This is a genomic window from Empedobacter sp. UBA5987 (genome assembly GCF_002429865.1).
In the GTDB taxonomy this organism is placed as follows: Bacteria; Bacteroidota; Bacteroidia; order Flavobacteriales; family Weeksellaceae; genus Empedobacter; species Empedobacter falsenii_B.
On record NZ_DJBB01000031.1, the window covers coordinates 1 to 57,671 of the forward strand.

Annotated in this window: 53 protein-coding genes; 32 read left to right on the forward strand and 21 right to left on the reverse strand. The window is 33.2% G+C overall.

What is annotated here, in order from left to right; all coding sequences use genetic code 11:
• Positions 1-86 precede the first annotated feature (86 nt).
• Both B3J26_RS04810 and B3J26_RS04815 read right to left on the reverse strand, forming a co-directional pair.
• Positions 87-317, reverse strand: a complete 231-nt coding sequence (locus B3J26_RS04810) for a ferredoxin (RefSeq protein ID WP_038336269.1) — start codon at positions 315-317, stop codon at positions 87-89.
• Positions 318-330: 13 nt separating this feature from the next.
• A complete protein-coding gene (locus B3J26_RS04815; protein WP_291073520.1) occupies positions 331-1,623 on the reverse strand; it encodes a peptidase U32 family protein in 1,293 nt (430 codons plus the stop codon).
• A 153-nt stretch (positions 1,624-1,776) separates the two neighbouring features.
• Here B3J26_RS04815 and B3J26_RS04820 point away from each other — a divergent pair, with 153 nt between their 5' ends.
• Complete coding sequence (locus tag B3J26_RS04820; protein ID WP_125349184.1) at positions 1,777-2,118, forward strand: DUF4377 domain-containing protein; 342 nt, start codon at positions 1,777-1,779, stop codon at positions 2,116-2,118.
• 39 nt (positions 2,119-2,157) lie between these two features.
• Positions 2,158-2,931 (forward strand): TrmH family RNA methyltransferase, encoded by a 774-nt coding sequence (locus B3J26_RS04825; RefSeq protein WP_125349185.1) that lies wholly within the window; start codon positions 2,158-2,160, stop codon positions 2,929-2,931.
• 48 nt (positions 2,932-2,979) lie between these two features.
• On the opposite strand, the gene B3J26_RS04830 is transcribed toward B3J26_RS04825, so the two are convergent.
• The 4 genes from B3J26_RS04830 to B3J26_RS04845 all read right to left on the reverse strand — a co-directional run bounded on the left by B3J26_RS04830 (position 2,980) and on the right by B3J26_RS04845 (position 9,421).
• Entirely contained in the window at positions 2,980-5,373 is a 2,394-nt protein-coding gene (locus tag B3J26_RS04830; RefSeq protein WP_291073525.1) for a GumC family protein, read from the reverse strand.
• A 2-nt stretch (positions 5,374-5,375) separates the two neighbouring features.
• Positions 5,376-6,137 carry a polysaccharide biosynthesis/export family protein gene (locus tag B3J26_RS04835; RefSeq protein ID WP_291073527.1) on the reverse strand — a complete coding sequence of 254 codons (762 nt, stop codon included), beginning with the start codon at positions 6,135-6,137 and terminating at the stop codon, positions 5,376-5,378.
• Complete coding sequence (locus B3J26_RS04840; protein ID WP_291073529.1) at positions 6,127-8,067, reverse strand: polysaccharide biosynthesis protein; 1,941 nt, start codon at positions 8,065-8,067, stop codon at positions 6,127-6,129. The genes B3J26_RS04835 and B3J26_RS04840 overlap by 11 nt, the downstream gene beginning before the upstream one ends.
• Positions 8,068-8,173: 106 nt before the next feature.
• Positions 8,174-9,421, reverse strand: a complete 1,248-nt coding sequence (locus tag B3J26_RS04845) for an OmpA family protein (RefSeq protein ID WP_291073531.1) — start codon at positions 9,419-9,421, stop codon at positions 8,174-8,176.
• Positions 9,422-9,641: 220 nt separating this feature from the next.
• Between B3J26_RS04845 and B3J26_RS04850 the strand changes: the two genes are divergently transcribed.
• The 4 genes from B3J26_RS04850 to B3J26_RS04865 all read left to right on the forward strand — a co-directional run bounded on the left by B3J26_RS04850 (position 9,642) and on the right by B3J26_RS04865 (position 12,339).
• Complete coding sequence (locus tag B3J26_RS04850) at positions 9,642-10,577, forward strand: ribose-phosphate pyrophosphokinase (RefSeq protein WP_038336277.1); 936 nt, start codon at positions 9,642-9,644, stop codon at positions 10,575-10,577.
• 45 nt (positions 10,578-10,622) lie between these two features.
• Complete coding sequence (locus B3J26_RS04855; RefSeq protein ID WP_038336278.1) at positions 10,623-11,207, forward strand: 50S ribosomal protein L25/general stress protein Ctc; 585 nt, start codon at positions 10,623-10,625, stop codon at positions 11,205-11,207.
• A 139-nt stretch (positions 11,208-11,346) separates the two neighbouring features.
• Positions 11,347-11,781, forward strand: coding sequence for an RrF2 family transcriptional regulator (locus B3J26_RS04860; protein WP_038336279.1), 435 nt, complete (start codon positions 11,347-11,349; stop codon positions 11,779-11,781).
• Positions 11,782-11,841: 60 nt separating this feature from the next.
• Positions 11,842-12,339 carry a hemerythrin domain-containing protein gene (locus B3J26_RS04865; RefSeq protein ID WP_280046192.1) on the forward strand — a complete coding sequence of 166 codons (498 nt, stop codon included), beginning with the start codon at positions 11,842-11,844 and terminating at the stop codon, positions 12,337-12,339.
• 24 nt (positions 12,340-12,363) lie between these two features.
• Here the strand turns inward: B3J26_RS04865 and B3J26_RS04870 are convergent, their stop codons facing one another.
• From B3J26_RS04870 to B3J26_RS04890, 5 genes are all read right to left on the reverse strand, one after another.
• Positions 12,364-12,552 carry a hypothetical protein gene (locus tag B3J26_RS04870; protein ID WP_280046191.1) on the reverse strand — a complete coding sequence of 63 codons (189 nt, stop codon included), beginning with the start codon at positions 12,550-12,552 and terminating at the stop codon, positions 12,364-12,366.
• A gap of 39 nt (positions 12,553-12,591) precedes the next feature.
• Entirely contained in the window at positions 12,592-13,650 is a 1,059-nt protein-coding gene (locus B3J26_RS04875) for a glutaminyl-peptide cyclotransferase (protein WP_280046190.1), read from the reverse strand.
• A 54-nt stretch (positions 13,651-13,704) separates the two neighbouring features.
• Positions 13,705-14,253 (reverse strand): crossover junction endodeoxyribonuclease RuvC, encoded by a 549-nt coding sequence (gene ruvC / locus B3J26_RS04880; RefSeq protein ID WP_280046189.1) that lies wholly within the window; start codon positions 14,251-14,253, stop codon positions 13,705-13,707.
• A gap of 30 nt (positions 14,254-14,283) precedes the next feature.
• Complete coding sequence (locus B3J26_RS04885) at positions 14,284-16,833, reverse strand: phosphoenolpyruvate carboxylase (protein ID WP_291073534.1); 2,550 nt, start codon at positions 16,831-16,833, stop codon at positions 14,284-14,286.
• A gap of 102 nt (positions 16,834-16,935) precedes the next feature.
• Positions 16,936-18,447, reverse strand: a complete 1,512-nt coding sequence (locus B3J26_RS04890) for a GH3 auxin-responsive promoter family protein (RefSeq protein ID WP_291073536.1) — start codon at positions 18,445-18,447, stop codon at positions 16,936-16,938.
• 52 nt (positions 18,448-18,499) lie between these two features.
• Between B3J26_RS04890 and B3J26_RS04895 the strand changes: the two genes are divergently transcribed.
• The 5 genes from B3J26_RS04895 to thrC all read left to right on the forward strand — a co-directional run bounded on the left by B3J26_RS04895 (position 18,500) and on the right by thrC (position 24,840).
• Positions 18,500-19,291 (forward strand): DUF2797 domain-containing protein, encoded by a 792-nt coding sequence (locus tag B3J26_RS04895; protein WP_291073538.1) that lies wholly within the window; start codon positions 18,500-18,502, stop codon positions 19,289-19,291.
• 153 nt (positions 19,292-19,444) lie between these two features.
• Positions 19,445-19,873 carry a hypothetical protein gene (locus B3J26_RS04900; protein ID WP_147280028.1) on the forward strand — a complete coding sequence of 143 codons (429 nt, stop codon included), beginning with the start codon at positions 19,445-19,447 and terminating at the stop codon, positions 19,871-19,873.
• A gap of 216 nt (positions 19,874-20,089) precedes the next feature.
• Positions 20,090-22,543 carry a bifunctional aspartate kinase/homoserine dehydrogenase I gene (thrA, locus tag B3J26_RS04905; RefSeq protein WP_291073540.1) on the forward strand — a complete coding sequence of 818 codons (2,454 nt, stop codon included), beginning with the start codon at positions 20,090-20,092 and terminating at the stop codon, positions 22,541-22,543.
• 3 nt (positions 22,544-22,546) lie between these two features.
• Positions 22,547-23,530 carry a homoserine kinase gene (locus tag B3J26_RS04910; protein WP_125348891.1) on the forward strand — a complete coding sequence of 328 codons (984 nt, stop codon included), beginning with the start codon at positions 22,547-22,549 and terminating at the stop codon, positions 23,528-23,530.
• Between the two features lie 2 nt (positions 23,531-23,532).
• Positions 23,533-24,840, forward strand: a complete 1,308-nt coding sequence (gene thrC / locus B3J26_RS04915; protein WP_125348892.1) for a threonine synthase — start codon at positions 23,533-23,535, stop codon at positions 24,838-24,840.
• A 73-nt stretch (positions 24,841-24,913) separates the two neighbouring features.
• Here the strand turns inward: thrC and ilvA are convergent, their stop codons facing one another.
• Genes ilvA through ilvD form a run of 5 tightly spaced genes read right to left on the reverse strand, consistent with a single transcriptional unit; the run spans position 24,914 to position 31,739 of the window.
• Complete coding sequence (gene ilvA, locus B3J26_RS04920; RefSeq protein ID WP_291073547.1) at positions 24,914-26,197, reverse strand: threonine ammonia-lyase IlvA; 1,284 nt, start codon at positions 26,195-26,197, stop codon at positions 24,914-24,916.
• 34 nt (positions 26,198-26,231) lie between these two features.
• Complete coding sequence (gene ilvC, locus B3J26_RS04925) at positions 26,232-27,713, reverse strand: ketol-acid reductoisomerase (protein ID WP_280036239.1); 1,482 nt, start codon at positions 27,711-27,713, stop codon at positions 26,232-26,234.
• Positions 27,714-27,754: 41 nt separating this feature from the next.
• Positions 27,755-28,348: an acetolactate synthase small subunit gene (gene ilvN / locus B3J26_RS04930; RefSeq protein WP_038333453.1), complete on the reverse strand. Its 594-nt coding sequence runs from the start codon at positions 28,346-28,348 to the stop codon at positions 27,755-27,757.
• A 6-nt stretch (positions 28,349-28,354) separates the two neighbouring features.
• Positions 28,355-30,115 (reverse strand): biosynthetic-type acetolactate synthase large subunit, encoded by a 1,761-nt coding sequence (gene ilvB, locus B3J26_RS04935; RefSeq protein ID WP_291073550.1) that lies wholly within the window; start codon positions 30,113-30,115, stop codon positions 28,355-28,357.
• Positions 30,048-31,739 carry a dihydroxy-acid dehydratase gene (ilvD, locus tag B3J26_RS04940; RefSeq protein WP_291073552.1) on the reverse strand — a complete coding sequence of 564 codons (1,692 nt, stop codon included), beginning with the start codon at positions 31,737-31,739 and terminating at the stop codon, positions 30,048-30,050. The genes ilvB and ilvD overlap by 68 nt, the downstream gene beginning before the upstream one ends.
• Before the next feature lie 482 nt (positions 31,740-32,221).
• On the opposite strand from ilvD, the gene mfd reads away from it, so the two are divergent.
• The 21 genes from mfd to B3J26_RS05045 all read left to right on the forward strand — a co-directional run bounded on the left by mfd (position 32,222) and on the right by B3J26_RS05045 (position 54,504).
• Positions 32,222-35,590: a transcription-repair coupling factor gene (mfd, locus tag B3J26_RS04945; RefSeq protein WP_291073553.1), complete on the forward strand. Its 3,369-nt coding sequence runs from the start codon at positions 32,222-32,224 to the stop codon at positions 35,588-35,590.
• 227 nt (positions 35,591-35,817) lie between these two features.
• Complete coding sequence (locus B3J26_RS04950) at positions 35,818-36,183, forward strand: NADH-quinone oxidoreductase subunit A (protein WP_286474614.1); 366 nt, start codon at positions 35,818-35,820, stop codon at positions 36,181-36,183.
• A gap of 29 nt (positions 36,184-36,212) precedes the next feature.
• Positions 36,213-36,785: an NADH-quinone oxidoreductase subunit B gene (locus B3J26_RS04955; protein WP_038333376.1), complete on the forward strand. Its 573-nt coding sequence runs from the start codon at positions 36,213-36,215 to the stop codon at positions 36,783-36,785.
• A gap of 9 nt (positions 36,786-36,794) precedes the next feature.
• Positions 36,795-37,334 (forward strand): NADH-quinone oxidoreductase subunit C, encoded by a 540-nt coding sequence (locus tag B3J26_RS04960; protein WP_038333373.1) that lies wholly within the window; start codon positions 36,795-36,797, stop codon positions 37,332-37,334.
• A 2-nt stretch (positions 37,335-37,336) separates the two neighbouring features.
• The gene (locus tag B3J26_RS04965) at positions 37,337-38,578 is read left to right on the forward strand and encodes an NADH-quinone oxidoreductase subunit D (RefSeq protein WP_038333370.1); all 1,242 of its coding nucleotides are present in this window, start codon (positions 37,337-37,339) and stop codon (positions 38,576-38,578) included.
• A gap of 15 nt (positions 38,579-38,593) precedes the next feature.
• A complete protein-coding gene (nuoE, locus tag B3J26_RS04970; RefSeq protein WP_291073556.1) occupies positions 38,594-39,085 on the forward strand; it encodes a complex I 24 kDa subunit family protein in 492 nt (163 codons plus the stop codon).
• Positions 39,085-40,443 carry an NADH-quinone oxidoreductase subunit NuoF gene (nuoF, locus tag B3J26_RS04975; RefSeq protein ID WP_115002289.1) on the forward strand — a complete coding sequence of 453 codons (1,359 nt, stop codon included), beginning with the start codon at positions 39,085-39,087 and terminating at the stop codon, positions 40,441-40,443. Before nuoE ends, nuoF begins: the two co-directional genes overlap by 1 nt.
• Positions 40,444-40,450: 7 nt before the next feature.
• Entirely contained in the window at positions 40,451-41,533 is a 1,083-nt protein-coding gene (locus B3J26_RS04980) for a 2Fe-2S iron-sulfur cluster-binding protein (RefSeq protein ID WP_038333449.1), read from the forward strand.
• A 25-nt stretch (positions 41,534-41,558) separates the two neighbouring features.
• The gene (gene nuoH, locus B3J26_RS04985; protein WP_038333358.1) at positions 41,559-42,608 is read left to right on the forward strand and encodes an NADH-quinone oxidoreductase subunit NuoH; all 1,050 of its coding nucleotides are present in this window, start codon (positions 41,559-41,561) and stop codon (positions 42,606-42,608) included.
• Between the two features lie 22 nt (positions 42,609-42,630).
• Entirely contained in the window at positions 42,631-43,131 is a 501-nt protein-coding gene (gene nuoI / locus B3J26_RS04990) for an NADH-quinone oxidoreductase subunit NuoI (protein WP_038333352.1), read from the forward strand.
• Complete coding sequence (locus B3J26_RS04995; RefSeq protein WP_038333350.1) at positions 43,131-43,649, forward strand: NADH-quinone oxidoreductase subunit J; 519 nt, start codon at positions 43,131-43,133, stop codon at positions 43,647-43,649. Before nuoI ends, B3J26_RS04995 begins: the two co-directional genes overlap by 1 nt.
• 16 nt (positions 43,650-43,665) lie before the next feature.
• Complete coding sequence (nuoK, locus tag B3J26_RS05000) at positions 43,666-43,992, forward strand: NADH-quinone oxidoreductase subunit NuoK (protein WP_219034517.1); 327 nt, start codon at positions 43,666-43,668, stop codon at positions 43,990-43,992.
• A 2-nt stretch (positions 43,993-43,994) separates the two neighbouring features.
• Entirely contained in the window at positions 43,995-45,887 is a 1,893-nt protein-coding gene (gene nuoL / locus B3J26_RS05005) for an NADH-quinone oxidoreductase subunit L (protein WP_125348901.1), read from the forward strand.
• A gap of 7 nt (positions 45,888-45,894) precedes the next feature.
• A complete protein-coding gene (locus tag B3J26_RS05010) occupies positions 45,895-47,313 on the forward strand; it encodes a complex I subunit 4 family protein (protein WP_125348902.1) in 1,419 nt (472 codons plus the stop codon).
• Positions 47,314-47,333: 20 nt separating this feature from the next.
• On the forward strand, positions 47,334-48,722 hold the full coding sequence (locus B3J26_RS05015) for an NADH-quinone oxidoreductase subunit N (protein ID WP_291073558.1): 1,389 nt from the start codon (positions 47,334-47,336) through the stop codon (positions 48,720-48,722).
• 118 nt (positions 48,723-48,840) lie between these two features.
• Positions 48,841-50,694, forward strand: a complete 1,854-nt coding sequence (locus tag B3J26_RS05020) for a M1 family metallopeptidase (protein WP_291073560.1) — start codon at positions 48,841-48,843, stop codon at positions 50,692-50,694.
• Positions 50,694-51,467: a type III pantothenate kinase gene (locus B3J26_RS05025; RefSeq protein WP_181816351.1), complete on the forward strand. Its 774-nt coding sequence runs from the start codon at positions 50,694-50,696 to the stop codon at positions 51,465-51,467. Before B3J26_RS05020 ends, B3J26_RS05025 begins: the two co-directional genes overlap by 1 nt.
• 144 nt (positions 51,468-51,611) lie before the next feature.
• Positions 51,612-52,187, forward strand: coding sequence for an RNA polymerase sigma factor (locus tag B3J26_RS05030; protein ID WP_115002302.1), 576 nt, complete (start codon positions 51,612-51,614; stop codon positions 52,185-52,187).
• The gene (locus tag B3J26_RS05035; protein ID WP_115002304.1) at positions 52,171-52,833 is read left to right on the forward strand and encodes a hypothetical protein; all 663 of its coding nucleotides are present in this window, start codon (positions 52,171-52,173) and stop codon (positions 52,831-52,833) included. Before B3J26_RS05030 ends, B3J26_RS05035 begins: the two co-directional genes overlap by 17 nt.
• 29 nt (positions 52,834-52,862) lie before the next feature.
• Positions 52,863-53,903, forward strand: a complete 1,041-nt coding sequence (locus tag B3J26_RS05040; protein WP_115002306.1) for a PorT family protein — start codon at positions 52,863-52,865, stop codon at positions 53,901-53,903.
• Positions 53,904-54,054: 151 nt separating this feature from the next.
• A complete protein-coding gene (locus B3J26_RS05045) occupies positions 54,055-54,504 on the forward strand; it encodes a hypothetical protein (protein ID WP_147280029.1) in 450 nt (149 codons plus the stop codon).
• Positions 54,505-54,539: 35 nt separating this feature from the next.
• Here the strand turns inward: B3J26_RS05045 and B3J26_RS05050 are convergent, their stop codons facing one another.
• Genes B3J26_RS05050 through B3J26_RS05070 form a run of 5 tightly spaced genes read right to left on the reverse strand, consistent with a single transcriptional unit; the run spans position 54,540 to position 57,530 of the window.
• Positions 54,540-54,827 (reverse strand): hypothetical protein, encoded by a 288-nt coding sequence (locus tag B3J26_RS05050; RefSeq protein WP_125348911.1) that lies wholly within the window; start codon positions 54,825-54,827, stop codon positions 54,540-54,542.
• On the reverse strand, positions 54,828-55,325 hold the full coding sequence (locus tag B3J26_RS05055) for a YkgJ family cysteine cluster protein (RefSeq protein ID WP_171623750.1): 498 nt from the start codon (positions 55,323-55,325) through the stop codon (positions 54,828-54,830).
• Positions 55,307-55,738 (reverse strand): pyrimidine dimer DNA glycosylase/endonuclease V, encoded by a 432-nt coding sequence (locus B3J26_RS05060; protein WP_291073562.1) that lies wholly within the window; start codon positions 55,736-55,738, stop codon positions 55,307-55,309. The genes B3J26_RS05055 and B3J26_RS05060 overlap by 19 nt, the downstream gene beginning before the upstream one ends.
• Before the next feature lie 11 nt (positions 55,739-55,749).
• A complete protein-coding gene (locus tag B3J26_RS05065; RefSeq protein ID WP_286494965.1) occupies positions 55,750-56,112 on the reverse strand; it encodes a hypothetical protein in 363 nt (120 codons plus the stop codon).
• Between the two features lie 44 nt (positions 56,113-56,156).
• A complete protein-coding gene (locus B3J26_RS05070) occupies positions 56,157-57,530 on the reverse strand; it encodes a hydroxymethylglutaryl-CoA reductase, degradative (RefSeq protein ID WP_280049876.1) in 1,374 nt (457 codons plus the stop codon).
• Positions 57,531-57,671: the final 141 nt, after the last annotated feature.

Here is a 57,671-nt window from a genome sequence, read left to right on the forward strand (position 1 = left end):
CACACTTTAAAGGAGAGTGCCTTTTTTACATAAAACAAAAGTCCATCAAAATTTTGATGGACTTTTTATATAGCTAATGTTTTAACCTAAATTTCTTTTACTGTAATAATGTTTACAGGACAAGCTTTGGCAGCACGTTCGCAATTATCTGCGATAGAATGATCAGGATCTTTCAACGTATGGAAACCTTTTTTATCAATTGCTTTTAATAAAACAGATTTACCATCTTTTTTTGACATTCTGAATCGTTCTGGTGCTAACTCATAACAATAGTTGCATCCGATGCATTTATCGCGTTGTAACGTAATAATGACCATTGAAAACTATTTTTTAATGAGAATAAGCGCCTTCTTCAACACTATTTTGTTGCGTTCCTGGCTCTTCTACTTTTACTAATTTGTATAATTTATCAGATGGACGAATTCTAAATTCCATCGGAATTGTAATCGAATCACCTTTTTTAGCTGTTTCAGATTTTACATCTTCCACCATCATTTCTGTAACCACCATTTCTTTGGCTCCAGTTGTTGGTCCTGTTACTAAAATCAAATCACCAACTTTCAAATCATACGCATCAATTACAAATTGACCAATGCTTGGTTTTGGGAAGAAATGAACTCCTTTTCCGATGTAAACTTTTTTCTGAGTTGCCATAGAACCTGGAACAGCAGACCATTCTCCTAATTTTTGACCTAAATAATATCCAGACCAAAAACCACGATTATAAACAGTTTGCAATAATCCCATCCAGTAATCCACTTTTTCTTTCGAATATGTTTTATCCGCAATAGAATCAATCGCTTCTCTATAAGCACGAATCACAGTTGCAACGTATTCTGGAGCACGTCCGCGACCTTCAATTTTCAATACTTTTACACCTGCATCAACCACTTCGTCCAAAAATTCCATTGTACAAAGGTCTTTTGGTGACATCATGTATTCGTTATCTAATTCGATTTCGAAACCAGATTCTTGGTCGATTACCGTATATTTTTTACGACAGTTTTGTTTACAAGCTCCACGATTTGCAGAAGAATTATGCGAATGTAAGCTCAAGTAACATTTACCAGAAACAGCCATACACAGTGCTCCATGACCGAAAATTTCGATTTCAACTAAATTTCCACTCGGTCCACGAACATCATCTTTGATAATTTGTTCACAAATCTTTTTCACTTGTTTCAAACTCAATTCACGCGACAATACCATTGTATCAGCAAACATTGCATAAAATTTTACTGTTTCGATATTCGTAACGTTAATTTGTGTCGAAATATGAATCTCAATCCCAATTTGTCTTGCATAGGCAATAACAGATTGATCCATCGCAATAACAGCCGTAATATTTGCTTCTTTTGCTCTGTCCAATAAGTTTTTGATTAAAGATAAATCGTGATCGTATATAATTGTATTTAAAGTAAGGTAAGAACGCACACCTTTTTCTTCACAACGTTTTACGATTTCTGGTAAATCGTCCATTGTAAAGTTTATTGATGCTCTCGCACGCATATTCAACTGCTCAACTCCGAAATATACAGAATCAGCTCCATTATCTAAAGCCGCTTGTAACGATTCGAAATTCCCAGCAGGAGCCATCAACTCCATTTTTCCATCTTTGGTCATACGAAAATTCTGATTTTAAGGTGCAAAGGTACAACAAAAAATACAAGTGATTAAGTTATTTATAATCAAGTTAAATTTTTGAGAATGAATTTACTTTGAAGTTTAAGTTAGTTTTTAGCATAATATTTGTTGTCAAACAATAAATGATATTCCATGAAAAAAATTATTTTATCAAGTATTTTAAGTATCGGTTTATTTGCCTCTTGTGCTTCAACTAAAGAATTGAAACAAGGAGAAGAATTGTTAACAGTTGCTCCAGAAACAAGAGAATGTACCGCAGGAGTTGCAAAAATGCAATGTATGATGGTAAAAGAAGCAAATGCAGCTGAATGGCAATATTTTTATAATCAGATTGAAGGATTTGAGCATGAACCAGGTTATGAATATCAAATTATTGTTTCAAAATCTGAAATTGAAAATCCACCAGCAGATGCATCTTCATTAAAATATAAGTTAGTAAAAGTTGTAAGTAAAAAATTAGCAACAATGAAATAATTTGAATCTACTTCAAAGAATTTCGAGTAATTTTGCAAAATGTTAATAGAAAGTCTTCAAAATCCAAGGATTAAAAACTTGCTGAAATTGCAAGAAAAATCGAGAGAACGTAAAAATCAAGGTTTATTTATTGTGGAAGGAACACAAGAAAATGAATTAGCTGTAAAAGGTGTTTACGAAGCGGTTGAAATTTATATTTGCGAAGATATTTATAACAAATCAATTGATTTTGGACAGGCAAAAGTATTTACAATTACCAAACAAGTTTTTGAAAAGCTTGCGTATAGAAAATCGACAGGCGGCATTATCGGTGCTTATAAAACGAAATCTTCGACATTAACGGATTTACAATTACCAGAAAATGCGTTGGTTGTTGTTTTGGAAGCTGTAGAAAAACCAGGGAATCTTGGTGCAGTTTTACGAACTGGAGATGGAGCAAAGGTAGATGCTGTAATTGTTTGTGATGAAACAGTTGATTTTTTCAATCCGAATGTGATTCGTTCTTCGGTTGGAACATTGTTTACCAATCAAATTGCATCGGCGAGTAAAGAGGCTGTTTTGGATTTCTTAAAGTTGAAAAATATTCAAGTGGTTTCAACATTTTTGAGAGATGAAACAAAGAATTTATACGAGACTGATTTTACAAAATCATCTGCGATTATTTTAGGAACTGAAGCAACAGGACTTTCGGATTTTTGGGCTGATCATTCAGATTCGTTGATTAAAATTCCGATGTTAGGGTTTGTAGATTCGCTAAATGTGAGTAACGCAGCAGCGATTTGTGTTTACGAAGCTGTGAGACAAAGACAATAAGATATTATAAAATAATAAAAGCCACTTCTTTCGAAGTGGCTTTTATTTTTATTTCTTACCGAATAGTTTACTAAAGAAAGAGTTTCCTTTATTATGATTTTCACCATATCCGTACCCATATCCGTATCCATATCCGTATTCTTTTGTAAAGTCAACATCGTTAACAACCATTGCCATATTTTTAAGACGGTTATCTTGATATAATTCTTTAGGAATAGCCAGCATTCGTTTGTCCAAATAATTAGCACGAACAACGTACATTGTAATATCTGCACTATCAGAAATTAATAAAGTATCTGTAACTAAACTAACTGGTGCAGTATCTATTAATACATAATCATAGTTTGCTTTTCCATATTTGACAATATCATCAAAACGTCCGTTCATCAATAGCTCTGAAGGATTTGGAGCTACCTGTCCAGAATAAATAACATCAAATTTGTAATCAGCAGGATTTTTGATGATGATATCACTAATATTAATATCATTTGAAATCAAATATTCTGTAACACCATATTTGTGTCTGTATTGATCGGTAATTCCTAAATAATCTAAAACTTTAGGACTTCTAATATCTGCTCCAATTAATAAAACAGATTTACCTGACATTGTTAATATTTGAGCTAAATTAGTTGAAATAAACGATTTACCTTCTCCACTAGTTGTAGATGTAATATAAATACATCGAGGATCTGTTGAGTTTTTAAGTAAAAAATTCATGTTTGTTCTAAGAATTCTAAAAGCTTCAGCAACACTAGAATTATCATTTTGCTCGATAATAGAAATATCACTTTTAGGTACTTGTCCAGCAATTGGAGCTCCAACTGCATCTTCAACATCCTCTTTAGAGTTTACATTATTATTCAATAATTTATAAATATATATACATATAAATGGAATAACTAATCCTAGAATTAGAGCTCCTAATAATATAATACTTTTCTTAGGTGAAACGGGAATCTTAGAATCATAAGCATAGTCAATAACTTTTATATTATCTGGTGTAGCAGCTGCTTTTATTTCGTTCTCTTCACGTTTTTGTAATAAGAATAAATATAAAGCTTCAACAATTTGCTGTTGACGAGAAATATCTCTAAAACCACGTTCTTGACTTGGTACTTTTTGAATTCTGCTCGCAATTTGATTTTGTTTAGATTGAACAGAATTTAACATTGTTTGAGTGTTATTTCTATATAATCTCAAACTATTCTTCAAGTTTCTTTTTACATCATTAATTTGCTCTTGTAATTTGATCGCGTTAGGGTGATCTTTTGTTACAGATTTTAACATATCTTCTTTAGCGAGAACTAATTCATTGTATGAAGATATTTCTGCTGAGATAGATTTATCTTCTAATCCAATATTAGAAGGTAGTAAATCAGTCTTAGAAGAATTTAGAGCAGAGTTCATATAGTCAACTAATTGTAGTTGAGTAGATGATTCTAAAAGTTTCTTTTCGTTATCTGCGGCACTTTCTAAAAAGATATTCGCTTCTGAAGTAACATCTGTAATATTATTTTGAACTTTATAACGTTCAAGATTTTTATCAACTCCACGTAAATCGTTTGTAACAATTTGTAGGCGATCATCAATAAATTTAGAGGTAGCTTCTGTTAATTTATGATTATCACTTACTAAATCTTCATTATAAGTTGTAATAAGATCATTTATTAACTTCTTAGATATATCTGGAACAGGACCAACCAAAGAAAAATTAATAATTTTTGAACTCTTCTCAGTATTTGGAGAAATACTCAATGAGTTTTGATATGCATTAACAATTCTATCAATAGAATTTAAATTAATTTGATATTCAAAACCAATATGTTTTCCTAAGCTTCCATTTGGACTAATTATAAAACTTCCAAAGTCTTCTGTAATCTTTTGTCCAAAAGAATATTCCTTTATAACACTTGTTTTTTTATTTTCAAGTTTAAATTTAGTGTTCGATAATATACTTACAATAAAACTATTATTGTCTAAGCTTTCATTGGCTTTATCGTTCTCATTTAATAAAATGAATTTTATGGGAGATTTTTCTTGTTGTAATTGAATTTCTGCAACTCGACCTACGCTAAAATATTGTATATTAAAGTTATTTTTTTGAATTACTTTAGTTAATAATCTTCTCGATTTTAAAACATCAATTTGATCACCAACTTCAGCATTTGTTGAAGATCCCCCTCCAAGCATAGCTTGATCCATTAAACCAGCTAATTCACCTGTTGAAGATTCTTTTTCGTTCAATAATATTTTAGCTGAAACTTGATATTGTTTTTGTGTATATTTAACATATAAAAAGGCTATAATTAAAGAAATAATGACTCCAAAAACAAACCATTTCCAATAGTATAAATATTGCTCTAAAATTTGCCTGATATTAATAGTTTCTTCAGGCTCATCGAAGTAATGATCTTCTACGTTGTTTTTATTTTTACTCATTTTTATTTAGAAATAACAGCAATTACAGAGATTATAACACCAGCAACAGATATCCATAAAGAATAGTTTGGCGTAAATTTAGACGATGAAATTTTTGCATTATTTGGTTCTACATAAACAACATCATTTTGTGCTAAATAATAAACAGGAGAGTTTAGTATTTCTTTAGATGTTAAATCAACATTATAGGTTTGTTTTTGTCCATTTTGTTCACGGATAACCATAATATTTTTTCTTACACCATTAATTGTTAAATCTCCTGCCATTCCTAGTGCATCAAGAATGCTCACTCTTTCATTTGGAATCGAGAAATTACCTGGTTTAGCTACTTCTCCTAAAACCGTGATTCTGAAATTTGTGAAATTTATATTAACACCAGGATTTACAATGTACTTTGATATCTTAGATTTTAATTCGTTTTCAGCTTCTGTTCTAGTTAATCCTCCAACTTTTACATTACCTATTAAAGGATAGTTGATATAACCATTTTCGTCAACAGTATACACTTTTGCATAAGGATTATTTTGCATTCCAGAATTTACTTGATAAATACTTTGTTGATTAAAAGGTTCTGTTGCTTTGATATCAGCAGCACTAACACTAATAGCTAATATGTCAGAAGATTGAATTTTAGGGATATACTGTTCGAAATTTGTAGTAGACTGTTGGTCTCCACTTAAATAAACTAATTCCTTTTTTGACGCACAAGATGAAATTGTGAGAATAACTATTACAATTAGGAGATTAAAAATTTTATTTTTCATAAATTAAGTTATCAAGTTTTTCAAATTCAGAGTTTTGAGATTTAAATTCTGGTACTATCTCTTTTATTTTAGCCACTAAATGCATGACTTGTTCATGCTTTTCTATAGTTGAAGACATTGAGCATAACTCTTCAATCAACTTTTTATTATCTTGACATTTTGAAGTATTTACTTTAGCAATCATTATTTTTTCATGATGTGTTTTAACTGTATTTTCATCATTGGCTAATAATTCTTCATAAATTTTTTCACCTGGGCGTAAACCTACAATTTTTATATCAATTTCCTCAGGATATTTAAATCCACTAAGTTTAATCATTCTTTTTGCAAGATCAATAATTTTCATTGACTCACCCATATCAAATACAAAAATCTCGCCACCTTTTCCCATTATTGCTGCTTCAAGCACTAACTGACACGCTTCTGGTATTGTCATAAAAAAACGTGTAATATCAGGATGAGTTACTGTTAAGGGACCACCATTTTCCAATTGTCTTTTAAAAAGAGGAATTACAGAGCCATTAGACCCTAGTACATTACCAAATCGGGTAACAATGTAGTTTGTTTTAGAAACTGCATTAGTACAATTTACATAGATTTCTGCTACGCGTTTAGTTGCGCCCATTACGTTTGTAGGATTTACTGCTTTATCAGTAGAAACCATTACAAATTTTTCTGCGCCAAATTCATTTGCTAAATCAGCAATAATTTTTGTTCCATAAATATTTGTGTTGATTGCCTCATAAGGAAATTTTTCCATCAACGGAACATGCTTATATGCAGCTGCATGAAAAATAATTTGCGGATGATATTTATCAAAAAGGCTTAACATTCGTTTTCGATCTCTTACACTCGAAACGATATAATCTATTCTATTTTGTTTTTCTTCAGAAATTTCATTTTTTAAAGACTGTTGAACATCATATAGAGCCGATTCTGCCTGATCAATCAAAATTAGTTGAGCAAAATCCATCATAGCAAGTTGCCTTGAAATTTCACTTCCTATAGAACCTGCAGCACCAGTAACAAGTATTACCTTACCTTGTACATTTTCATTAATAATAGGGTTTTTCAACTTAATTGATTCACGCCCTAATAAATCTTCAATTTTTAATTGTTTGATTTGAGCAGGCTTGTATGTACCATCAATCCAATTAGAAATAGGAGGAATTATTTTAATATTAACATTTAAATCTTCTAAAGATTTAGAAAGGTTTAATAACTCATTAGTTTTAATATTTTGAATAGAAATAATGATTTCTGAAATATCATTTCGTTCAATGAATTTATCATCAACATCATTTATAGAATAAATTTTAGCGCCATCGATAAACGTTCCAATTTTAGAAGGTTTGTCATCAATAAAACCTACTACTTTATAGTTAAATTGAGTATCGTTTTGTAAAATATCTCGAGTGATTAATCCTGAATCTCCAGCTCCGTAAATCAATGTTTTTTGTTGAGCTTTATTTTTAGAAAAAAAGTAATCGTAAATCCATTTATAATATAATCTGGCAATAACCATTATTACTGTTGAAATAAATAAATGGACAAAGATAACAGAGTAAGACATTCTGAAAACATATGAAACAGGAGTGTTCTCCGAAAGATTAGATTCAATGAATTGTCTATAGATAAAAGAGATGAAGAAAAGAATCAGAAAAGCTGTTGTATTTGAAACAAAAACATTTTCAGCATCTTTTAACCCCGTTTTTTTTACAATTCCCTTATATGTTTTGAAGTATAGGAAACATAGAGTATATGCTGCTACAACAAATGGTAATTTAAATAATAATTTTTCTAAACTAAAAGAATTTAGAAAACTATTAAGTATAAAATTGGTTATTACATAGCTAAAGAAAACTATAAGTATGTCTAGCACTAATACGACCCATCTAGGAGCATTAAAGTGTTGGTTAAAAGGATTCAATATTTTAGTAATTTAAGTGGTGATAAAGATAATAAAAAAATCAGGAATAGAGACTCCAAAAAATGGAAAAATCTATCCCTGATTAATATCTTAAATTAAGAGAGAATTATTTTACTCTGAAAACAACTCTTCTTGCTAATTGATGAGAAGAAACTTGAGAGTTTTTGAACTCTTTATCTTCACCTTCACCAATAGTAGTTAATTGAGAAGCATTAGCTCCTTGACTAACTAAAATAGCTTTTACATTTTCTGCTCTTCTACGAGATAAATTTTTGTTGTAAGAATCACTTCCAACTGGGTCAGCGTAACCTAAAATGTCGATTTGAGCATTTGGCTTAGCTTTTAAGTACTCAGATACAAATTTGATACCTCCAACTGATTGTTGATATGGTTTATCAGAATTGTAATCAAAGTAAACGTTGATAATACCAGAGTTAATCATTTGTTCTAAGAAATCAGCATCGTTAACGATAGTTGTATTTCCTCCTGCATTTTGTTTAATGTATTCTTCAATATTATCTGGAATACCATTACCATTATGATCAATAGTAACACCTTTAGTATCAACTACAGCGCCTGGAGCTGAATCTGGCTCTTGATCTAAGTAATCAGCAACACCATCTCCATCAGTATCTTTTAACATTTGTTCGATGTTGGCAATTCTGTCTTCTAAATCTTTTCTTGTAGTTTCAAAAGTCCAATCGGCATGTTTCTGGTTACCTCCAAGATAGAATGTTAAACCTAATGTAGCATTCCACATATCGCCATCTAAACCTCTTGTATCCATTTTAGAAGTGAAGTCATAATTGTTTTGTTGGCGAATGTTTCTGATGTAAGTAACGTCACCTGTTAATGCAATACGATCAGATAATTTTAATTGAGGTGTTAAACCTACAATAATATTACCCATATTATCTGCATTATCAAACAAACCATCATCTTCTCTTGTCATCCAAGAGTAACCAGCACCTGCATGTGCTAATAAACCAATAGATTTAGTCCAATCTTCAAAGTTCATAATACGACCTAGATTTGCTACTCCTTGTAAGTCTACACGGTAATAGTTTGTTCTAAATCTTTTAGAATCTTCACCTTCTTTTAAACGATCATAAGCTCCGTCTAATTTTAAACCAAATTTAGGATTAAACATATAACGAACACCTAAGTCTACATGGTAAAAACTTGGAGTTTGCATAAAGTAACCATTAGAAAAACCTTTAGTTGCTTTGTTTGCTCCACCATTGGCCTCAATAGACCATTTGTTGTAATCATTGTTAACTGTTTCAGTAACTTCTTGCGCTTGAGCAAAAATCCCTAATCCAATTACACTTAATAGGTATGAAATCTTTTTCATGAGGAAAAATTTAATTACAAGATTATATAAATTGTTAAAAACGAATAAATAAATAATGTTAAAAAAGCTTACAACTAACGAAAGTCATAATATTTTTTTGTGATTATTTTAACGTCCAAAAAAAGACTTCAATAATTGTGCCGAAATTAATTTTCATTTTTCTTGTACCATGTTTGAATCATTTAAATTATTTTTGCACAAATATTTCCCAAAACAAACAATGGAACAATCAGCATTTCTTTTTTCGACCAGAGGATCATTAGAATTAGCACAAAAAATTGCCGATCAATATGGTCAAGAACTTGGTAAATCTAAAATTGTAGAATTTAGCGACGGAGAATTTGTACCCGCTTTTGAACAGCCAATTCGCGGAGCTCGCGTTTTCTTAATCGGTTCTACAATGCAACCAACAGACAATTTAATGGAATTACTTTTAATGTGTGATGCAGCAAAACGCGCATCTGCTAAAAGTATTACAGTTGTTATTCCTTATTTTGGTTTTGCTCGTCAAGATCGTAAGGATGCACCACGTGTACCAATTGGAGCAAAATTAGTTGCAAAAATGTTAATGACAGCTGGAGCAACTCGTGTAATGACTATGGATTTACACGCTGATCAAATTCAAGGATTTTTTGAAGTTCCTGTTGATCATTTATTTGCTTCAACAATTTTTGTTGAATACATTAAAGGTTTAGGTTTAGATAATATTTGTATCGCTTCTCCAGACATGGGAGGTGCTAAACGTGCAAATACATATGCTAAATACCTTAATGCAGATATCGTAATTTGTCATAAAGAACGTAAAGTTGCTAATCAAGTTGATAGCATGATGTTAATCGGTGAGGTAGAAGGTAAAAATGTTATTTTAGTGGATGACATGATTGATACAGCGGGTACACTTGCTAAAGCGGCTGAATTGATTATGGAAAAAGGAGCAAAATCTGTTCGTGCAATTGCAACGCATGGAGTTTTATCTGGACCAGCTTATGAGCGTCTTGATAACTCTCTATTAACGGAAATTGCTATAACTGATAGTATTCCATTAAAAAATACTTCCGTATCTAAAATAAAAGTATTATCTTGCGCTCCGCTTTTTGCTGATGTTATGCATTTAGTACATAGCAACAAATCTATTAGCCAACGTTTTGTTATCTAATGATTTAACTTAAAATTAAATTATTTTTATTATATACATATTATTATGAAGTCAATTACAATTCAAGGTGTAAAAAGAGAAGACTTAGGTAAAGTGGCTACACGTAACCTACGTAATGCTGAACAAGTACCTTGTGTGGTTTACGGTTCTGGAGAGCCTATCCACTTTTCAGCTGATGAAAAAGCATTCAAATCATTAGTTTACACTCCAGATGCTCATACAGCAACTATCGAGTTAGCTGATGGAGCTAAAATTCAAGCAATTTTACAAGACATCCAATTCCACCCAGTAACGGATAAAATCTTACACGTAGATTTTTACCAATTAAACGAGGACAAACCAGTAACTATGGAAGTACCAGTTCGTTTAGTAGGACGTGCTCGTGGTTTAGTAGCTGGTGGAGTTTTACGTTTCAACATGCGTAAATTAAAAGTTCGTGCTATTCCAGCAAACTTACCAGACGAAATCGAAATCGATATTACTCCAATGAGAATTGGTCACAAAATGTATGTAGAAACATTGAAAAATGATAACTACACATTCGCTCATCCAGATAACGCAGTAGTAGTAGCTATCCGTACTTCTCGTAACGCTGTTAAAGATGCTGATCAAGACGAAGACGAAGATTAAGAAATTTTCTTTTCAGATAAAATTAAACCACTCAATTTTGAGTGGTTTTTTTATTTTTAAAAATTTAATAAGATAAATTTGTCCGAATTAAAATTAGTTGTATATTTGCTTCATAATTTATAATGAATAAAAGAAATTAATGTTTTCTAAAGCGTGCGAATATGGAATTAAGGCTTGTGTGTTTATTGCACAAGAATCTGTAGAAGGAAAGAGAGTCAATTTAAAACAAATTGCAAATTCGATTAATTCTCCAGAAGCTTACACAGCCAAAATTCTTCAACAATTAGTTAAAGCAAATGTGATTTCATCTGTCAAAGGAAAAATGGGAGGTTTCCAAATGGATGCAGCGCATTTAGAAGATATCAAATTAGTGAATATCATCAAAGCGATTGACGGAGATGGTCTTTATCACAGTTGCATTTTAGGTTTAGTAGAATGCGATGCTAACAAACCTTGTGCTTTACATAGCCGTGTTTTTGCAATTCGTAATGATTTGCGAGGAATGCTAGAAAAGACATCGATGTTTAATTTGATTGATGATCTTGAGAAAGGAATTGCTTTTCTTAAGCATTAAAAAAATTTGATTAAAAATAAGATAAAAATATCCGATTATCCGAATTAAAAAATTACAACAATGAACCTATTAATAGAACTTCCTCAAACAACTGCTTCTCATATGAGTTATACTGTAACAGTAAATCTAAATGAAGCGTGCGAAAGACATCATAAGACATTATTTTTTTGTTGGAATATTCGTGCTGGAATAGATAAAGGAGTCGATATTCAACGAATTGTTGATTATGTAAATTGGTATGGGGAAGATGTTTTATTCAAAAAATTTGAGATAGAAGAAAAATTTCTTTTTACACTTTTGGATGAAGATCATTACTTGGTAAAAAGAGCATTGAAAGAACATAGACGTTTGAGACGCTTGTTTAAGATAGATGCAAAAAATCCGATGAAAAGTTTGATTTATATCGAAGAAGAATTGGATTTGCATATCAGATTTGAGGAGAAACAAATGTTTCCTGAATTTGAGAAAAATGCAACACAAAAAAAGTTAAAAGTAATTAAAGAACAATTTAATTCACTTTTAACTAACACAGATTGGAAAGATCAATTTTGGTTATAGATCTTTATAGCTAAAAATTTTTACTTATAATTTTTTAGATGATTTTTGAAAAGAAAAGCTCGATTTTGCAGGTCGAGCTTTTTGCTTTTTTATCTTTTCGATTATTTCTTCACCATCTTCAATTGATGAACAAGGAATAATTATTTTATTAGGAGGATTTTTGATGTCATTTATAACAGCCAAAGTTTCAGACATCATCCGTTGAATCTTCAATGTTCTTATTATTTTGGGTCTGGTTAATCGCATAAGATTCTACTTCTTAATCTTAATTTCAAAGATTTTGTCCCAGTTTTTACCTGTTAATAACATATTTCCGTTGTCTTTGAAAGCGATTCCGTTCAATTCTTGTGCTTGTGGATTTCCTTGTTTTCCTTTCAATTCAGCAAAATTAAACTCAGCTTTTACAGCACCAGTTTGTGGATCAATTACCACAATATTACTATTATCTGCATGTCCAGATTTTAGGTAAACATTTGCATAAATTAGACCATCGTGATACTCAATTTCATTCAAATAACTATATGGTTGCGTGTTATCAAAAGCTTGAACAGTTCTAAGGTAGTTAAATTTCTCGTCGAAGAAATGAATACGTTGTGAGCCTTCTGTTACGGCTAATTCTTTACCAATTGTAGTAATTCCCCAACCTTCGATAATTTGAGCTGGCATATCAAATTTTTCAACTTGATTAAAGTTTAAATCATATTTATAAATCGCACGATCTTGCCATGTTAATTGATAAATAAAACCATTAAGTTCTGTAATTCCTTCTCCAAAAACATCGTCTTTAATTTGGTATAATTTTGTAGGCTCAGTTGCTCCCAATTTATATTCAATCAAACGTGTTTTTCCTCCACGAAGTCCAGTTCCTTCGAAAATATTTCCGTTTTTGAAATAAAAACCTTGCGTAAAATAATCAGGGTTATGTGGATAAGTTCCAACAATTTCATAATTCCATTGCGCAGCCGGCTCATTTGCATAAACCACAAACGTAAAATCGCGCGAATTTGTTTCTTCTTCTCCTTTGAAGAATTTCAAATTAACCGTATGATTTCCTAATCCAATTGTTTTTCCGTCAATCGTAAAATCAGCAGGAACTTCTTGTCCATCCACCGAAACTACAACTTTAGTAATTCCATCCAAATTAGTTAAAGGAATATCGATTTTGTCGCCAATTTTGTATTTATTTTGTTCAATTTTCGAAACAATTTCAGTGATTGCAGTATTGTTTTTTCCTGTAGAATCTTTACAAGAAAATAATACTGAAGAGAAAACTGTTGCACAAACTGAGGCAGCGATTAAATATTTTTTCATTTGATGTGTTTTATGTTTTATGAATTAGGTTGCTAATTCTACTACAAATATATTTTATTTTGTTCGATTCGGATTATTTTTTACAAAGGCATCCCAACTCGAATAAGAACTTGAAGTTCCAGTTGTTTTACCCGAATTTAGATAATGACAAACTGCAACGGCAAGACCATCTGTGGCATCCAAACGTTTCGGAATTTCTTTCAATCCAAGTAAATGTTGCAACATTCCCGCAACTTGTTCTTTCGAGGCATTTCCGTTTCCGGTAATCGCCATCTTAACTTTTTTTGGCGCATATTCTACCACAGGCATATCGCGATGCAGACAAGCCGCAATACAAACGCCTTGTGCACGTCCAAGTTTTAACATAGACTGAACATTAACGCCAAAAAACTGCGCTTCAATGGCTAATTCATCAGGATGATATTGATCAATAATGGCTAAAGTTTTTTCGAAAATCTTTTTCAATTTTGTTTGTTGATTCGGAAGTTTATGCAACAACAATTCGTCTAAAGTAATCAACTTTATTTTGTTGTTTTTGACTTCAATCAAACCAAAACCCATCACCATTGTTCCAGGATCAATCCCTAAAATAATCTTTTCCATCGTTGCGAAGGTATTAAGATATTCTGAAAATTAAGCCGAATTTCGACTCGCATTAATATTTCCGAATAACGAACGCATTACAATTTGCTCATAGACTGATTTGAATTCACTTTCATGATGAATTTTGTTCAACGCAAATTGTTGAATCGTTAATAATGGTAACACAATTTTTTCGCGCATTTGTACCGAAGATTTGTTCAATGGTTCATCTTGCATCAATTCTGTGTAACCCGAAATTTCTAAACACAATGCTTTTGATAATTCAAATTCATCGTGCAAAATATTCCAAAATTCACCATATTCAGGATCATCTTTCATATAAGAAGTTAATGGAAAATAAGTTTTTTCCATCGACATCATACTATTTTGAATCAACGTTTTGAAGAAGCTCGAATTTTTGAATAAATCTTTTACATCCTCTAAATGACCTTGTTTTTTCAATTCATTTATAGCCGTTCCAACACCAAAATATCCTGGAACATTTTGTTTTAATTGACTCCAAGAACCCACAAATGGAATAGCGCGCAAATCATCGAACTCTAATTTTTTATCACCACCTCGTTTACTCGGACGGCTTCCGATATTCGTTTTTCCATAATAGTTAAGCGTACTCATATTTTCTAAATAAGGTAAAAATGAAGGATGCGCTTTCAAATCTTCGTATTTCTGATAACTAATTGTGGCTAATTTATCAATCAATGTGCGTTCATCAGGCGAAATCTGACTTGTACTTGTCGAGAAAACATCCGAAATAATACCAGCCGTGTACAATTGTTCAAAATTATATTTTGCCTGCGGCATTGTTCCATAATTCGACGTAATTGTTTGCCCTTGAATTGTAATTTGAATTTCGTGATTTGCAATTGTTTTCCCTTGAGAAGCGTAAAATTCGTGCGTTTTTCCACCTCCACGAGCAGGAGGTCCACCACGTCCATCAAAGAAAATAACTTCGATTTGATTTTTATCCGAAACATTCGAAAGGATTTCTTTGGTACGATAAATTTCCCAGTTCGCTTTGATGTAACCGCCATCTTTTGTTCCGTCTGAAAAACCTAGCATAATCGACTGGCGCTGTTTTCTACGTTCTAAATGTTGCGCATAAATAGGTAAATTATACAATTTATTCATTGTATTTTCAGCACCATCTAAACCTCTAATCGTCTCGAAAAGTGGCATAATATCAAACTTAATTTCATCGTCTTTATAGCCGCAAAATTTGAACAAAGCATAAACATTTAAGACATCGAAAATGGTTTCAGAGTTTGAAATAATGTATCGGTTAACACCTAATTCACCATTTCGTTGTTGAATCGTTTTTAATTGATAAACATTTTTGATCGTATCAATCACAATATCATCTTCAAAATCTTCAGGCTTAGCAGTAAATGAAGGATTTGTTAACAATTCGATTTGTTCTGGTTCGCTTAAATCTTTCAGATTAATTCCAGTATATTTTTCAATAATTTGGTTAATTACTTTTTGATGAACACGCGAATCTTGACGGATATCCAACGAAGCAAAATGTAACCCGAAAATATCAACACGTGTGATAAAATCGTCTAAAATATCCAAGAAAATTCCGTTGTGTTGTTCAATCAAAATTGTACGAATAGTCTGTAAACGTGTCTTGATTTCATCAATTGTAATTGTTCCATTTTCATTGAACATATTTTCGTAAATCAAATTACTCAACGCTTTCAAAGGTTCTGTAACATGCTTGAATGTTAATCTACGTTGAACAATTTTAAGATGATTGTAATAATTTTTTAAGATACTTGTACGCAATAAACTTGCAACTTTCCATGTAATTTCTGCTGTTACAAATGGATTTCCATCGCGATCGCCTCCAGGCCAAAAACCTAATTGAATGACAGGAGATTTGAGAGGTTGACTTTCTGTAAAAAACAATTGATTGATTTCGTTATACAATCGTCCAATCGTCTGGTAATACACATTTCGTAAATAATAAATAATCGAAACTGCTTCATCGTAAGGTGTTGGTTTTTCTTCGTTGATGAAAGGTGTTTTTCCTAATTGTTGCAACAATAAATCAATTTTACTTACCGAATCTTGTTGAATTGCATCGCGTAAATCTTGAATAATTTGTTGAACATTTGTTGGATAAAATTGCGTTGGATGCGCTGTAAAAACAACTCTTGTTACAAAATCTTCGATTCTGGTTTTTACTTGCTCCATTTTACCTTGCGCTTGTGCAATATGGTAAATGCTTTCCAAACTTCCTTTTTCATTTTCGGAATGTAATGACGGAAATGCAGCATCTTCGATACTATCAAACAAAACAACTTGTCGCTCGATGTATTGTATCATTCGAAACATCAAATCGATTTGTTCTTGTTCGGTCTTTAAATCGGTGTATTTCTCAAAAAAATTGTTGATGATTTCATTTGGCGATTTACCTTCTGGTAAACCTTTTTGACTTTCATCGTACAAAAACGGAATCAACGATCCAATGTTTTGCATTTTTTCGTAGGGCAGACTCATAAAGAGACTGTTGTAAATTTGAAACTTATTTTCCACAATTTGGTGGAATTTAAGTTCAGATAAATTCGTACTTCGCATTAATAGGTATTTTTTCTCTTAATAGTAAATTTACTTGTTTCGAGGTAATTATCCTATTTATTTTAAACCAAAAAAAGAGAATCGTATTGATTCTCTTTTTTATTATGATCGATTATTTAATTCAATTAATGGTTCAATAAACTCTCTTGTATTTGATAAACGAGGAACTTTATTTTGTCCACCTAATTTACCTCTTGAAGCCATCCATTCGATGAATAATTTTGTGCGTGCTTTGTGTACAATCGGTCGATTAAGTGTCATATTATTGTAACGTTTTGCTTCGTAATCGGAATTAACTTCTTGCAAACCTTTATCTAAACAATCAATAAATTGCTCAAAATTTTGAGGTTCTTTATCAAACTCTATTATCCATTCGTGAGCGCCTTTTTCTTTTCCTTGCATAAAAATTGGACCAGCACTATATTCAGAAACGATCGAATTTGTTTGCATACAAGCACGTTTCAAAGCTTCTTCTGCATTTTCTATCATCAATTCTTCTCCAAATGCATTGATATAATGTTTTGTTCGTCCAGAAACAACAATTCTGTGTGGATTTGTAGACGTAAAACGAACCGTATCACCAATAATATAGCGCCATAAACCTCCATTTGTCGTGATAACCATGGCGTAATTTTTACCAACTTCAACTTCTCCAATTGTTAAAAATCGTTGAGTTTCTGAACCAAATTCTTCCATTGGAATAAATTCGTAAAAAATTCCGTTGTCTAATAATAACAACAAATCTTTGCTGTGCAATTGATCCTGAATTCCAAAAAAACCTTCGGAAGCATTATATAATTCGAAATAATTTAATTTTTTCTGAGTAATTAAATTATAGTTTTCTGCATAAGGTTTGAAGCTGATTCCACCATGAAAAAACACTTCGAGATTTGGCCATAATTCGTCCAAATAATTCTTTCCAGTTTCGGCTAATAATTTATTCAAAACGACTAACATCCACGAAGGAACACCAGTTAAAGAACCAACATCTTCATTTTTTGTTGCATTAATAATAGCATTCATCTTTACATTCCAATCAGACATTAAAGAAATCTCACGATTTGGAATGTTTTTCATTTCTGCATAAAAAGGTAAATTATCAATCAGAATAGCTGATAAATCACCAAAACGCGTATCATATTTTTGATAAAGTTCACTACTTCCGCCAATTCTTAAGTTTTTGTGCATAAAAATATCCGTTTCGGGATAAGCATTTAAGTACAATGCAAACATTGTTTTTCCTGCTGCGTAATGGCAATCTTCTAAGGATTCATTACTAATCGGAATAAATTTACTTTTGGCATTTGTTGTTCCAGAAGATTTCGCAAACCATTTTATTTTTCCATGCCAAGTAACATCTTTTTCACCTTTTCTTGCTAATTCAATATAAGGTTGAAAATCCTCGTAATGCACTGCAGGGACTTGCTCTTGAAATTTATGTGTCGTTTTGATTTCGTCAAAATGAAATTCTTTTCCGTAAATAGTCGATTTGGCTTTTTTGATATTCTCAAATAACACACGTTGTTGCGTACCAACTGGATTTTTGATACTTTCCTCGATGATATTCATTCGGCTACGCATCATAATTTCCATAATCTTATTGACTATTCCCATCCGCTAAAAGTTTTGTAGATTTACACAAAATTAATTAAACTTTTTTAGCAAGATGCAGTTTGAAGGACAAATTCGTAAAATGACAACTGAAAATGGAACGCCAATCAATTATTATTGGAATTTCAAGAATGATTTTATTGTTATGAATCAATTGTTAGGAAAAAAAATCAAGATTAACTTTGATCACTACGAATGTTTAAACTGTCACGAGGACAAAGAGATTTATCAGATGGGATATTGTAAAGATTGTTTTTTTACAATTCCAGAAGCTAATCCAAGTATCATCAATCCAGAACTTTCTACAGCACATTTGGGAATTGCGCAACGTGATTTAGAGTTTGAAACGAAATTCGAATTGCAACCGCATATTGTGTATTTGGCAAATTCATCAGGAATAAAAGTTGGTGTAACGCGTTTAACGCAAGTGCCGACACGTTGGATCGATCAAGGAGCATCAGAAGCTATTATTATTGCAAGAACAGATAATCGTTACGAAGCTGGAATGATAGAGGTTTCGTTGAAAAATGTTATTGCTGATAAAACGAATTGGCAAAGAATGTTAAAAAATGATGTACCAGAAATTAATTTGTTCGAAAAGTATCACGAAATCAGAAATGAAGTGAATCCAGATTTTCAACAATTTTTGGTTGATGAGCCAGAAGTTTGGAAGTTAGACTATCCAGTTTTATCTTATCCAGAAAAAGTAAAATCATTAAACTTGAAAAAAACGCCAGAAATAAAAGGTGTTTTGAAAGGAATAAAAGGTCAATACTTGATTTTTGAAGACAATACCGTTTTCAATGTTCGAGGTCACGAAGGTTTTTACGTCAATTTTGAAGTATAAAATTTATTTTACAATAAGATATATTCAAAAGTCGGTTCTGCAACAGAATCGACTTTTTTTGTTTCTATCTATTTGATTTCAATAAAAATACTTGTTTTTTATCTTATTTATTTTTACATTAGTTATAATCAATTAACACAAAAAATAGGAATTATGAAAGCAAGTGCATTACTTATGGTTGGCGGTATTTTGGCTTTAACAGCATGTAATAAAAAATCAGATTTGCCAGATTATAAGGTGAAAGAAGCAGTTTTAGATGTTTACAAATACAGAGCAGATAAGCCAGATTCACTTTTTTCGAAAGTAGAAGGCGTAAATGTGGATGATTTGAATGCGGTGGTTAAACAATATGGGCCAGTTGATGTCTACAACTTTGAGAAAATGACGCCTCTTGAAGATGGTGACAAAACAGTTTACGAAGCAGTTTATAAAGTATCTTTTAAAGGAGCAGAAGGTACAGAAACTTTTAAAGTACGAAAAATTGATAAACTAGACGGAATTGTTGTTGGCTATGCAAGTGATGTAAAACCTGTTGCTGAACCAAATGATTCATTGGCTGTAAAAAAGGATTCGGTGAAATAAATATAAAAAAATAATAAATACGTAATGATTTATTGAAAAAGTTTGTATATTCGTTATCAATAATGAAACAAAACGGATTAAATACAATCATTTCAATTACGACGACTTCTAGTGTTCACACTTAGAGGAGTTTTGTTATGTATTTAATTCTAAAAAAATAATGCAAAAGCATCTTCTCAAAAGGAAGATGCTTTTTTTATGATCAAAATTTAAATTATGAAAGTTTTAAAATTCGGAGGAACATCAGTCGGATCGGTAGAAGGTATCCGCGCGGTCGTAGAAATTGTTAAACAGGAAAAGCAACAAAATAACTCGATTATTTTGGTTGTGTCTGCTATTTCTGGTTTGACCAATTTATTAACCAAAATGTCTGAAGAAGCTTCATCAGGAAATTTTGGTGAAAATGATTTAAAACTTTTTCAAGACAAACATTTCGAAATTGTAAAAGCTTTAATCGATGTGCCGAATCAAAATCCGATTTTAACAAAATTAAAATTGTTGATGAATGAGTTGGAAGCATTATTAGAAGGGGTGGAAATTCTGAAAGAATTAAGCCCTCAAACAAAAGATTTGATTTTGAGTTTCGGCGAAAGATGTAGTGCTTTATTAATAGCAAAAGTAATGCAAGAGCATGTTGGAAATTCATTGGCGATTAATGCATCAGATTATATTTTGACTGATCATAATTTTGGTCAAGCGAATGTTATCGAGGAAAAATCGTTTCAGAATATTCAACAATTAGCAAAAGATTATTCGGATAAATTATTAGTTGTAACAGGGTTTATTGCTGCTAATGAAGAAGGACGAGTGACAACTTTGGGAAGAGGAGGTTCTGATTACACTGCGGCTTTGATTGGTGCGGCTTTACATGCAGAACAAATTGAAATTTGGACAGATGTAAATGGAATGATGACGGCGGATCCTCGTTTTGTGAACAAAGCTTTTTCGTTAGAAAATTTATCGTATACAGAAGCGATGGAATTGTCGTATTTCGGTGCGAAAGTGATTTATCCGCCAACAATGGCTCCAGCTTTTAAACTTCGAATTCCGATTTTAATTAAAAACACATTTCAACCGGATTTTGAGGGAACAAAAATTCAGTTCGATTCGCAACCAACAGATTATCCAATTAAAGGAATTTCGTCGATCAAAGATATTGCATTAGTCAATATAAAAGGAAGCGGCTTGGTTGGCAAATTGGGCTTTAGTGGAAAACTTTTTTCACTTTTAGCGCAACATCATATCAACATTGTGTTGATTACGCAATCTTCGTCAGAGCATAGTATCACGCTTGCCATTCATCATAATGAAGTCGAAAAAGCAAAGCAATTAATTGAAGAAGAGTTTTGTTTGGAAATTGCAGCAAAATGGTTGGAACCAATTGAAATTGAAGAAAATCTCGGAATTATTGCAATTGTTGGAGAAAACATGAAGAAAATGGTTGGTGTTTCGGGCAAGTTATTTTATGCATTAGGACGAAATGGAATCAATGTCAGAGCGATTGCGCAAGGTTCTTCGGAGTATAATATTTCGGTTGTGATTAACGAAAATGATTTGTCAAAAGCTTTAAATGCGGTACATGATGCGTTTTTTAATCATTTGAAAAAAACAATTCATGTTTTCAATGTTGGAGTAGGAAATATTGGGTCGACATTTTTAAATCAATTAGAAAAACAGAAAGATTTTTTAGCAAAAAATAATGATATCGAGATAAAATTAGTCGGATTATCAAATTCTAAAAAAATGCTGTTTGATGAAAACGGAATCAATTTATCGAATTGGAAAAATGAATTAGAAAATTCTTCTTCACCAGCTGATTTGAATGAATTTATCCAAAAAATGAAACAGTATAATTTACCAAATTGTGTTTTTGTTGATAATACTGCGAGTTCTGATTTGCCAAATTATTACAAACAAATTTTCGAAAGCAGCATTTCGGTTGTAACATGTAATAAAATTGCGAATTCGTCTTCTTATCAAGAATATAAGAACTTGAAAGAAACTGCTCGAAAATATGGGATTGATTTCCTTTACGAAACAAATGTTGGAGCAGGTTTACCAATTATTGGTGTATTGAAAGATCTACGAATGAGTGGAGATCAAATCCTAAAAATTGAAGCGATTTTATCAGGAACAATTTCGTATATCTTCAATCATTTTAAAGGTGAAAACACATTTGCTGAAGTTGTAAAAAAAGCGCAAGAATTAGGTTATACAGAACCAGATCCTCGCGACGATTTGAGCGGAATAGATTTTATGCGAAAAATGTTGATTCTTGCTCGTGACAATGGTTACGAAGTGGAAGCAGCAGATGTGAAAATTGATTCTATTTTGCCAAAATCTTGTCTAGAAGCTGCAACTGTAGAAGATTTTTATCAAGAATTAGTCAATGAAAATGATTATTTCGAAAAGATAAAACATCAAGCAGAAGCGGAACAAAAAGTGATTCGTTACATCGGGATTTTAGAAGATGGAAAAATATCCATTTCGTTAGAATTGGTGGATAATCAACATCCGTTTTATGCCTTGTCTGGAAGCGATAACATTATTTCGTTTACAACAGCGCGTTACAAGGAACGTCCTTTGGTTGTGAAAGGACCTGGAGCTGGTGCAGAAGTTACGGCAGCTGGCGTTTTTGCAGATTTAGTTAATATAAGTTCAATACGATAAAAGATGAATCAAATAATCGAAAATAAATATAAGCTTGATCAAGCGAAGTTTTTAGAAAAAGTACATGTTTTTGCTCCTGCAACAGTTGCCAATATGATCTGTGGATATGATATTTTGGGCTTTGCGGTGGATTATCCAGGTGATGAGGTAATCATGAAAAAGACAGAAAAGTTAGGAATCGAAATTCTGACAATTACAGGTGACGAGGGGAAATTGCCTTTGGATGCGATGAAAAATACAGTTTCTCATTCGGCATGGAAATTATTTTGTGATTTAGGTCTACAAGATTCTTTTGGATTATCGATAGAATTACACAAAAAAATGCCAATTGGAAGTGGTTTAGGTTCAAGCGCGGCGAGTACAGTTGCTGGACTTTTTGCATTGAATGAATTATTAGGAAAACCACTTTCTAAAAATGAGCTTTTACCTTATTGTATGGAAGGCGAACGATTGGCTTGTGGTGCTGCTCATGCGGATAATGTTGCGCCATCGTTGTTTGGTGGAATTACGTTGATTCCTTCTTATGAGTCGATTTTGGTGCGTTCTTTACCTGTTCCTGAAAATTTATATGTCACACTGATTTACTCAAAAGTAGAAGTGCCAACAAAGGATGCGCGCAAATTAATTAAAGATAAAGTGCAATTGAGTAAAGCAATAAAACAATGGGGGAATATTGCAAGTTTGGTTGCGGCGCTTTATGAGAATGATTACGAAGAAATTGGTCGTTCGATGCAGGATGATATTGTCGAACCAAATCGTTCTTTATTGATTCCGTATTTTAATGAAATGAAAAGTATTTCGCTCGAAAATAATGCATTAACATTCGGTATTTCTGGTTCTGGACCAACAGTTATGGCGTTATCTAAAAGTAAATTGGATGCAGAAAATATCGAACAAAAATTAAATAATTTTTTGACGATAAAAGAAATTGAACATTTATCATTTGTCTCTAAAATTAATCAACAAGGACCTTACATAAAACACTAAAAATGAAATTATATAGTACAAATAATCATAATAACAGAGTCGATTTTAAACAAGCGGTTTTCCAATCTTTGCCAGAAGATAAAGGATTGTATATGCCTTTGTCGTTGGAAAAATTAGATGAAAATTGGTTGAATTCTATTGAAAATTATTCATTTCAAGAGATTGCGAAAAAGGTGACAAATCACTTATTAAAAGATGATTTTTCTGAAGAAACGATTAATAATTTAATTGATGATGTAATTAATTTTCCTGCGCCTTTGGTGTTTTTAGAAGATGATTTAGCTATTTTGGAATTATTTCACGGACCTTCTTTTGCTTTTAAAGATTTTGGAGCAAGATTTATGAGTCGCGTGATGGCACATTATTCAAAAAAAGATAATCAATTGTTAGATGTTTTGGTCGCAACTTCTGGCGATACAGGAGGCGCTGTAGCACTTGGCTTTCTGGGAGTAGAAGGAACGAGAGTAACGATTTTGTATCCAAAAGGAAAAGTGTCGCTGATACAAGAATTGCAATTAACGGCGAATGGAAAAAATATTCGTGCCATAGAAATCGACGGAACTTTTGATGATTGTCAAGCATTGGTCAAGCGAGCTTTTTTAGACAAAGATTTAATGAAAAATCTAAACTTAACCTCAGCAAATTCAATTAATATTGCTCGCTTAATTCCGCAATCTTTCTATTATTTCGAGGCATTTGCCCAAGCAAAAAGAAAAGGTTTTGAGAAAGTTTCTTTTGTTGTTCCGAGTGGAAATTTTGGGAATATTACGGCAGGTATTTTAGCTTCAAAATTAGGATTGGAAGTGGAACAATTTGTTGCGGCTACGAATGCGAATGATACAGTTCCTTCATTTTTAAAAACCGAAAATTATCAACCAAAACCTTCTGTACAAACGTTATCGAATGCAATGGATGTTGGAAATCCGAGTAATTGGGTTCGCGTGATGGAATTTTTTGAGCAAGATGTGGAGCAATTAAAATCAAAAATGGTTTCAAAAGCTTATTCTGATGTAGAAACAATAAATGCAATCGTAGAAATTAATCAAGAATACAATTATATTGCTTGTCCTCATACGTCAATTGCCTGGTTGGCGGCGAAGGAATACCAAGCGAAAAAGCAAGATGAAAAAGAGTTAGTGGTGTTTTTATCGACAGCGCATCCGTGTAAATTTCCTGAAGTTTTTCCGAAAGAAATACAAGATAAAATTGTCTATCCAAAAGAAGTAGAAGAATTGAAATCGAAACAATCGAATAAAGTTGAAATGAGCAATAATTTTGATGAGTTGAAAAATTGGTTGTTGAATAATTAATAAATTAAAAAGCAAAGTTTCTAACTAAATAGAAGCTTTGCTTTTTTTGAATAGTATATTAATGATGGAAAAATTATCCAATCATTAACGAAAAAAGTGTGTTGTCTGTGTTAAGATATTGATATTCGAAATGATGATTTTCTAACCTAAAAATTAAACCATCTAAATCCTCTTTTTTGTCTAGTTCAATGCCAACTACTGCTGGACCTGTTTCTTTGTTATTTTTTTGTGTGTATTGAAAATAGGTAATGTCATCATTTTCACGCAAAACTTCGTTCACTAATTCTTTTAAAGCACCGGCACGTTGAGGAAAATTGATAATGAAATAATGTTTCAAACCTTCATATTGCAAACTTCTTTCTTTTATTTCTTCCATTCGCGTAATGTCGTTGTTGCTTCCACTAAGCACGCAAACCACATTTTTTCCTTTGATTTCTTCCTTGAAAAAATCTAAAGCCGAAACACTCAAAGCGCCTGCTGGTTCTACAACAATTGCGTCTTCATTGTACAAACGCAAAATGCTCGAACAAACTTTTCCTTCTGGAACAGCACAAGTTGTTTCTAAACCTTCTGCACAGATTTTGTAGGTTTTTTCACCTGCTTTTTTTACAGCTGCGCCATCTACAAAAGGGTCAATCTTCGCTAATGCAACAGATTGTTTTTGTTTGATAGCTTCTGCCATACTTGCTGCGCCACTCGGTTCTACGCCAATAATTTTGGTGTTTGGACTAAGTGTTTTCATCACAGAAATAACGCCAGATGCTAAACCTCCACCGCCAATTGGCACGAAAATATAATCGATTGGTTGATTGCATTGATTCAAAATTTCTAAAGCAACAGTTCCTTGTCCTGCGATTACTTTTTCGTCATCAAAAGGATGAATAAATGTAATATTTCCTTCTTGGGATAATTGATGTGCAAAAGCCGATGCATCATCAAATGTATCACCATGTAAAATGATTTCGATTTGATCTTTCCCAAACCATTTTACTTGTTTTATTTTTTGTTGAGGTGTCGTCGTTGGCATCACAATTTTACCTTTGATATTTAATTGTTGACACGAATACGCCACACCTTGTGCGTGATTTCCTGCACTTGCGCAGATTACACCATTATTTTTTTCTTGTTCTGATAACTGAACGATTTTATTATAAGCACCACGTAATTTGTATGAACGGACGACTTGTAAATCTTCTCGTTTTAGATAGACATTCGCATCAAATTGACGACTTAAATTTTCATTGAAATCGAAAGGAGTGTTTTTGGCAACTCCTTTCAAATTCATTTGTGCTAAGTTTACTTCGTCAAGCGAAACGCCTAAGGTCTCAGTTTTCTCACTTCTAAGTCCCTTTGTCATAATTCACTATTTTCTTAGTTATTTTAATATTTGATTATGCCGTTTTTATGGTTTTCATAGCAGTCATTGCTTTACGAAGTTTTTTTCCCACAGTTTCGACAGGATGATTACGTAAAACATCATTTATGTGTACCAATGTCGCATTGTCAACAGCATTGTCTTTTCCTTCGTTGTAATTTTTTCCGACAACGTCTACGTTTACTTTTGTCATAAAATCTTTTAACAAAGGTTTACAAGCCTGATCGAAAAGATAACAACCATATTCTGCTGTATCAGAAATTACACGATTCATTTCGAATAATTTTTTACGAGCAATTGTATTTGCAATCAATGGTGTTTCGTGTAATGATTCGTAGTAAGCAGATTCAGGTTTAATACCTGCTTCCACCATAGTTTCGAAAGCTAATTCAACTCCAGCACGAACAAAAGCAACCATTAAGGTGTAATTGTCAAAATATTCTTGTTCAGTAATATTTGTATCTCCAGCTGGTGTTTTTTCAAAAGCAGTTTCTTCAGTTTCAGCTCTCCATTTTAATAAGTTTTTATCATCATTCGCCCAATCTTCCATCATTGTTTTACTAAATTCACCCGAAATAATATCGTCTTGATGTTTTTGGAACAATGGACGCATAATTTCTTTTAATTCTTCTGATAATTCAAAAGCTTTTACTTTAGCAGGATTGCTTAATCTATCCATCATACCGCTAACTCCACCATGTTTTAAGGCTTCTGTAATTACTTCAACTCCATATTGAACTAATTTTGAAGCGTAACCAGCATCAATTCCGTTTTCAACCATTTTATCGAAAGAAAGAATAGAACCTGTTTGTAAAAGACCACATAAAATGGTTTGTTCTCCCATTAAATCTGATTTTACTTCTGCAACAAATGACGATTTTAAAACGCCTGCTCTGTGACCACCAGTTCCTGCACAATATGCTTTTGCTTGATCAAAACCTTTTCCTTCGGGATCATTTTCTGGGTGAACGGCAATTAATGTTGGAACTCCGAATCCTCTTAAATATTCTGCACGAACTTCCGAACCTGGACATTTTGGAGCAACCATTATCACCGTGATATCTTTACGAATTTGCATACCTTCTTCTACGATATTGAATCCATGAGAATATAAAAGTGTAGCACCTTGTTTAATAAGTGGTTGAACAGTATTGATAACTTGCGTATGTTGTTTATCTGGTGTTAAATTCGCTACTACATCAGCATTTGGGATTAATTCCTCGAAAGTTCCTACTGTAAAATTATGACTTGTTGCATTTTTCCAAGAATCTCTTTGTTGTTCAATCGCTTCTTTGCGTAACGCGTATGAAACATCTAAACCGCTGTCTCGTAGATTTAATCCTTGGTTTAAACCTTGCGCACCACAGCCTACAATCACAATTTTTTTGTCTTTTAATGCGTCTGTACCTTTTGCGAATTCTGAGTTATTTAGAAATTCTGCTTGTCCTAGTTGATATAATTGATCTCTTAATGATAGTGAATTAAAGTAATTAGTCATTTTTGTTTTTTTAATAAAATTATTTGATGAATTGTTTGTCTTTACATTGTGAAAACTGAGTTTCCTTCGTTTAGGAATTCATTTTCGATTACTTCTTTTGATGGCTCGTCTTTCTCGAATTGTAATAATTTTTCATGAAAACCGGCACTTGCTTTTATAATGGCTATTCTTGCTCCTCGAACAAATTCTATTAAGCCATATTTCGTCAATTCTTGTGTCAGATTATCAATTTCTTCACGATGACCAGCTGTTTCAAAAACTGTATAATCATTGCGGATAACGACTGTATTTGCACCATATTGACGCAGTAAACGTTCTACATATGCCTTTTCTGCAATAATATTCGTTGGCACTTTGTATAAAGCTTGTTCTTGCCAAATTAATTCATCATTATTATTGAAATAAGCTTTAAGAACATCGATTTGTTTCTCGATTTGCATGCAAAGTTTTCGAACAACTTCTTCAGATTCTTCAATCACAATGGTAAATCGGTGTACATTTTCTATTTCTGATGGAGAAGTGCTTAAACTTTCAATATTAATTTTTCTTCGAGTAAAAATTCCTGCAACTCTTCCCAAAATCCCTATGGAATTTTCTGTATATAACGTAATTGTATATTCTTGTTTTGAGTCCATAATCATTTATTTTAATCTAATTTCAGAAACACTTGTACCTTGTTCTACCATAGGAAAAACATTATTTTCTTTTCCTACCATAATTTCTAAAAGATAAGAACCATCGTGTTCTAACATTTCTTTTAATGCATTTTTCAAGTCATTTCTCGCCTCAATTTTTTGACCTTCTATTTGATATGCTTTTACAAGCGCTACAAAATCTGGACTTGTAATATCTACGAAAGAATAGCGTTTGTCGTTGAATAATTCTTGCCATTGACGTACCATTCCAAGGAAGCTATTGTTTAGGATTAACATTTTTACTTTAGCTCCGAATTGCATAATCGTTCCCATTTCTTGTAACGTCATTTGGAAACCTCCATCTCCACAAACCAAGACAATATCTTTTTCTGGTGCTCCGTACCATGCTCCAATTGCAGCAGGTAAGCCAAATCCCATTGTTCCTAATCCTCCAGATGTAACTAAAAGTTTAGAATCTTTGAATTTTGCGTAACGGCAAGCTGCCATTTGATGTTGCCCAACATCTGTAACAATTACGGCTTCTCCGTTTGTTAACTCATTTAATGTGTTGATAACTTCAGCCATAGACATTACATCAGTTGTTGGATAGAATTCTTTATCAATAACTTCTGTACGTTCTTCTTTTTCGAGATCTCTAAATTCTTTTAACCATTGAGAATGATCATTAGGATGAATCAAATTTGTTAATAACGGAAGTGTTTTTTTACAATCTCCCCAAACAGGGACAGCAACTTTTACATTTTTACCAATCTCTGCTGGGTCAATATCAAGATGAATCACTTTGGCTTGTTTTGCATATTTGTCTAAACGCCCAGTTACGCGATCATCAAACCTCATCCCAATAGCAATTAATACATCGCAATCATTTGTTTTGACATTCGGCGCATAATTTCCATGCATTCCTAATAAACCTACATATTGTGGATGATCAGTATCTAAAGAACTTAATCCCATCAAAGTTGTTGCTACAGGAATTCCAGATTTTTCTAAGAAATCGTTTAATTCTTGTTCAGCTTTTCCAAGTAATATTCCTTGACCAATAATCGCAAATGGTTTTTTTGCTTGATTAATAAGTTTAGCAGCAGCTTTTATATATTCAGTTCTTATCTCTGGTTCTGGTCTATAACTGCGAACATGCGTGCATTTCTCATACTTTTTCTTTTCGATAAGTTGTATTTGAGCATTTTTTGTAATGTCAATTAACACAGGTCCTGGTCTTCCAGAGCGAACGATATGAAAAGCTTTTGCTAAAACATCATTAATTTCTTCCGCATCTGTAATTTGATAATTCCATTTCGTAATAGGATTAGTGATGTTGATAATATCAGTTTCTTGAAAGGCATCCGTTCCTAAAAGAGAGGCGAAAACTTGCCCCGTGATGCATACAATAGGATTACTATCAATCATGGCATCAGCAATTCCGGTTACTAAGTTCGTTGCGCCTGGCCCACTCGTAGCAAAAGCTACACCTACTTTTCCTGAAGTTCTTGCATAGCCCTGCGCAGCATGAATGCCTCCTTGTTCATGACGAACTAAAATGTGTTCTAATTTATCTTTGTAATCATATAAAGCATCATATATAGGCATAATTGCACCACCAGGATAGCCAAAAACTGTTGAAACTCCTTCAGCTAATAAAGCATTAATGATTGCTTGTGAACCTGAAATTTGAGTTGGTTTATTGGTCAGTAAGGCATCCTTCTGAAGCGTTTCCGACTTGCTTTGCGTATTTGTATAAGACTCCATTTTTTACTTTTAATGCGGGTTGTTTCCAGTTATTTTTTCGATTTTCTAATGTTTTTTCATCAACCAAAAGATTCAATTCATTCTTGTTGATGTCAATTTCGATGAGGTCATCATTTTCGACTAATGCGATTGGACCTCCTTCAAAAGCCTCTGGTGTAATATGTCCGACGACAAATCCGTGTGTTCCACCACTAAATCGTCCGTCTGTAATCAAAGCGACTTTATCTCCTAATCCAGCTCCAATAATGGCAGATGTTGGTTTCAACATTTCTGGCATTCCAGGACCACCTTTCGGACCTTCGTTTCGGATGACGATAACGCTTCCAGCTTTGATTTGTAAATCTTCGATTGCTTTTAAAACTTCAACTTCGCTATTAAAAACTTGTGCTTTTCCTTTAAAATAAAAACCTTCTTTTCCAGATATTTTAGATACCGATCCGCCAGGAGCAAGGTTTCCGTAAAGCATTTGTAAGTGTCCAGTTTCTTTTATGGGATTAGATAATGGACGAATAATATTTTGTTTAGAGAAATCTAAATCAGGAACCGATGCTAAATTTTCGGCTAATGTTTTTCCAGTAACCGTTAAACAACTTCCATCGATTAAATCTTCTTGTAACATATACTTTAAAACAGCAGGAACTCCACCAACTTTACTCAAATGTTCCATCAAGTATTTTCCACTAGGTTTTAAGTCTGCTATTACTGGTGTTTTATCGTTTATTGCTTGTATATCGTCTAATGATAATTCGATGTTCATTGTAGCCGCAATTGCTAATAAGTGCAAAACAGCATTTGTACTTCCGCCTAAAAAAACAATCGTTTTGATGGCATTTTCTAAAGAATTCTTCGTGATGATATCACTTGGTTTAATATCTTTTTCTAATAAAATTCTTAGGTAATGCGCCGAAGTAGTACATTCGTTTTTCTTTTCTTGACTAAGAGCAGGATAAGATGAAGAATAAGGTAAACTCATTCCCATAGCTTCAATCGCCGCTGCCATCGTGTTTGCTGTGTACATTCCGCCGCAAGCGCCCGGACCAGGACATGCATTTTGAATGATTCCACAAAAATCTTTGTCATCAAGATTTCCGTTTAATTTTTTACCTAATGCTTCAAATGCAGAGACAATGTTTAATTCCTCTTCTTTGTAATGTCCCGGAGCAATTGTTCCACCATAAATCATGATTGAAGGACGGTTTAAACGTCCCATTGCCATAATCGATCCTGGCATGTTTTTATCACAACCAGGAATAGTAATTACGCCATCGTAAAAGTGTCCTGCACAAACAGTTTCGATAGAATCTGCAATGATTTCTCTACTTACTAAAGAGTAGCGCATTCCTGAAGTTCCGTTGGTAATTCCATCGCTAATTCCGATAGTGTTGAACTTCAATCCGATTAGGTTTTCGGCTTTCATTCCGTCTTGTACCAACTGTGCAAATTGATTCAGATGCATATTGCAAGTATTTCCATCGTACCCCATACTTGCAATTCCGATTAGCGGTTTTTTTAGGTCTTCGTTAGTTAGGCCAATCCCATGTAACATCGCTTGTGACGCGGGTAAAGTGTCATCTTGCGTTACGGTTCGGCTGTGTTTGTTTAGTGCTTCTTTGTTGTTTTTCATCACTGTTTATTTGACATTTGTTTGTATTAAAAACATAAAAAAAGCCACCTTAAATTAAGGTGGCTCATAAAAAATCGTTCAAAAAATTCGTCATAAAACCACCTTTCCTAATCGTAAGACCAAGACTAAAATAATAATGATAATAATGACGAAATTGTTTTGCATAATATTGTTTAATTAATTTTTCTCCATAAAAAAAGCCACCTCGTTATGAAGTGGCTTTAATTGTTATTTTGTACGTACACAACTAATTACCACTCCTTGGGATAAGAATGACTAAAATAATCAAGTTGATAATGTTGTGAACTAATTTCATTTTCTTTTTTTGATAAATCAAAGCTAGGATTAATTTTTTTAACTTAGCTCAACTTTTTTTATAAATTTTCCGAAAAATTTTCATTAATTGAAAATTCGCATTTTAACATTGCTTTTTTTGAAGATTGTTTAAAAATAAGTTTATAAAATTTTATATTTGCAAAACTTTGGAACAGAAAACTATTCACAACGTTTTTAGCTTATACGATTCTTCAGATTTCGTACAGAAGCTTATTGTCAATTTTAAAAATAATCCACAGCATAAAGTCAATATCAAAGGTTTTTTAGGTTCAGGATTGAGCATTTTAACGGGGCATTTATATGATCGTGTTGCGCGTCCTACAATTCTAATTTTTGATGACAAAGAAGAAGCGGCTTATGTGTTGAATGATTTGGAAACATTGTTTGATAAAGAACAAATTCTATTTTTTCCGTCATCATATAAGCGTCCTTACGAAATTGAGGAAGTAAATAATGCGAATGTTGTTATCAGAACGGAGGTTTTAAATGTGTTATCGCATTCTAAACGACCAAAAATTGTGGTGACGTACGCAGAAGCGTTGTCTGAAAAAGTGGTAACAAAAAAAGCGCTTTCTACCAATACACTTAAAGTAAAGGTTGGAAATGATTTGGGAATTGATTTCTTAACGGAGGTTTTATCTTCTTATAATTTTCATCGTGTTGATTTTGTTTCTGAGCCGGGAGAATTCTCGATTCGTGGAGGAATTATAGATGTTTTTTCGTTTTCGAATGAACATCCTTATCGTATTTCGTTGTTTGGTGATGAGGTGGAAACTATCAGAACGTTTGATATCGAGAATCAATTGTCTATTGCAACGACAAAAGAAATTACGATTATTCCGAATCTCGAAAGTAAATCGATTAATGAAAAGCGAGAGAGTTTTTTAGAATATATTTCAAAAGATAGTTTAATCATCGCCAAAAATATTTCTGTTTTAGCAAAACAAATTACTAAGAATTTTGAACAAGCTGAGTCTGCTTTTTCTGAATTAAAAGGAGAAATTAAACAAGCGGAACCGAATCAATTATTTTTGAATGAAAATGGTTTTCTTCAACAAATTTCATCTTTTGGTGTAATTGAGTGTTCAATGAAATCTTATTTTGAAACAGTTGAAGAAATAGAATCACCATTCAAACCTCAACCAAGTTTTAACAAACAATTCGAATTATTAATTGATGATTTGAATGAACACAAAACCGAAGGTTTCAAAAATGCACTGATTTGCTCAAATGAAAATCAAATCAAACGTTTCGAAGAAATCTTTGAAGATATTGGAAAAGAAGTTTCTTACATTCCAGTTTTGGGTTCTATTTATCAAGGTTTCATTGACGAAGAAATCAAATTAACGTGTTATACGGATCATCAGATTTTTGGTCGATATCATAAATTCAATCTTCGAAATTCATTTTCCAAAAAAGAAGCGATTACGCTAAAGGAAATCAATTCGTTGCAAGTTGGAGATTTTGTGACGCATATCGATTATGGGATCGGAAAATTTGCCGGTCTAGTACGATTGAATAATAATGGCGTAACGCAAGAATCAATCAAATTGATTTATCAAAATAATGATATTCTGTACGTTAATATTCATTCGTTGCATAAAATTGCGAAGTTTAGAGGAAAAGATGGCGCTGAGCCAAAAATCTCGAAACTTGGTTCGCCAGCTTGGAAAAATTTAAAGAATAAAACCAAAGCGAAAGTAAAAGAAATTGCCTTCGATTTGATTAAATTATATGCGAAACGTCGTGCCAGAAAAGGTTTTGCGTATTCGCCTGATACGTATTTGCAAAATGAGTTGGAAGCTTCTTTTATTTATGAAGATACGCCCGATCAGTACAAAGCGACGCAAGATGTGAAAGCTGATATGGAATCTGAACGCCCGATGGATCGCCTGGTTTGTGGTGATGTAGGTTTCGGGAAAACGGAAGTCGCGATTCGTGCGGCGATGAAAGCTGCAGTAGATGGAAAGCAAGTTGCTGTTTTGGTTCCAACAACGATTTTGGCTTTTCAACATTTCAAAACATTTTCAGAGCGTTTACGAGATTTGCCTGTGAAAGTTGCTTATCTCAATCGATTTGTAACAGGAGCAAAGAAAAAGGCCGTTTTAGATGGTTTAAAATCTGGTCAAGTTGATATTGTGATTGGGACGCATCAATTGGTTAATCCAAAAATTGAGTACAAAGATTTAGGCTTATTAATTGTGGATGAAGAGCATAAATTTGGTGTTGGTGTAAAAGATAAATTGAAAACGCTTCGCGAAAATATTGATACATTAACGTTGACAGCGACGCCAATTCCGCGTACACTTCAATTCTCGTTGATGGCTGCGCGAGATTTGTCAGTAATCAAAACGCCTCCGCCAAATAGACAGCCTGTCGATACGCAATTGGTTGGTTTCAATGAAGAGATTTTTCGTGATGCGATTATGTACGAAATGCAACGTGGTGGACAAGTTTATATCATTCACAATCGTGTGCAATCGTTGAAAGATATTGCAGGAATGGTGCAACGATTAGTTCCTGATGCGCGTGTGGCGATTGGTCATGGACAGATGGATGGAAAAGAATTAGAGGCTGTATTGCTCGATTTTATTGATGGTCGATATGATGTTTTTGTATCAACAACGATTATCGAATCTGGTTTGGATGTTCCGAATGCGAATACGATTTTAATTAATGATGCGCAGAATTTCGGTTTGGCAGATTTGCATCAAATGCGTGGGCGTGTTGGTCGTAGTAACCGCAAAGCGTTCTGTTATTTGGTTGCGCCGCCACTTTCGGTTTTAACGGACGAAGCGCGTAAACGTTTGCAAGCAATTGAGCAGTTTTCTGATTTAGGTTCTGGATTTAATATTGCCATGAAAGATTTAGAAATTCGTGGAGCGGGAAATCTTTTAGGTGCTGAACAAACAGGATTTATGATGGATATTGGTTTCGAAACGTATCAAAAAATCTTGAATGAAGCAATTGAAGAATTGAAAGAAACAGATTTCAAAGATTTGTTCGAAGATCAAAAATCGGGAGAAGTAAAATCCTATGTTTCGGATGTACAGATTGATTCGGATTTACAGATTATGTTCCCAGATGAATACATTGAAAGTTCGGAAGAACGTTTGTTATTATACAAAGAATTAGCTGATATCGAAACTGAAACAGATTTACAAACGTTTAAAAATAATTTGATTGACCGTTTCGGAAAATTACCAATTGAAGCCGAAAATTTATTGGAATCAATTCAATTGAAATGGATCAGTAAAAAATTAGGTTTCGAACGCTTGGTGATGAAAAATGGAGTTTTATTGGCTTATTTTATTAATAAACCACAAAGCGAATTTTATCAGTCAGACGAATTTAGATTAATTTTAAATTACGTTCAAAATAACCCTAAAAACATCAGTTTTAAGGAAAAATCACCCAAAAAAGGAGAAGAGTATCCAACATTGTTAGTACGATTTGAACATATCAAAACTGTGCATGAAGCACTGCAAAATCTACAAAATTTATTAATTCATTAACTTTTTTAAGTTTTAATTAGTAATCTAATAAAATACATAGGGAGAATTGACCAAGTTGTTAGTCCTCCTTTTTTTATTCAATCATCAAACTTCCGATATAGATAAATGATATATAATTTATCATATAAAGAACTATAACTAGCTGAAAACTAATTTACATAAATAATATGATATTTTATTATTATTTTTATCGATAAAATATTAGTTGGAAAAATAGTAAAGTAGTTATGGAAACAGCATCAAGTTATATTCCTATTCTCATTCTTTTTGTGGTTGCTTTTGCGTTTGTAACGGGTACTATCGTTGCGACACATTTGCTTGGACCGTCCAGAAAAACAGACGAAAAATTAGAGAATTTCGAGTCTGGGATTGAGAAAGTAGGAAATGCAAGACAGCCATTTGCAATTAAATACTTCCTAGTAGCCATTTTATTCGTGTTATTCGACGTAGAGGTGATCTTCTTTTACCCATATGCAGCGAATTTCAAAGAATTAGGTTGGGAAGGTTTTGCAGCAGTTGTAACATTCGTTGGATTATTCTTTGTGATGTACTTGTATGTACGCAAAAAAGGAGCTCTTAATTGGGAAAAATAGAGCGATTAAAATTCTAAAATAATAGTATAATGATTCATAATAAAAGACCAGTAACACACAATACCAATGTGAAGATTGTAGAGTCTCCAGGTGGTTTTGAAGGTGAAGGTTTTATGGCGATGCAACTATCAAAAGTAGTTGGATTAGCGCGTAAAAACTCTATTTGGCCTTTACCATTTGCGACAAGTTGTTGCGGAATCGAGTTTATGGCGACAATGGGTTCGACATACGATTTGGCACGTTTTGGATCTGAACGTTTGGCTTTTACGCCTCGTCAGTGCGATTTGTTGATGGTAATGGGTACAATTTCTAAAAAAATGGCGCCTGTTCTGAAGCAAGTTTACATCCAAATGGCAGAACCTCGTTGGGTAATTGCTGTTGGAGCTTGTGCAAGTTCGGGAGGAATTTTTGATACATATTCAGTTTTACAAGGAATTGACGAAGTAATTCCAGTCGACGTTTATGTGCCAGGTTGTCCGCCTCGTCCAGAAGCAATTATCGATGGTGTAATGCGTATTCAGGAGTTGGTAGAGAGCGAAAGTGTTCGTCGTAGAAGTAGCGAAGAATATCAACAACTTTTAGCAAGTTATGGAATTAAATAAGTTGAAATAATGGACAATTCATTTATAAAAGACCGTTTGGTTCAGAAATTTCAAGAAAATATATACGGATACGAAGAGCATTTCGGTGTATTGACTTTATACGCTAATAAAGATTTCAATCTAAAGATTTTACAATATTTATATGATGATGAGCAATTATCTTTCAAATTTTTGAAGGATTTAACAGCTATTCATTATCCTAATAATGTTGGAGAAGAATTGGTTGTAACCTATTTAGTTTATAATCTATACGAAGGAGTTGAGGTTCGATTAAAATTTGCTTTACCGATCGAAAAACCTTCGATTTTTACAGCAACTAAATTATTCGAAACAGCTAACTGGTTAGAGCGCGAAGCGTATGATTTCTATGGAGTTGATTTTGTAGGACATCCAAATTTAATTCGTGTCATGAATGTTCCAGAAATGGATTATCATCCATTACGCAAAGAGTTCCCATTAGAGGATCAAACGCGTAAAGATAAAGACGACGATATGTTTGGTCGTGGTGGTGATTTCAATTATGGAGGTTTTAATGTAAAAGCAAATTAACCATGGGAAAAGAGAAAACTAAAAAATTAAAGCATCTTGATCTTCCAGATGGTTCGTTAGAAAAAAGTACAATTACCTTAAACTTAGGACCTACGCATCCTGCAACACATGGGGTATTTCAAAATATTTTAGAGATTGATGGTGAAATCATCAAATCTGCGGTTCCTACAGTTGGGTATATTCACCGTGCTTTTGAGAAAATTGCTGAACGCAAACCTTTGTACCAAATTACACCTTTAACAGATCGTTTGAACTATTGTTCGGCGCCGTTAAATAACTTAGGTTGGCACATGACAGTTGAGAAATTCGTTGGAATTGAAGTTCCAAAACGAGTTTCTTATTTGCGTGTTATCATTATGGAATTGGCTCGTATGGCAGATCATATTGTATGTAATTCGATTATGGGTGTTGATACAGGAGCATTTACAGGATTCCTTTATATGATGAAATATCGCGAGTTGATTTATGAGATTTACGAAGAAATTTGTGGTTCTCGTTTAACAACAAATATTGGTCGTATCGGTGGTTTTGAACGTGATTTTTCTGAAGTTGCATGGACAAAAATCCATCGTTTCGTGAGAGAGTTTCCAGATGTCTTAACAGAGTTTGAAAACTTATTTTTACGTAACCGTATTTTTATGGATCGTACACAAGGAGTTGGAGGAATTTCGGCTGAGCGTGCATTAAATTATGGTTTCACAGGACCAAATTTACGTGCAGCTGGTGTAGATTATGATGTTCGTGTAGCGAAACCATATTCTCGTTACGAAGAATTCGAATTCGATATTCCAGTTGGTACAACGGGAGATTGTTATGATAGATTCTTAGTTCGTGGTCAAGAAATGTGGCAAAGTTTAAGCATCATCAAACAAGCAATTGCAAAGATTGATGCATTAGAAGGAGAAGAAGCAACGCAATATCATGCTGATGCTCCAGACTTCTATTTACCACTAAAGAAAGATGTTTACACAAAAATGGAAGCGTTAATCTATCATTTCAAAATTATTATGGGAGAGGTAGATATGCCAAAAGGAGAAATTTATAATTCAATCGAAGCTGCAAATGGTGAGTTGGGTTATTATTTCGTTTCTGATGGTGGTCGTTCGCCATACCGTTTACATTTCCGTAGACCTTGTTTCATTTATTATCAAGCTTATCCAGAATTGATCGAAGGATCAATGATTTCAGATGCCATTATTACAATGAGTAGTTTGAATTTGATTGCTGGAGAATTAGATGCTTAATAAAAATTATTAAAAATGGCAATTCAATTTTCAGAAGAGACACAACAAAAAGTAGATAAAATCATTGCACGTTATCCAGAGGATAAAAAACAAAGTGCATTGATTCCTTTGCTTCATGTGGCACAAGCTGAGTTTGGTGGTTGGTTAGACACACCTCATTTAGATTATGTTGCAGAAGTATTAGAAATTTTACCAGTAGAAGTTTACGAAGTAGCTTCATTTTATTCGATGTTTAACTTAAATCCTGTAGGGAAATTTGTGTTAGAAGTTTGTCAAACAGGACCTTGTATGTTAAGAGGTTCAGACAAAATTATTGAACACATCAAAACAAAATTAAATATTGAAGCTGGTGGAACTTCGGCAGATGGTTTATTTACATTAAAACCAGCCGAATGTTTAGGAGCATGTGGTTACGCGCCAATGCTACAGTTAGGAAAAACGTATCGTGAGAATTTAACGATCGAGAAAGTAGACGAATTAATCGAGGAATTGAAAAAATTAGCATAATGGGACAAAAATTACTGTTAAAAAATATTGATGTTCCAGGAATTCGTCAGTATCAAGCTTACCGCGAAAACGGTGGTTATGCAAATGCTGAAAAAGCATTTAAAATGACAACTGATGAAATCTTAGAAGAAGTAAAAACTTCTGGTTTAAGAGGTCGTGGTGGTGCAGGTTTCCCAACTGGAATGAAATGGAGCTTTTTGGCAAAGCCAGAAGGTGTTCCAAGACACTTAGTGGTAAATGCAGACGAATCTGAACCAGGAACGTTCAAAGACCGTTTCTTGATGGAATATATTCCTCATTTATTAATTGAAGGAGTTCTGATTTCATCATTCTGTTTAGGTTCTAATACATCATTTATTTATATCCGTGGAGAATATGCGTGGGTTGCAGAAATTTTAGAAGAAGCAATCGACGAAGCAAAAGCTGCTGGTTGGTTAGGTAAAAACATTCAAGGAACAGGTTTCGATTGCGAAATTTATGTTCAACGTGGAGGTGGAGCTTATATCTGTGGTGAGGAAACGGCATTGTTAGAATCGTTAGAGGGTAAACGTGGAAATCCACGTCTTAAACCACCTTTCCCAGCTGTTAAAGGTTTATGGGGAAGACCAACGGTTGTAAATAATGTAGAAACAATTGCTGCAATTGTTCCAATTATTGAAATTGGAGGAGAAGCGTATTCTAAAATTGGAGTTGGACGTTCTACAGGAACAAAATTAATTTCAGCTTGTGGTAATATTAATAAACCAGGCGTTTATGAAATTGATATGACAATTACGGTTGAAGAATTTATTTATTCAGACGAATATTGTGGAGGTATTCCAAATGGAAAACGCCTTAAAGCATGTATTCCTGGAGGAAGTTCTGTGCCAATTGTTCCAGCAAACTTATTGTTAAAAACTGCCGAAGGTAAACCTCGTTACATGAATTACGAAAGTTTATCAGAAGGAGGTTTCCAAACAGGAACAATGATGGGTTCCGGAGGATTTATTGTTTTAGATGAAGATCAAGATGTTGTTTACCACACGTATACATTAGCTCGTTTCTATCGTCACGAATCGTGTGGACAATGTTCACCTTGTCGTGAAGGAACAGGTTGGATGGAAAAAATCTTGAAACGAATCGATGAAGGAAAAGGAAAAATGTCTGACATCGAATTGTTATGGGATGTTCAACGTAAAATCGAAGGAAATACAATTTGTCCATTAGGAGATGCAGCGGCTTGGCCAGTAGCAGCGGCAATTCGTCACTTCCGTGATGAGTTTGAATGGCATATTAATAATCCGGAAGAATGTTTGATGCGTAATTTTGGTTTAGCACATTATGCTGATCCAATCGAAATTAAAGAAACCGCAAATTAATACGAAGATGGCAGAAGAAACACCATTATTTAAAGTTACTATCGATAACGAAACGATTGAAGTACCTGCGGGAACAACGATCCTTCAAGCCGCTCGTATGATTGGTAAAGAAGTAGCACCTCCAGCGATGTGTTACTACGGTAAATTAGAAAATACAGGAGGAAACTGTAGAACATGTTTGGTAGAAGTATCAAAAGGTAGTGAAGCAGATCCTCGCCCAATGCCAAAATTGGTTCCGTCTTGTCGTACAACAGTTATGGATGGAATGGTTGTAGGCAATAAAACGTCTGAGCGTACAGTTGAGGCACGTAAAGGTATTGTTGAATTATTATTAATCAACCATCCTTTAGATTGTCCAGTATGTGATCAGGCAGGAGAATGTAAATTACAAGATTTAAGTTACGAACACGGAGCAGAAGCGACGCGTTACGAATTTGATCGTCGTACATTCCCTAAAGAAGATTTAGGTCCAAATATTCAGTTGAACATGAACCGATGCATTTTGTGTTATCGTTGTGTAAAAACTGCGGATCAAATCACAGGTTGTCGTGAGCATGGCGTAATGAATCGTGGAGATCACGCTGAAATTTCAACGCATATCAACAAAAGTTTAGATAACGAATTCATCGGAAATATTATTGATGTTTGTCCAGTAGGAGCATTAACAGATAAAACGTTCCGCTTCAAAAATCGTGTTTGGTTCTTGAAACCAGTTGATGCTCATCGCGATTGTCCGACTTGTTCTGGTAAAGCACAAGTGTGGTTCCGTGGGAATGAAGTTTTCCGTGTAACAGCTCGCAAAGATGAATTTAACGAAGTAAAAGATTGGATTTGTAACACATGTCGTTTCGATAAAAAAGATATCAACGATTGGACGTTAGAAAAACCTTCAGAAATTTCTAAAGATTCTGTTGTTCGTCAAGGTCATTACTTTGAGAACAAAGTGGAGCCAAAAGAAACACTTCCGAAAGTTATCAAACGCGATCCAAAAATTTTATTAGATATTCATTCGGTTTCAGAAGTAAATGAACCAAATCGTGATTTATCTAAAATTGATGGACCAGCAACAAGTAAAGATTTTAAAGATTAATCATTCGTAAATAAAATTAACAAAAATGACAGAAGAATTTATTGCTGATGCATTAGAAAAGTTAGCTTTAGTAGGCGTAATGATTGGTTTTGCATTAGTTGTTGCCATGTACTCTACTTGGGCTGAGCGTAAAGTTGCAGCATTCTTACAAGATCGTATCGGACCAAACCGTGCAGGTATTTTTGGTTTATTACAACCGCTTGCCGATGGTTTAAAATTATTCTCGAAAGAGGAAATTACACCAAAAGATTCGAATAAATTTTTATTCATCTTAGGTCCATCTTTGGCAATGATTGTAGCTTGTATGACAGGTGCAGTTATTCCATGGTCGACAGCTTTCGAGATTGGAGATCGTGTAGTTGTTCCTCAAATTGCAGATGTTAACATCGGATTTTTATACATTTTAGGTGTATTAAGTTTAGGTGTTTATGGAATTATGATTGGTGCTTGGGCATCGAACAACAAATACTCTTTAATGGGAGGTTTGCGTGCAGCTTCGCAGATTATTTCGTACGAATTACCGATGGGAATAGTGTTAATCACAATTTTGATGATGACAGGTTCTTTAAAATTGAGTGATATTGTACATTATCAACAAGAGCATGCGTGGTTTATCTTATTACAACCATTAGGATTTATTATTTTCTTGGTTTGTTCGTTCGCAGAAACTAACCGTACTCCGTTCGATTTACCAGAAGCAGAAAATGAGTTAATTGGAGGTTATCACTCAGAATATTCTTCGATGAAGATGGGATTCTTCTTATTCGCAGAATACATCAACATGTTTATCAGTTCTGTAGTAATTTCTACCTTATATTTTGGTGGATACGATATCCCATTTGTAGACGATGCAACATTAGTAAACTCTATCGGAGTGAATGGAACGGCAATTCTTAATTTCCTTTCATTATTCGGTAAAGCTTGTTTCTTCATCTTCTTCTATATGTGGGTGCGTTGGACGATTCCTCGTTTCAGATATGACCAATTAATGGATTTAGGTTGGAAAAAATTATTGCCTTTAGCATTAATCAATATGTTAATTACAGGCTTAGTGATTTTATTATTAAACAAGTAGAATCATCAAAATCATTAAAAGTATGAAACCAATTACAAATAGAGTAAAACAAGTAGAACGTAAACCCCTTACTTTTTGGGAAAGTATCTATTTGATTTCTATCGCAAAAGGGTTGATGATTACATTGAAGCACTTCTTTTCGAAGAAAGCAACAATTAGTTATCCAGAAAAACAAAGACCGTTTAGTCCTGTATTTAGAGGATTACACGTTTTGAATAGAGATGAAGAAGATCGCGAAAATTGTACGGCTTGTGGACTTTGTGCTTTGGCTTGTCCAGCAGAAGCGATTACAATGGAAGCAGCAGAAAGACTTCCTGGTGAAGAAAATCTTTACCGCGAAGAAAAATATGCAGCGAAATATGAAATTAACATGTTACGTTGTATTTTCTGTGGATTCTGTGAAGAAGCTTGTCCAAAAGATGCTGTTTATTTATCGCAAACAGTTCCACCAGCAAGTTTCAAACGTCAAAACTTTATCTATTCGAAAGAAGATTTATTAATCCCGAAAAAAGCTACAAATTAATGGAATTACCTATCATTTTATTCTATGTTTTGTCGAGCTTAACGGTGTTAAGTGCGCTACTAATGGTGTTCAGTAAAAATCCTGTACATTCCATTTTATATTTAATCGTAACATTCTTCTGCATCAGCGGACATTATGTATTGCTAAACGCACAGTTTTTGGCAATTGTAAATGTCATTGTCTATGCCGGAGCAATTATGGTATTGTTCTTATTCGTGGTGATGTTGATGAACTTGAATAGTGAAAAGAAATCATTTGGTCGACCAGCAAAAATATTAGCAGCGAGTTTAATCTCTTTGTTATTTGTTGCCTTGACAATTGGTATTTTCTCACAAAATCAAGCTTCTGCAAACACAGCTGTAGAAATGGGAACAGGTGATTTAGGATTGATTCACAACTTAGGATCATTGTTATATTCAGAATATGTTTTACCATTCGAGTTGAGCAGTATTTTGTTTATTTCTGCAATGATTGGAGCGGTGATGTTATCGAAAAAGGACGAAGAATTATTGGATTAAATATAAAAAGTAAAAGATGTTACCAATCAGTTATTATATTACTTTATCATTAATCCTATTCGGAATAGGAATGGCAGGTGTTATGCTACGTCGTAACGCAATTGTCATTTTTATGTGTATAGAATTGATGTTAAATTCTGTGAATTTGTTGTTAGTAGCGTTCTCAAAAATGCACTATCATGCAAATCCAGCATTAGAAAAAGGAACAGATGCACAACTTTTAGTATTCTTTATTATGGTTGTAGCCGCGGCTGAGGTTGCTGTAGGATTATCAGTAATAATTTTATTGTTCCGAAAAGTATACTCGGTAGATATTAATGTGTTAAATCGTTTAAAAGGTTAAGAATGGAGCAGTATATATGGTTAATTCCTTTGATTCCATTCATAGGATTTTTGATTAACGGTTTAGGACGAAATGTACTTTCAAAAAGCTTAGTTACTTTCATCGGAAGTGGAGCAGTTTTAGCAAGTTTCATTTTATCAATCATGGTTTTTATGTCAGTTCCATCAGGAGCAGATGCACAACCATTAATTTTTAAGGCATTTGATATTATCAATATTCCAACTTTACAAGTTCCGTTTGCATTTCAAATTGATGCATTAACGAGTTTGTTCTTGTTAATTATTACAGGAGTTGGATTTTTAATTCACGTGTACAGCTCGGCTTACATGAGCGAAGACAAAGGATTTGCAAAATTCTTTTCTTACCTAAATTTATTCATCTTCTTTATGTTGATTCTTGTTATGGGAAACAATTTCGTAATGATGTTTATTGGATGGGAAGGAGTTGGACTTTGTTCATTCTTATTAATTGGTTTTTGGTTTACAAATCCAGAATATATCAAAGCAGCAAAGAAAGCTTTCATCATGAACCGTATTGGAGATGTTGGATTCTTATTGGCAATGTTTTGGATTTTCAAAGAATTTGGAACGTTAGAATATGTAAAAGTATTCAGCCAATTAGCAATTGATCCATCTGCATTTACAGGTTTTGTATTAACAGGAATCACATTATTGTTATTCTTAGCAGCAACAGGTAAATCGGCTCAATTACCATTATTTACTTGGTTACCAGACGCGATGGCAGGACCAACGCCAGTTTCAGCACTTATTCACGCTGCAACAATGGTAACGGCAGGTATCTTTATGATTACACGTTGCAACGAATTATTTTCGGCAGCGCCAATCACATTACAAGTTATTCAGTACGTAGGAATTGCAACAGCTTTTGTTACTGCAACGATTGCAATGCGTCAAAACGATATCAAAAAAGTATTGGCTTATTCTACAGTTTCTCAATTAGGATTAATGTTCGCAGCAATTGGATCTGGAGCGTATATCGCAGCAGTTTTCCACGTAATGACGCATGCATTTTTCAAAGCATTATTATTCTTAGGGGCAGGTTCTGTAATTCACGGAATGCACCACGAGCAAGATATGCGCAAAATGGGAGGTTTGAGCAAATACATGAAAATTACACATATCACTTTCTTGATTGGATGTTTGGCAATCGCTGGTATTCCAGGTTTATCAGGTTTCTTCTCGAAAGACGAAATGTTATTAGGAATGTTTGTTTCTAATCCAGTTGTTTACGGAATCGGATTTATCGTTTCTGTGATGACAGCATTCTATATGTTCCGTTTATATGCAATGACTTTCTTAGGAGATTTAAGAGATAAAGAAGCTCATCCGCATGAAAGTCCAGCTGCAATGACAATTCCATTAATCATCTTAGCAGTTCTTTCTGTTTTTGCAGGTTATATCGGAATTCCAGCGTTGTTTATGCAAGACGGACATAAACTTCAAACTTTCTTAAGTGGAGTTGTATCAATCGGAGAAGCTCATCATGTTTCTCATGCAACAGAATGGATGATGATGGGAGCTTTATTACTTTGTGTACTTGGTGCAATTTATTATGCAATCAAGAAATACACAAACCATGTAGATGGTGAAGCAACAGGAATTGCAAAATTCTTTGAAGACAAATGGTACATCGACGAGTTATATGACAATGCAATTGTAAAACCATTGTTCGAGTTGGGTGATGTCTTGAAAAAATATGTAGAAAAAGCAGGAATTGCAGCTTTTGTTTTAGGAGTTGGAACTGTTTCTGGTCGCGCATCAAAAAATGTACGTCAGCTACAAAACGGAAATGTAGGATTCTATATTATGCTAATGGTTGTAGGAATCGTGGCAGGTATCGCAATCTTTTTTATGGGGTATTTAATTTCAAAATAGGTTAGTAATGCTTTTATCTTTATTTATCATTTTACCATTAATAGTAGGAGTTTTTATGCTATTAATGCAAGGTCAAAAACCACAAAGATGGTTAGGAGCATTCGTTGGTGGAGCGTTGTTGGCGTTGTACTTGTTTATCACTTGCAAAGGTGGAAACAACGAGTTAACGTTTCAAACACAATGGTTCAATTTCAACAGCGTTAAAACTTATTTCGCGTTAAATGCTCAAGGTTTGGGAGGATTAATGATTCTATTAACTAACCTTACTTACTTAGCTCTTTTTGTTTATTTATCAACAACAAAACAAAAATATAGCAATACATTCTATGGATTATTGTTAATCACTTTAGCAGGATTAAACGGAGTTTTCTTAGCAGAAGATTTAATTTTATTCTATTTCTTCTGGGAAGTTGTCTTAATTCCAGTTTATTTCTTAATCGGATTATTTGGAATTGGAAAAGACAAAATTCGCGCAAATATGACATTCTTCTTATACACGATTTTAGGATCGATGTTTATGTTAGGAGGAATTATTTACATCGGATTTTTCTTACAACCAGCATCATTTTTATTAACAGATGTTGTACAAGTTACAGGACCGCATTATTCAACAAACACAGCGTTGGCATTGTTATTCTTAATCGCTTTTGTGATTAAAATTCCAATCTTTCCATTTCATACATGGCAACCAACAATCTATAAAACATCACCAACTCCATTAACAGTTGTACTTTCAGCTTTGATGGCGAAAATGGGATTATTTGCAGTGGTTACTTGGTATTTGGGAATGTTTCCAACGATTTCAGAATTGTTCAAATACATTACTTATTTAGCAATTTTCGGATTAGTTTATGCCTCGTTAATAGCTTTGAGTGCAAAAAATGTGAAGAAAATTATTGCATATAGCTCGATTGCTCACTTAGCTTTAATTTTTGTGTCATTATTTTCTGAATTAGCAAATGGTGTAGCAGGAGCTTATTTCCAAATGTTTTCACATGGTTTAGTTGTTTTAGGATTATGGTTATGTGTAGATATTATGGAAAGAAAATATGATTTGACAGACATCAAATCGATTGGTGGTTTAGCAAAAGTTGATCCAACATTATCTATCTTATTCATGATATTCGGTTTAGCAAACGTAGCATTACCATTGACAAGCTCATTCATCGGAGAGTTTATGATGCTTTCTGCATTATTTACACACAATCCAGTTTTATGTGTAGTAGCTTGTTTAGGTGTTATTTTATCTGCCGTTTATACGTTGAGATTATCAAGCGCATTATTGTTTGGAGAAGTGAAAAACATCAAACAAAAAGATGCTCAAAAAGGAGGTTTTGGACCAATTGCAGTTATTTCTGTAATCGCAATCATCGTGATTATTTTAGGAGTTTATCCAACACCAATTTTTAATTTATTAGCACATTAATCATTTTTGAATAAATAGATATGAATACGATTATTTTATCAGCACTTTCAGGTATTATTTTGATGTTTAGTGGATTCTACATCAAAAATAATCGTGCCTTAAATATACTTTCTGTTGTTCTGTTTTTCGGAATGATTGTAGGAGGAATTTTCGAATTGAAAGGTTGCTCAATGTTCGCAGGAAAATTCGATAATATGATTGGACAATCGCTTTACGGCGTTTCGTTCTTTATCGCATTGGCAGGATTGGCAATTTTTTACTTATTATTGAACAAAGATTTGTTTGGAAAAGTAGGAAAACACGTGGCAGAATATTATGCCTTAATTTTCTTCTCTTTTACAGGAATCGCAGTTTTAGCACAATTCCACAACTTAGTAATTATGTTCTTAGGAATCGAATTAATGTCAATTCCAATGTACATTATTGCAGGAACAAACAAAGAAAGTCTTAGAAGTACAGAAGCTTCTGTAAAATATTTCTTGATGGGAGCTTTCTCAACAGGAATTTTGATGTTAGGTGTAACATTTTTGTACGGCGCAACAGGAACTTTTATGGTTGATCAATTGGTAAACTATAACAAAGATTTCGAAACAATTTATTACGCAGGATGGTGTTTAATCATCTTCGCATTTTGTTTCAAAGTTTCTGCAGCACCGTTCCACGCATGGACACCAGACGTTTACGACGGAACACCAACTGTGTTTACATCGTTTATGTCGACAATCATCAAAGGAGGATCATTTTTAGGATTTATTTTAGTCCTAAAATCATTCCCAACAAATGTAGAATATGCCGAATATTACCGTTTATTATTCGCGTCAATTATCATTTTGACGTTATTTATCGGAAACTTCGGAGCAGTTTCTCAAAAATCTGTCAAACGTTTGATGGCTTATTCATCAATCGCGCAAGCAGGTTTCATGTTATTTGTTTTGTTCAACATCAATTCAGCTTCTAAAGAGGCTTTGATGTTCTATACGATTGCTTATTCGGTTGCGAATTTCATTATTTTCTATACGATTGATCAATTCAAAAATCCAAAATTTGAAAGTTTCATTGGTTTAGGGAAAGCAAATCCAGTTTTGGCTGCAGCGATGACAATTTCTTTGATTTCGTTAGCAGGTATTCCATTAACAGGAGGTTTCTTCGCGAAATTTATGGCATTAAGTATTGGAGGAACAAACGATAAAAACCTATTTTTGATTGTAATTGCATTGGTTATGGCAGTTTTGAGTATGTATTATTACTTCAAAATCATCAACTACATGTATTTCAAAAAAGGAAAAAACAAATTAAAAACACAAGACGGATTAACGAATTTCCTTTTAATCATTGGAATGGTTATCTTAATTGTGATGGGAATTTTTCCAGGAATATTATCTTCATTTTTGCAAACGCCAATGTGGTAATTGTAGAATGAATATTATATAGTTTTTTATTATTTATTATTTAAAAGCTCGTGTCAAGTACTTGACACGAGCTTTTTTTAGTATTTTTGAGAGATTAAAGTTTAATGATTAGTTAGAAATGAGAAAATTTACTTTACTAATTTGCCTTTGTTTGGTACAATTTGCTTTTGCGCAACGCAAAGGATATTGGCAACAAAAGGTAGATTATAAGATTGATGTTGATATGAATGAAAAAGCGTATCAATATAATGGAAAAATGCAATTGAAATACACGAACAATTCAGGACAAAGCCTGAATAAAGTTTATTTTCATTTGTATTTTAATGCTTTTCAACCAGGAAGTATGATGGATAATCGTTTGCAAAACATTCCAGATCCTGATAAAAGAATGGCAACGAATGTTGGAACAAAAGAAAATCCTAAATATGTTAGCCGTATTTCTGAATTAAAACCAGATCAAATCGGTTATCAAAAAGTGACTTCTCTAAAGCAAGATGGTAAAGCTGTTTCGTATAAAGTTGATGGAACAATCTTAGAAGTTACGCTAGCAAAACCAATTGCAGAAGGACAAACATCTACTTTCGATATGGTTTGGAATGCGCAAGTTCCTGAACAAATTCGTCGTTCTGGACGTAATTCGAAAGATGGTGTAGAATTTTCTATGGCGCAATGGTATCCAAAAATGGCAGAATTCGATCCAGAAGGTTGGCATTTAGATGAATATGTTGGTCGCGAATTTTTTGCTCCTTTTGGTAATTTTGATGTAACAATTAACATCGATAAAGATTATGTTGTGGGAGCATCAGGAGAGTTACAAAATCCAAATAATGTAAAAGGTTATGTAAAAAATCCAACAATCAAAACAAAGAATGGAAAAGTAGCTTGGAATTTCAAAGCTGAAAATATTCACGATTTTGTTTGGGCTGCGGATAAAGAATTTATTGTAGAACATGCAAAATCAAAGCATGGTGTTGAAGTATATTTAGTTTACCAAGACAATGATAAATCTTCTGCATGGAAACAAGCAATGCCTTACGCATTAGGTTTCTTCGATTATAATTCTGAACACTTTGGCGAATATCCTTGGAAAACATATTCAATTATTCAAGGTGGTGACGGTGGTATGGAATATGGTACTGCAACTTTAATTGCTGGAGGAAGTAATTTAAATAGCTTAATCGGAACTATTTTCCACGAAGCAGCTCACTCTTGGTACCAACAATTATTTGGTATCAATGAAACATACAACGAGTGGTTCGACGAAGGTTTTACATCATATGTAGAGCAAATGGCGCACCTTAATGTTGTAGATAAATTAAAAGTAATGCCTTCAAATCCAAATCCAGATGCCTACAAAGGATATATTAATTTAGCACTTTCTGGTAAAGAAGAACCTGCAAGTTTATTAGCAGACTATTATAATACAAATTATGCATACTCTTTAGAAGCGTATTACAAAGGTCAAGTTTTAGCAATTCAATTGGGATATATTATTGGAAATGATAATTTAAACAAAACATTCCTAGAATTCTATAAACAATGGAAATTCAAACATCCATCAGGGAATGATTTCAAACGTGTAGCAGAAGAAGTTTCTGGAATTAATCTTAAATGGTATTTTAATTTATTCTTGAACACAACACGCAAAATTGATTACGCTGTAGAAGCTGTAAACGGAAACACAATCACAATTGCAAACAAATCAGATTTTGCAATGCCTATTGATTTATTGGTAGAATATACAGATGGTTCAAAAGAATTATTCTACATTCCTTTACGTGAAATGCGTGGAGAAAAACCAACAGAAAACTTAGTAGAATATCAAGGTGCAAAAAGAACTATTTTAGAAGATTGGTTCTGGACAAAACCTACCTATGATGTTAAAGTTTCGAAAGAAGTTAAACAAGTTACCATCGATCCAACAAAACGTTTGGCAGATGTAAACGATAAAAATAACGTATTTACAAAATAATGTTATTAGCAGTAAATATTGGAAATACTAATCTTCGTTTCGCAGTTTTCAAAAGTGAAACGGAGATTATTACATGGACAATCAATTCAAAACCTTATCGTACCGAATACGAGTTTTTTGCAAAATTCTCGAACATGTACGAGCCTTTCGGAATTTCGAAAAATGATATTACAGATATTGTGATAGGTTCGGTTGTACCACCACTTACAGCAAGCGTTAAGATTGCGTTACAAAAGATTCACAAGTTCAAACCAATGGTTGTAGATCGTAATACGCCATCAGCAATCAAGCATAAGTCAAACCAAATGGGAACAGATTTATATGCGAATGCAGTAGCTGCACATTATCAAAATTATCAAGGCAAAAAAATTGTCATTGATTTTGGAACTGCGCTAACTTTCTTAGGCATCGACGAATCGGCAAGTGTTGGTGGAGTAGTAATTGCTCCTGGAATTATTACTGCCTTAAATTCGTTGGTGGGAGAAACAGCTCAATTACCAACAGTCGAACTGAAAGCACCTAAAACTGTTTTAGGATCAGATACAGAATCTTGCATGCAATCAGGAATGGTTTATGGTTTTTTGAGTATGGTTGAAGGAATGATTGATCGTATCAATGCCGAAGAAGGAGAACAATGTTATGTGATTTCGACAGGAGGAGTTGGCGGTGTTTACAAATCGTTGACAGATAAAATTGATATTGATGATCGTTTACACACAATAAAAGGTCTTAAAATATTATACGAATTGAATAAAGATTCGTTTCAGAAATAATTTATTTTTGATAAATATGATTAAAAAGCTCGCTAATTGCGAGCTTTTTTCGTTCTATATCAAATCATTTCAAAAAAAATGTTTAATTTTCTGTAACCTTTTTACAAACCTTGAGTCTATTAAGTAAGAAAGCAATTAACACACGTGAAATTATTTGTACTAAATCGAAAAAGTAAAGAAGAAATTTTAGTCGATCGACTAAAAAAGAACGATGCTTTGGCGCAAAAAGAACTCTACGAACAAAGCTCCAAAAAGATGTTGAGCGTTTGTAGAAGCTATATCGAAGACATGCATTATGCAGAAGATTGTATGATTAATGGTTTTTGTAAAGTTTTTAATCATATCGAAAAATTTCAAAATAAAGGAAGTTTCGAAGGTTGGATGCGTCGAATCATGGTCAACGAATGTTTAACTTTTTTACGTGCAAATAAAACATTGATTTATGTTGATGATGTAAGAGTTTCTAATTATGATGAAGCGGATGAAGAAGTAGAGGAAACGTGGTTAAATTTTAATGTGCAAGAGGTGTTAGATCAACTTTCAGAACCTTATCGATTGGTGTTTAATCTTCATATTCTCGAAGATTATTCGCATCAAGAAATTTCAGAAATGCTGAATATTTCGGTGTCGACCAGCAAAACGCAATTGTTTCGAGCAAAGGCAAAACTGAAAGAAATTGTTCTAAGTAAAAAGAAAATGACAAATGAAAAACAACGATAAAATATCAAACTATATAAAAGACGATTTAGAAAATCGTGAATTGAATCCTTCTCATGATGCGTGGGACAGAATTCAAGCTCGTATGGATGTCGCTCCATCACCACAAAAATCAAATTTTAAATGGTGGTTGTCTGCTGCGGTTGTGGCGTTATTTACGGTTTCTACATCAATTTATTTATTCTCGAATCAATCGAAAGATGATCAACCAAAAGAATTTGTAAATCATCAGGAACAAAATAATCCGCAACAAATTCAATCAGACTCTAATACAGTTCATTCTTCAGAATCGATTTTAGCGAATAATGAAAAGATTGATTCTTCTAAAAAAGAAGTTGAAATTCAGACACAAGAAGAGAAGAAACCAATTCAACATGGTAAAGTTCAAGTGGCAATAAACGAAGAATCTCAACAAGTTGAAATGGCTTTTCCAACGAAGAAAGAAGCTATTGTAGAGAAGAAAGAAGATTTAAAATCAGAAGCTCAACCAAAGAAAAATATTGCAGCTAACACAACATTAGATTCTGTAAAAGTGAACAAAAAGAATAAGAATTTTGTAGATCCAAATATGTTGTTGTATTCGATCGAAAATAAAGAAAATCTAAAGGAGTCAAACCAATCGCGCGTGGTTTCTATCGGCTTCAAATAAAACATTAATATCCCTAAATTAGCAAGATTATGATAAAAAAACTTATCGTAGCAGGATTATTATGCTTATCAGCTACATCACTATATGCTCAAAAATTTACATTTGATTTGAATGATAAAAATGAAGAAAAAATCAGTCCAATTGTAAAAGATCGCATCAGCGAATTTACGTTAGTGATTCGTCAAATTGTTCAGGAAGAAAAATCTGCAATGGAAAAGAAAATTGCGGCAGTTGACAAAGAATTAACAGAAGGAAAACTGAATGCTTCTGAGGCTACAGCGAAGAAAGAAGCGATTGCGAGCGTGTATTCGGGAACGATAAATGATCGTATTCAGGAGGTAAATTTCAATTTAGATGATATCATCAAACAACAAGTTGCATTTTCGATTATGAACGGCGAAGATCCAATTACGCCAAAAACGAAACAAGATGTGACGAAACGTTACCGAATTGCGAATCAAATTAATGGTTATGCTTCTTTTGGATACATGGCGTTTACAGGAAAAAAAGATGAGGAATTGAACAAACACGAGAAGTTTTCGAGCAACATTACAGTAGGTTTAATGTACGAAAGACAATTATCGTTAACAAGTCCTGTTAACTTTTTGGCAGGAGGATTATTTTCGTGGAGAACGTATCGCATCGACGATGATATGCGCTTTAATCGTGATGAAAATGGAAATGTTGGCTTGGTAAAAAGTGATAAATCGTTAGATAAATCGAAATTGCGTTCGGCCTATTTTATGGTTCCGGTTGGATTTAAATACAACTTTTCGAAAGTCAAAAATATTACCGATGATTTTGCATATCGTCCGCAAGGAAAACACTATATCGCAGCGTATATGTATGGAGGAACGTTGTTATCATCGAATAATATTTACAAAGGAGATGGTGTTCGCAACAAAGAACGTGGAAATTATAATGTGAATAATTTTATCTACGGAGCTGAAATAACAATTGGTTTAGGATTGATTGATGTTTTTGTAAGAAAAGATTTGAACAATTATTTTAAAGATAACACATTTGATAATCGTAAAATGATTCAGTTTGGCATAAATCTTGGATTATAACAATTATCTCAATCATAGTTTTAGTATTGAAATTTTATAACATAACATTTTTAAAATATAATGAACCTCAGATTTATCTGAGGTTTTTTATTTGTAGAAAAATTTTCTAAATCTGTTCAAAAAAATTGTAAATTAGTATAAATCTAAACAGATGGTAAAATCTAAACTTAGTTGGCAAACACTTCTTCTCGTCATCATTTTTCTATTATTAATGATGGTTAACTTTACGTTTGTCAAAGCTTTTTGGTTTGGAGGAAATTTTTGGATAGACGAACCTTTTTTACGCATTGGCGTTTTCATGATTTCTTTACTTGCATCGATGTCTATTTTATACGATTTAACGTTTAATTTGACCTTATTTACGTTAAAAGAAGAAACGTTCGAAATCAGAACAATTTTCAAAAAAGATGAAATTCCATATCGAGCAATTTATTATTTGTACGAAGAAGAAGACATTTTTCGCTTGAATCGCAATCAAATTCTAACTATTCAAACCAAAAAATCAAAGTTCAGATTACGAAGTTTTTTTGATTCAAATTATGATCAAGTAAAAACTAAACTAACCGAAAAAGCAGAACAATACGTTAATTTATTAGCTTAATGATATTAAAAAAACGTCGCTCATAGAGCGACGTTTTAATTATTACTATTATTTTTTAAGTAAATCAAAATGTTTTGTATTAGGACTAAAATTGCAAGCGACGTAAAAAACATAAAGCCAACATAAATGGCAACTTGTTTGTCTTGACCAATTTTTATGAAGATAAAATAAGCCAAAAGCGTTCCCATGATTTGCATCAAAACGGCGCGCCAAGCAATTTTTTTTACAACAGTAGCATCTTTGGTTCTAAATCCAGCAATTCCTTGATAAATTGTCGGAAATATCAACATAATAAATGCGATTATTTTTAGAGGTGTTTCCATTTATACTTTTATTTCTTTCTGCATTTGTTCTACAACTTCGTAAGTCGCAGGACAAATTAGCGTGTTTTTTATGGTAAGATGATTAATTTGATAAAACTTTTTGCGATCTGTATGTGGATATTCACGGCAAGCTTTCGGGCGATCTTCGTAAACCAAACAATAATTTTCACTATCCAAAAACGGACAAGGAACTTGCTGCAAAACGTAGTCGTTATCTTCATCAATTCGTAAATATTTATCAATAAATTGACTTGGTTTGATTCGAAAAACATGCGCTAAACGCTCAATATCTTTTTGTGTAAAAAGTGGACCAGTTGTTTTGCAACAATTCGCGCAAGAAAGACAATCAATACGATTGAAAACATCTTCGTGAATTTCTTCCATTTTCTGATCCAAGTTTTTAGGCGGTTTCTTCTTCAACTTCTCCAAAAACTTTTTGTGTTCGCGTTGTTTTTCTTTTGCTTTCGCAAAATATTCTTCTAAGAAATGATCTCCCATTTTTCTATCTCTCCTTCTTTTACTTCAAAAATCTCCGCGCAATCAACCATTTTAAGGTTTTCAAATTGTTTGAATCGCTCAGGATCTCTTTGTTCTAACTTCTTTAATAAATGGTTGAATTCATATTGCATTTGACCTGTTGTAACCTCAATTTTAATCTTTGTAAAATCAAAATCAATTTTATTTCGGTCAAAATTATATCCTCGTCTTGTGGCTTCGTCCCAAACTTCTGCTAAATATTGATTAATCGCTTCAAGCGGTTTTTCAATTGCCTTGAAACGAGTTAATTGCGGATGATTTTTATAACCTTTTGTATTGCCTTCCAAAACATTTTTTGCCAAAAGCGTTTCGCGCCAAAGTGCTACAATTCCTTTTGCATCGAGATATTTCGGATGAACAGACCAAATTCGCATGAATAAAATATTTAATCTAATTTAGATAACACTTTATAAACTCCATGATGCTCAATATCTCTAACTTTTGCAACGTAAGAAATATTATCATTTTCGAAATTCGTTAATTCTAAAATCATTTTTTCTCCTATTGGAAAAGGAAAATTTTTATCTGTAACTTCAATAATTTCTAAAGTAATAACACACGGATTTACTTTATTGTAATCAATCTTAGATTTAATATATTCAGATTTATTTTCTGATGTAAATTCTGTGTGATATTTCTTATCAAATACTATTTTAGAATATTGATTATCTGAAATTTTATCAATTACAATTATATTCTTAAAATCATCACAAGTTTTTGCTATTTGTGCTTGACAATAATTTATCATTACAAATACTATTATGAATAAGTTTGATTTTAAAAAGTTCATTTTTATTTCTCTTTTTTGATCTCTTCTACATTTTTTACACCACGTAATCTGCAAAACTCTTCGATAACATTGTGATGAGAAACCGTTTTATCTTTAAAATAATTGACAAAATATTTCTTTTCTTCTTCAGTTGCTTCTAACTGATTCAAGATATTCATTAAGTGCATTTTCATGTGACCTTTCTGAATTCCAGTTGTAACCAAAGAACGTAATGCACCAAAGTTTTGCGCTAAACCAGCAACAGCAACAAATCCCATCAATTCTTTAGCATTCGGTTTCCCAAGAATTCCCATTGCTAATTTTACTAACGGATGCAAAGCTGTCAATCCACCAATTGTACCAAGCGCAGTTGGTAAATCAATCCAAAAACGGAAAATTCCATCTTTCACTTCGCAATGCGTTAATGAAGAATACTGTCCATCTTTCGCCGCATATGTATGCGCACAAGCTTCTACAGCACGGAAATCGTTACCTGTTGCAATCACAACCGCATCAATTCCGTTCATAATTCCTTTGTTGTGTGTTGTTGCACGATATGGTTCTATTTCTGCAATGCGAACAGCGCGCGAAAACTTTTCTACAAACTCTTCTGAGGTTACATTTCCTTCGGCTAATTGCTCTACTGGACAAGAAACTTCTGCACGAACAATACAATCTGGCGTATAATTCGATAAAATACACATCACGATTTGAACAGAATCTTTTTCATCATCTGTAAAAGTAGAATCAGCTTCTATCTCGTTGCGTAATGTTTTGGCAAATTGCTCTAAACAAGAATTGATAAAGTTTGCACCCATCGAATCCATTGTTTCGAAAGACGCTTTTATTTGATAATAGTTTTCTAAATCAGCAGTTTTATCAATTAATTCCAAAGCTAAAATACCACCACCACGCGCACGCATGTTTTTTGTGATATCATTTGTCGTTTCGATTAATTGATTTTTAATCGTTGTTTCAAATGCATTTTGCAACTTTTCTTTGTCACCTTCGTACATAAAATGAACGTGACCCAATTTTGTTGTGGATAAAATTGTTGTTTTGAAACCACCACGTGTTTGCCAAAATTTCGCCGCTTTAGAAGCCGCAGCAACAACAGACGACTCTTCAACAGCCATTGGAATGGCATATAATTCGTCGTTGATTAAAAAGTTTGGTGCTAAACCAAACGGCATATAGAAATTAGAAACTGTATTTTCTGAAAACTCGTCGTGCAGTTTTTGTAAATCTGCATCATCATTCCAATATTGTTTCATGATTTGAATTGCTTTTTCATCGCCATTCAAATATTCATTGACAACCCATTCAATTTTTCCTTCTTTCGATAATTTCGAAAAACCTTCTACTGCTTGATGCTTCATATTGGATATTTTTTTTATAAGACAAAAGTACAAACGTTTTGAATGTTATAAGATACTTCTTCTGTTTTTTGATTAATTTTTAACGATTTAGTAGAGTAGAGGATTTGGTTAAACACAATAAATATAGAATTAGTTATTGTACTATAACTTTTTGAAGAA

Excerpts from the sequence above, each read along its gene's own strand:
- B3J26_RS04860 (WP_038336279.1), top strand. The coding sequence starts at position 11,347 with ATGTTTTCTAAAGCGTGCGAATATGGAATTAAGGCTTGTGTGTTTATT.
- B3J26_RS04910 (WP_125348891.1), top strand. The coding sequence starts at position 22,547 with ATGAATCAAATAATCGAAAATAAATATAAGCTTGATCAAGCGAAGTTT.
- B3J26_RS04960 (WP_038333373.1), top strand. The coding sequence starts at position 36,795 with ATGGACAATTCATTTATAAAAGACCGTTTGGTTCAGAAATTTCAAGAA.
- B3J26_RS05055 (WP_171623750.1), bottom strand. The coding sequence starts at position 55,325 with ATGGGAGATCATTTCTTAGAAGAATATTTTGCGAAAGCAAAAGAAAAA.
- B3J26_RS05010 (WP_125348902.1), top strand. The coding sequence starts at position 45,895 with ATGCTTTTATCTTTATTTATCATTTTACCATTAATAGTAGGAGTTTTT.
- B3J26_RS04830 (WP_291073525.1), bottom strand. The coding sequence starts at position 5,373 with ATGAGTAAAAATAAAAACAACGTAGAAGATCATTACTTCGATGAGCCT.
- B3J26_RS04875 (WP_280046190.1), bottom strand. The coding sequence starts at position 13,650 with ATGAAAAAATATTTAATCGCTGCCTCAGTTTGTGCAACAGTTTTCTCT.
- B3J26_RS04815 (WP_291073520.1), bottom strand. The coding sequence starts at position 1,623 with ATGACCAAAGATGGAAAAATGGAGTTGATGGCTCCTGCTGGGAATTTC.
- B3J26_RS05025 (WP_181816351.1), top strand. The coding sequence starts at position 50,694 with ATGTTATTAGCAGTAAATATTGGAAATACTAATCTTCGTTTCGCAGTT.
- ilvD (WP_291073552.1), bottom strand. The coding sequence starts at position 31,739 with ATGAAAAACAACAAAGAAGCACTAAACAAACACAGCCGAACCGTAACG.
- thrC (WP_125348892.1), top strand. The coding sequence starts at position 23,533 with ATGAAATTATATAGTACAAATAATCATAATAACAGAGTCGATTTTAAA.
- ruvC (WP_280046189.1), bottom strand. The coding sequence starts at position 14,253 with ATGGAAAAGATTATTTTAGGGATTGATCCTGGAACAATGGTGATGGGT.
- B3J26_RS04955 (WP_038333376.1), top strand. The coding sequence starts at position 36,213 with ATGATTCATAATAAAAGACCAGTAACACACAATACCAATGTGAAGATT.
- B3J26_RS04895 (WP_291073538.1), top strand. The coding sequence starts at position 18,500 with ATGCAGTTTGAAGGACAAATTCGTAAAATGACAACTGAAAATGGAACG.
- nuoH (WP_038333358.1), top strand. The coding sequence starts at position 41,559 with ATGACAGAAGAATTTATTGCTGATGCATTAGAAAAGTTAGCTTTAGTA.
- B3J26_RS04855 (WP_038336278.1), top strand. The coding sequence starts at position 10,623 with ATGAAGTCAATTACAATTCAAGGTGTAAAAAGAGAAGACTTAGGTAAA.
- B3J26_RS04885 (WP_291073534.1), bottom strand. The coding sequence starts at position 16,833 with ATGCGAAGTACGAATTTATCTGAACTTAAATTCCACCAAATTGTGGAA.
- thrA (WP_291073540.1), top strand. The coding sequence starts at position 20,090 with ATGAAAGTTTTAAAATTCGGAGGAACATCAGTCGGATCGGTAGAAGGT.
- B3J26_RS05065 (WP_286494965.1), bottom strand. The coding sequence starts at position 56,112 with ATGATAAATTATTGTCAAGCACAAATAGCAAAAACTTGTGATGATTTT.
- B3J26_RS04995 (WP_038333350.1), top strand. The coding sequence starts at position 43,131 with ATGGAATTACCTATCATTTTATTCTATGTTTTGTCGAGCTTAACGGTG.
- nuoL (WP_125348901.1), top strand. The coding sequence starts at position 43,995 with ATGGAGCAGTATATATGGTTAATTCCTTTGATTCCATTCATAGGATTT.
- ilvB (WP_291073550.1), bottom strand. The coding sequence starts at position 30,115 with ATGGAGTCTTATACAAATACGCAAAGCAAGTCGGAAACGCTTCAGAAG.
- B3J26_RS04865 (WP_280046192.1), top strand. The coding sequence starts at position 11,842 with ATGAACCTATTAATAGAACTTCCTCAAACAACTGCTTCTCATATGAGT.
- B3J26_RS04810 (WP_038336269.1), bottom strand. The coding sequence starts at position 317 with ATGGTCATTATTACGTTACAACGCGATAAATGCATCGGATGCAACTAT.
- B3J26_RS04965 (WP_038333370.1), top strand. The coding sequence starts at position 37,337 with ATGGGAAAAGAGAAAACTAAAAAATTAAAGCATCTTGATCTTCCAGAT.
- B3J26_RS04835 (WP_291073527.1), bottom strand. The coding sequence starts at position 6,137 with ATGAAAAATAAAATTTTTAATCTCCTAATTGTAATAGTTATTCTCACA.
- B3J26_RS05040 (WP_115002306.1), top strand. The coding sequence starts at position 52,863 with ATGATAAAAAAACTTATCGTAGCAGGATTATTATGCTTATCAGCTACA.
- nuoK (WP_219034517.1), top strand. The coding sequence starts at position 43,666 with ATGTTACCAATCAGTTATTATATTACTTTATCATTAATCCTATTCGGA.
- B3J26_RS04825 (WP_125349185.1), top strand. The coding sequence starts at position 2,158 with ATGTTAATAGAAAGTCTTCAAAATCCAAGGATTAAAAACTTGCTGAAA.
- B3J26_RS04900 (WP_147280028.1), top strand. The coding sequence starts at position 19,445 with ATGAAAGCAAGTGCATTACTTATGGTTGGCGGTATTTTGGCTTTAACA.
- B3J26_RS04850 (WP_038336277.1), top strand. The coding sequence starts at position 9,642 with ATGGAACAATCAGCATTTCTTTTTTCGACCAGAGGATCATTAGAATTA.
- B3J26_RS05020 (WP_291073560.1), top strand. The coding sequence starts at position 48,841 with ATGAGAAAATTTACTTTACTAATTTGCCTTTGTTTGGTACAATTTGCT.
- nuoF (WP_115002289.1), top strand. The coding sequence starts at position 39,085 with ATGGGACAAAAATTACTGTTAAAAAATATTGATGTTCCAGGAATTCGT.
- nuoI (WP_038333352.1), top strand. The coding sequence starts at position 42,631 with ATGAAACCAATTACAAATAGAGTAAAACAAGTAGAACGTAAACCCCTT.
- B3J26_RS04980 (WP_038333449.1), top strand. The coding sequence starts at position 40,451 with ATGGCAGAAGAAACACCATTATTTAAAGTTACTATCGATAACGAAACG.
- B3J26_RS04820 (WP_125349184.1), top strand. The coding sequence starts at position 1,777 with ATGAAAAAAATTATTTTATCAAGTATTTTAAGTATCGGTTTATTTGCC.
- B3J26_RS04845 (WP_291073531.1), bottom strand. The coding sequence starts at position 9,421 with ATGAAAAAGATTTCATACCTATTAAGTGTAATTGGATTAGGGATTTTT.
- B3J26_RS05060 (WP_291073562.1), bottom strand. The coding sequence starts at position 55,738 with ATGCGAATTTGGTCTGTTCATCCGAAATATCTCGATGCAAAAGGAATT.
- ilvN (WP_038333453.1), bottom strand. The coding sequence starts at position 28,348 with ATGGACTCAAAACAAGAATATACAATTACGTTATATACAGAAAATTCC.
- B3J26_RS04950 (WP_286474614.1), top strand. The coding sequence starts at position 35,818 with ATGGAAACAGCATCAAGTTATATTCCTATTCTCATTCTTTTTGTGGTT.
- ilvA (WP_291073547.1), bottom strand. The coding sequence starts at position 26,197 with ATGACAAAGGGACTTAGAAGTGAGAAAACTGAGACCTTAGGCGTTTCG.
- B3J26_RS05045 (WP_147280029.1), top strand. The coding sequence starts at position 54,055 with ATGGTAAAATCTAAACTTAGTTGGCAAACACTTCTTCTCGTCATCATT.
- B3J26_RS05035 (WP_115002304.1), top strand. The coding sequence starts at position 52,171 with ATGAAAAACAACGATAAAATATCAAACTATATAAAAGACGATTTAGAA.
- B3J26_RS05015 (WP_291073558.1), top strand. The coding sequence starts at position 47,334 with ATGAATACGATTATTTTATCAGCACTTTCAGGTATTATTTTGATGTTT.
- ilvC (WP_280036239.1), bottom strand. The coding sequence starts at position 27,713 with ATGACTAATTACTTTAATTCACTATCATTAAGAGATCAATTATATCAA.
- nuoE (WP_291073556.1), top strand. The coding sequence starts at position 38,594 with ATGGCAATTCAATTTTCAGAAGAGACACAACAAAAAGTAGATAAAATC.
- B3J26_RS05050 (WP_125348911.1), bottom strand. The coding sequence starts at position 54,827 with ATGGAAACACCTCTAAAAATAATCGCATTTATTATGTTGATATTTCCG.
- B3J26_RS04890 (WP_291073536.1), bottom strand. The coding sequence starts at position 18,447 with ATGGGAATAGTCAATAAGATTATGGAAATTATGATGCGTAGCCGAATG.